This window comes from Sphingobacteriales bacterium, assembly GCA_012517435.1.
Taxonomy (GTDB): Bacteria; Bacteroidota; Bacteroidia; order CAILMK01; family JAAYUY01; genus JAAYUY01.
Genome location: JAAYUY010000193.1, coordinates 1 through 52,807 on the forward strand (window position 1 = coordinate 1; position 52,807 = coordinate 52,807).

Consider the following 52,807-nt stretch of genomic DNA (forward strand, 5'->3'; position numbering starts at 1 on the left):
TGGCTCCGCTTTCATATTCCTTCCCGCCAATAATAATCATGATTTCTTTGGCAAAGATAAAACCCAGTATCATGATAGGCACAAAAAGGAGGCTCAATGCACCTGAGTAGGTATAAAACTGTTTCCTGAACTCATCCATTTTATTTTCAAGACTTAGTTTGGATAAAACAGGATAACTGGTCAGGGAAAAGGCTCTGAGCGGGATTTCAATAAACTCTATTGCTTTCATGGGAATGCTGTAAACAGCAACTGCAGGCGCACCTAATCCAGAGCTTAAACCTAAGATGAAAGTGTCGGCACTTCTGAGCAGATGAGCACCCAGCAATGTTCCTGTGCTGTATTTGCCAAAATTGAGAATTTTGAGGATGGATGATTTTTCGGCAAAACGGATACACCACAGCCCATCCCATTTTTTAATGCTGCAAAAAATGGAACTGCATGCAAAGATGAAAATCTGAACAAGTATAATGGCCTTTAACTCAAAATGAAACCATAAGTAGTTGAATATGAGAAATAAAAGAAAGCTCCCGGCCTCAAACGAACGCAGAAACAACATTCTGTCAAAACGTTGAGTAGCCTGAAGAACTGCCTGTGCATTGAATGAACCAAAACTGGCAATTACCAATAAAGGATAATAAATGAAAAAGTAATGATAATCAGATGATTGTATCGATTTACGAAAAACAAGAGAAGCAATAAAAACAATCAGTGCAATCAGCAATCCCGTGGCTACATTGATAATCCAGTTTGCACTGCAAATTTTTCTTTTTTCTGTTTCGTCTGCTCCCGATAAAAATCTGACGGTTCCCTGAAGGGTCAGCCCATAACGAAGTACATCAATAAAGCCATAAGCAGTAATGTAAATAACCCAGTGTCCGAAAGAAATTTTGTCAAAACTTCGGGCAAGAACGATAAAGGAGGTGAAACCAAGCAATGCAGAAATAAACTGAAGCAACAGAGAGTGAGTGTTCTTATTCTTGAAAAGTGTCGGGAAAATGCTATTCACTTTTACTGTGTTAATTTTTTTCGGAACAATAATCTCTTGACAAATTTTCTTAATTTGCTTCGTTTTCGTGGCACTTCTCCCAGTATGCTTTCCAGAGATTCGGTAACCGAACCGTTTAATATGATTTTAGGTTCTCTTTTAAGCAGTGCTTTCAGAGATTCCACCGATTTGGTGTCAGCTTCAGTCCATGGTCTTCGGGCATTGCAGATGTAGTAGGCCTGATCTATATTTTTTATCAGGTCTGAGGGAAAATTATGTGTCAGCAGTGCCGGAAACTCAATCAGCAAATACTCGTGGTTCAGGCTAAAAGGATTGTTTTTGATAAGATCTTCAATGTTTTGAGAGATATTGTAACTGATGCCCGGCTCATAGGTTTTAAAAATATCTGCTTCAGATGTAATCTGTTGATGAGTCAGACACAATACATCCAGGCCGTAATGATTCATTCTTTCTCCGACACACCTGAGGATAAATGACTTTCCTTCATGCTCTTTTGTACTGAAAAAACCGGTGATGTTAGGTTTTTTACTCCCTGTTGCCGTTTTTCCCAGATTGATGTCCTGAATAATCAGATCTGTTATTCTTTCCTTAATAAGCGGATAATCAATTTTCTTTTTTCTCTCAGGGAAAAGAGGATAAACGCCTGCCACTTCAAGTTTTGAATAGGCTCTGACCCGTTCCGGGGTTTTAATCTTTTTATCAAAAAAATCAATGATAATCAATAAGATAAACAGAGAAATAAAGACAAAGATGAATGAAAGCCCGACAATGAATTTTCTTTTGGTGGATTTAGGGCTTAATGGAAAATATGGATAATCAATTACTTTAACATTGGAGGTCAGCTCTATGTTTTGTTGTCTTAGTTTGGCTTCATTAAGGCTCGAAAGCAAGGCAAGATATTCCTGCTCAGCCACACTGATTTCACGTTCAATCCTTTTAAGCTGGGCACCCAAAGGGGCAAATGTTTCGTAATTCCTTTCAAACTCGATTCTGCGGCTGTTGTAGGCATCTACTTTGGCCTTACTTTCCTCATAACGAATTACATTTTCAAGCCATTGATTCAGAATGTCTTTCATTGGAATGCCTTCGGTGGTATTTAAAAGGCTATACACATTGTTAATGGCTTTTTCCAACTCTGCTTTAAGTTTCTCGGCTCTGATTTTCAATGTCCTGATTTCTGCCGAATATTGATTGTTCTGATCATTTTCAGTTTCCAGATAGGCAATACGGGTCGTAATTTCTGACAGCTCATTTCGTTTGGAAATTATTTCTTCATTGGACAGGTTAATTCTTGCCTGTGAAGATATTTTATTCTCAAGCTTTTTGATAGCGGCCTGAGCAGATGCCATATTCATTTTTTCATCCTGATAAGCACTTTCGAGCTCTTCTTTTTTGGCAGCAATGTTCTTTGTTTGCTCATCATAATTGATAATATTGTGCTGCTTGTTGAACATAAGAAGTTCATCCTCTGCATTTTGCAGCCTTTCCTGAGCCTTTCTGACCTGTTCGGTGAAATATTCCACCACAGCGTCTGATTGATTGGCTTTTATTAGTTTAAAGTTTTTGATCAGAATCTTGCAAAGGATAATCAGGGTGTACTGGCAGACACCCGGATCATCAGTTTCGTAAGTGATTTCAATCAAATCACTGGATTGGAGCCTATAGACGGATATTTTGCTTAAGGCTTTGATGCTGTAGTGTTTGTAGTCATAATTGAGCAGGCCGTAGATGAAATTGGTGTCGTTTTTCATTTTGTAATTGTAAAGATTTCTGACGGTTTGCTCAAGTTGCCACGAGGTATCATAATCCCGGTTCAGGCGTTTTTCAAGTGCCGATTGTCCGACTACTTCTTCATCAACCGGAATTGTTATTTTAGCTGTATTTGACGGTTTTGACCCTGTTTCAGCATTGTCATTCTTATTCCCGACAATCAGTTTTTGACCTGCTGCTATTTGCCTGTCTTTCAGTGAGTTCCAGATAATCAGGTCTTTTACCGAAATGTTAAATTTTTGGGCGATGGATTCAATACTTTCGGTGGCAGTGGTGATGTAATAAATTTTACCGTCTTCCTCTGCGGATGAAGGGGCAGGCGTATTCTTTTCAGTTACAGCAGTTTCTGAAACGATGAGTTTTTGTCCGGGTTTGATATTGTTGTCACTGAGATTATTCAACCTCATCAGGGTTACGAGGGGAAGGTTGTACTTTCTGGAAATACTGTATAAGGTTTCATCAGGCTGTACTATATGATATGCAACGGTTGTATTCTGCTGATTATCATTTTGCTTAATCTCTTCCTGAGGTGTTGCAGAGTTAGTGTCTGTATCAGGTTTTGCCGAAGTTGGTGGTGGAGGAGAGGAGGATCTGGTTTTGACAGCAAGAGCTTTGACATCGGGAGGCACCAGTTTCATCAGCTCTTCATAGTTTTTTTCACTGATAAATTTCGGATCTGGTTTATCGAGCAGAAGGTGTTTGGCGAGCAGGCGAAGAGAAACTTCCTCGAGCGTTTCACGTGAGGTGATGATACTGAGCAGATTATCAAAGGCATTGGTTTGTCCGTAAATATCGAAAAAGCCCGGTTTTGATTCCACTCCGCTGCTTGCTATTCCTGTATAAACTTTTGCTTTGGATACATAAATTCCCGGAAGTTCCCTGGTAAAAAAATAAACCAATACTGAAGTAAATAAAGCACTGAAAAGCAATAGCCAGAAATACCTGATGAAAAGACGTATCAATTGAAGAAAATTCATGTTTTTATTTTAATGCGGTGAAATTAATACCTGCCAGTTCCTGAAGGAGCATGTAGGAGGTTGTGAGATCTGATTTTGCTTTTTCGTATTCTACCAGTGCATTGTTGTAAATTTCGGTTACTCTTGCCAGTTCTTCCACAGTTGCCTGACCGTTCACAAATTGTTTTTCAATCATTTTAACCTGAACTTCAGCCGATTGCCTGTTTTTATTGTGAATATTTACCAGATTCTGGAAGAGTATAATTTTGTAATATTGTTCGATGACGAGGTTTTTGATTTCCCTGATTTTTTGCTCTTTTACCAGTTTGGCTTCTTCTATCTCAAGTCGTTGTATTTCAATATTGTTTTTCCTTGAAACAGCATCATAAAGCGGAAGTCTGAAATAAACACCAATGCCATAACGGGTTTCAACCTGATTGGATAAAAAGGTTGTGCCTGTGGAGGGATTCATGGTCATATAATCCCATGTCCCGTAAATGACATCGGTCGAGAGACCGAGGTTTTTTGTCCAGTCCTGTTTGACAGTACGCAACCTGAATTGCTGTTTGATGATTTCAGCATTCTGATATTGAAGATAAGGAGAATTGGCGGTGGCTGAATCAATGATGGTCTGAAGCGGGGGCAATAGTTTAACTATATTCAGGCTATCTGAAGGTTGGGCAAAAATATTCGTTGCGTAACAGGTCGCGATGAAAATCAGACAGAGCAATATGTTAATTTTACTTTTCATGGTATTAGGAATTTCGGAACATAGCCGGTATTGTTTTGATAATGATCTTGAGGTCTCCCCAGAAAGTGTAGTTGGCGGCATAGTAATTATCTGTTATTTTACGGTTAATGCTTGTATCCAAAGGTGTGTTTTTGAGTTTCACCTGCCATAAACCGGTGATTCCGGCTGGCCCTAAAAACCTTTCACTCCATTGGTCGGATGTCAGCATCTCGGCCTCATAAAGCGGCAAGGGACGGTTGCCAACGATAGACATATCACCTTTTAGTACATTGAACAGTTGGGGAAGCTCATCAATACTCGTTTTTCGGATAAATTTACCTATCCGGGTTATCCTCGGATCATCTTCAAATTTTTTGAAGGCATTTTCTATTTTTGCCTTTTTTCTTTTCAGATAAAGGTTCTCACAGATTTTTTCTCCATGAATATAAAGCTCAGGACTGCACAAATGCCCAAGTCTTTTGCATTCCTCACATTCCTCATTTTCTTTGTCTTTCAGATAGATGTTGCTGCTTTCCAATGAATGAACCTTCTTGTCGGACCCGACACGCATCGATCTGAATTTATAAAAATCAAAAACATGGTAACCTGTTCCAACCCGTTTTGATTTGTAAATAACTTTTCCTCTGGATTCTAACCTGATAAGAATTGCTACTATCAGCATTAGCGGTGAAAGCAATAAAATCAGCATAAATGAAATAACAATATCGAAAAGGCGCTTGGAAAGTGGTATTTTGAATTTTGGATCTAATTCAATGGTTTCCTGAGGTTGTGGTTTGTAATTGAGGTATTTTTTAAGATAATAAATCCTTTTATAGAGGTTTTTGGCATTGATGGGTATTGAGTAAAGGTCGTCAATCCTGTATTCCAGAGCTTTTTGGATATTCTCAGGGTTTTTACTGCTGTCAATCAGAATGAACGGAACGTTAAAAAAATAGGAATCGGAAGTGATTTTTCTGAAAAAGTTGAACCCGGATATTCCTGGAAAATTAACATCGCACAGGATGGTATCCGGTTTTATATTTTGCTCTTTAATCTCTTTCAGACGGTTGATGGAGGTAATAATGTTTTCGTATTGTTCAAAGTGAAATAAATCCTGATGTTTGTTTAATTCTTCCACTACATTGGATATCGAACCACAATAGATCAGATAATATTTTGAAGTGGATTCAGTCATTTTCTATTTCGTCTTCTTCATTGAGAATTAACTTGATTAAGACCAGAAGTTCTTCAGGATTAAAAGGTTTGGTAATGAAATTTTTAACCTTCATTTTATAAAACTTAATACGGGTGCTGCTTTCTTCTTCTCCGGAAAGCATCAGCAGGGGAATATCTTTAAAAAGACCACTGCTGCGAATGTTTTCAACAAATTCATAACCATTCATATTGGGCATCTGGATATCGCAGATAATCAGGTCGGGGAGATTACCTTCCTGCATCCATTTTAAAGCTTCAAGGCCATCAGGCATGGCTGTAACTTTATAGTGCTTACCAAGGTAAACAGTCAAAAGCTTGCGTATGGTAGCTTCATCATCAATGGCAAGAATTTTTTTCATAGATTAAAATTTGCTGATTTGACAAACAATTCCCATTCCCAGGCAGTTTTAACCATATCTTCCAATGTGAGTTCCGTCTGCCATTTCAGATATCTTTTGGCTTTCGATGAATCTGCCCATATTCTTGATATATCTCCCGGCCGTCTTGGCCCTATCTGATAGTTTACTTTAACCTGATTCACAGCTTCAAAGGTACGGATTATTTCCATTACACTATATCCTTTTTCTGATCCAAGATTGAATACTGAAAACTTATCTTTTTCAGAATTATTTTCAAGAAACTCATAAGCCTTTACATGTGCCTTTGCCAGATCACTGACATGAAAATAATCACGAATGGCGGTTCCGTCTTCTGTCGGATAATCATTTCCATGAACATAAAACTCTTTAATTCTTCCTGAGCACGACTGGGTAAGGGAAGGAAACAAAGCCTTCGGGCTCTGACGGGGAAATTCACCCAACAGTCCTGAAGGATGGGCCCCGACCGGATTAAAATACCGTAACGAAACGACTTCAAAATCAGAGACCCTGATAAAATCGTTCAGAATTTCTTCTGATACTTTTTTGGTATTGCCATAGGGAGAAGCTGCTTTAACTACCGGAGCCTCTTCAGTGATGGGAACTTGTTCAGGTTCACCATAAACTGTACAGGAAGATGAGAAAATTATCTTTTTACATTGCCCTGCCTGCATGCCTTCCAGCAAATTTATCAATGATAAAAGATTGTTTTCATAATACAAAAGAGGTTTTTCAACAGACTCTCCGACTGCTTTTAAGGCCGCAAAATGTATTACTGCTGCAATGTCGTTGTTTTGTCTGAAAAAATTAATGACCTGATTCTTTTCCCTGAGATCAATGTGATGAAATTCAGGCATTTTTCCGGTTATCTTTCTGATTTGTCCGGTAATCCACTGATAAGAATTGACCAGATTATCAATGATAACAACTTCATAGCCTGCTTGCTGAAGTTCAACACAGGTATGGGATCCGATATATCCACAACCTCCGGTTACTAATATTTTTTTCAATAATTAGCCCTTTTTAGAAAGATAAGCAATAATAAATCAGGACTCAAATATACTCTTACCACTCTATTTATTGTTCAAATTGGTTAAAAGTAACTATTACCGGATTTAAAATTTGTTTATTGTATTGATAATCAGCTATATGGTGATTTTATTTTCCGAAATATGGTCCTGTCAGCCGAAATTTTAAGTTGAATTATTGTGGACAAAACAAAATATCCATAGATGCAACAACCTTAAATTTGCAGAGGATATTTGAATTACATCGGCTTGATTTTCTTTGCTTTTATTAAACTTTTCTGAAATTATTCTGATGAACAAAACAGATGATCATTTTCTGAAGCTGATTGATAAAGTTCCGGGTGAATACCTGGCTGTCATTAAAACTAAAGAGGAGATTACTTATCAGGAACTAAGGAACCTGTCAAATAAGATTGCCATCTATTTGTCTGATTATCTTCATTTTCATCATCGTCTGATTGGAGTGAAAATGCAAAGGGATATTTCTTTGGTGGCAACTATTTATGGAATTATTAAGTCGGGGAATGCTTACCTCCCGCTTGATTCATCTTACCCTGAACAAAGGCTTGCTTATATGCTTGAAACTTCAGCTTGTGATGTAATCATTACCGATAATATCACAAAAAATATTGATATTCAGGGAATAAGCCTGCTTACTTATGATCAGATTGTTTCTGAAGTAAATTCCTTACGGTTAACACCAGAATTTAATTCAGATGAACATACACCAACCTATGTTATCTTTACATCAGGTTCAACCGGACACCCGAAAGGAGTGGAAATGCCTTTTGGTGCATTGAATAATCTTATCAGATGGCAAAACACACAATCACATCCGGGTTTGACCACACTACAGTTTGCCCCAATCAGTTTTGATGTTTCCTTTCAGGAGATCTTTTCCACCTTATCATCCGGTGGCACACTTGTATTGGCCGATGAAGAAGCTCGCACCAACCCTGAAAAGCTTGCTGAAATCATCACAAACCATAAAGTTGAGCGTCTGTTTCTGCCTTTTATCGCTCTGCAATTGTTTTCTTCGTATTGTGTTCAGGCAGAAAAGGACTTCCCGTTTTTAAAAGAAGTTATTACCTCTGGTGAAAAGTTAATTATTACCAGTCAGATCAGGTCATTTTTCAAAAAGAATAAATGCCTTTTGGTCAATCAGTATGGCCCGACTGAGAGCCATGTGGTTACAGCTTATAAATTATTGCCGGAAGATGTTGCCATCTGGCCGGAGTTTCCCCCGATAGGTTCTGCAATTGATAACTGTAAAATATTGATTATGAAGGAGGGGGATGAAATGGCTGCAACCAATGAAGCAGGGGAAATCTACATCGGAGGAAAATGTCTGGCAAATGGCTACATCCATCAGCCTGAGCTGACAGTTGAAAGGTTTGTCATGTTTGATAATGAGAGATTCTACAAGTCAGGTGATGTGGGAAAGATGAATGAAAAAGGAGAGATAGAATTTTTAGGGAGGAAAGATGAACAGGTTAAAATTCGCGGTTACCGGATTGAGCCGGCTGAAATTGAAATCCAACTGGCTGAAGCAGAGGGCGTAAAAGAGGCTGCCGTCAAGCCTTTCATTTCCCCTTCGGGAGTGCAAATGCTGGCAGCCTTCATAGTCGGAACTCCTGACATTGATCTGCTTAAAATAAAAGCAAAACTGTCTGAAAAACTGCCTGAATACATGATCCCTGCTGTGATGGTGCAGGTCGAAACACTTCCCAGAACACCTTCCGGTAAAATCGATAAAAAAAGTCTGGAGGTCCCGGTAAATAAACGGACATTGCTAAAAACTGAATATACAGCGCCAAAAACAGAGACAGAACGTCAACTGGCAGAGCTCTGGAAAACCCTGTTAATGTTGGATGATATTGGAATTCATGATAATGTATTCGATTTAGGTGCCAATTCACTTGTATGTATTCAGTTTTCATCACTGTTTGAAGAAATGCACGGTAAAAAACTTCCTGTGGTTAAATTGTATCAATATCCTGCCATTTCAGGACAGGCAGCGTTTATTGATAATAAAAGACAAAATGAAATTATATCAGAATCGGAAGATGACAAGAAAGAAAAAACTTTTACAGGTGACATTGCAGTAATTGGAATGTCTCTTCGGGTACCGGGCGCCTCAACCCTTGAGCAATTCTGGAAAAACCTGCTGGAAGGAAGGGAAAGTATCAGCTATTTCAATGATGATCAATTAGATCCTTCTATTCCTGAACACCTCAGGAAGCATCCTGATTATGTAAAGGCAAGGGGTATCATTGATGATGCACAAAGCTTTGATTATGAATTTTTTGGGATAAATGAAATGTTGGCACGGCTGATGGACCCCCAGCAGCGTAAATTTCTGGAAGTTGCATGGGAATGCATCGAAAATGCAGGCCTGAACATTGATGATATTAAAAAGACTACTGCTGTTTTTGCCGGATGTGGAAACAATACATATTTTCTCAATAATGTTTTACCTCATTCAGAATTGATAGAGAAAGCCGGAGATTTTCAGGTGATGACTTTGAATGAAAAAGACTACATTGCCACAAAAACGGCCTTTATTCTGGATTTAAAAGGGGTAGCTGTAAGTGTTTATACCGCTTGTTCTACATCTTTAACAGCCATAGTACAGGCCTGCGAAAGCCTTCGGGCAGGAAGATGCCGGTATGCCCTGGCTGGAGGAAGCTCCATTACTTCTCCTGTCAACAGTGGCTACCTGTACAATGAAGGAAGTATGCTCTCAAAAGATGGAAAATGCAGGCCATTTGATGAAGAAGCCTCAGGAACTCCCTTTTCGGATGGGGTCGGGGTGGTCTTGCTCAAACGTCTCGATGATGCACTGAAAGACAAAGATCATATTTATGCAGTAATAAAAGGGACAGGCATCAACAACGATGGAGGAGGAAAATCAAGTTTTACGGCTCCTTCGGTTGAAGGTCAGGCTGGCGCCATCTCCATGGCTTTGAAAGATGCCGGTATTGATGCCGATACGGTTTCTTACATTGAAGCCCATGGCACGGCAACCCCTATCGGAGATCCGATAGAGATGGAGGCTCTGAACATGGTTTACCCGAAAAGAAAAAATAACAAAATCAGGTATATTGGCTCTGTTAAGAGTAATTTTGGCCATCTAACACCTGCAGCTGGTGTAATAGGGCTGATTAAAACAGCTTTGGCTCTGAAATACAAACAGCTGCCTCCTTCCATCAATTTTAACAAACCCAACCCTGCTATTGATTTTGAGACACATGGATGGAAAGTGGTTGATGGTCTGACAGATTGGGAAAAAGATCCGGTTCCGAAAAGGGCAGGGGTCAGCTCTTTTGGGGTAGGCGGAACAAATGTACATGTTATTCTTGAAGAGCCACCTGAATTAACTGCTGATAATGAGCAAGTTACGTCCTTACTTTTGCTATCGGCAAAAACTGAAAGTGCATTGGATAGAAATATTCAAAGCATCAGAGAATTTATAGGGAATGCTGAAAATCCACCTGTCAGTCATATTGCATATACACTTGCTCATGGCAGAAAGCATTTTAGATTCAGACAATTTTTTGTTTATGATGTTGATTTTAAGGATGCTTTCAGTGAAAAAAACCTTTATTCTTCCAAAAACCACCTCACTGAGATACCTCAGGGACTTGTGTTCATGTTTCCCGGGCAAGGTTCCCAATATCCGGGAATGGGAAGATATCTCTATGAAAATCTGGATTATTTTAAAAATGAATTTGACAGATGCATTGAACTGGCAGAAAAATATGGATTACCGGATCTGAAGGAAGTCATCTTTGCTGACCACAGCGTTGAGGCGGCAGAAAAACTTAAAAACACCAGATATACTCAGCCGGCTTTGTTTGTTCTGGAATATTGCCTCTCCCGCCTGATCATGAATAATGGCATTTTTCCGGATGCTTTGGCAGGACATAGCATTGGTGAATTTACGGCAGCCTGTCTGGCAGGGGTTTTCAGTGTGGAAGATGCGATGAAAATGGTCATAAGCCGGGCCATGATGATGGAAAAAATGCCTTCAGGCCTGATGTTGTCTGTTAGATCAGAAGTTTCCGGCATCGAAAAATTTCTCAACGATAAAGTGAATCTGGCTGTTGTAAATACCAGTCAATCAGTTGTGTTATCAGGACCAAAAGAAGATATTTCAATGCTTGCTGAGGTGATGAAAAAAGAAGGGATTGCCTGTACAATATTGCAAACTTCTCATGCTTTTCATTCATGGATGATGGAGCCGGTTTTGGATTCATTCAGGAAGGTGGTAGAGTCAGTCAGCTTTTCAATTCCAAGAATACCAATTGTTTCAACAGTCAGTGGAACATGGCTGTCTGACTATCAGGCAGTAAATCCAGAATATTGGGTCCGGCATCTGCGCGAAACAGTCCAGTTTGCCGGAGCGATAAATACTGTTGCCAATGAAGGAATGTATTGTTTTGTTGAGATTGGTCCTCGAAATGTCCTTTCTTCCCTTGTCCGGCAGCAGTTGCGGGAACCTTCAATACCTGTATTCAGGTCACTTGGTGATGAATCCGGTAAAAATGAGTACTTCAGTTTATTGAAACTATACGGAAATCTTTGGTTAAATGGAATTACTCCTGATCTGACCAAACTTTTTCCTCATGAAAAATACAGGAAAATACCTCTGCCTCCTTATTCTTTTGAAAAAACATATTGTTGGCTGGAAGCTGTACCATTTAAAGTTAATAAAATCAGTGAGCCCGACACTGAAGCAGTTCTTCCTGAAATTCAGACTGAGGATACCCAACAGCCTGATATGGAGGATTTTGTCAGAAATATACTGGAAGAGTCATCAGGCATCAGCCTGAAAGGATTTTACAGGCAGACTGCATTTGCTGATATAGGCCTCGATTCCCTGTTTCTGACCCAAATAGCCCTGAGTATTCAGAAAAAAACAGGTATTAAAGTTACTTTTCGCCAGCTGAATGAGGAATTGGGCTCTATCGGAGGTCTTACTGACTATCTGATTGAAAAGATGGCTGCAGTCAAGCCGGTTGTTCAAAAGGAGGGAGTGGCTGATATAAAAATCTCTGCTGAAAAAGAAGAAAGAAAGCCATTTGGTGCTATTGCACGTATCGAAACAAAGAAGGTGACTGCCATTCCGGCAAGTATTGAAAAATTTCTGACTGACTTTATACAGAAATATAATGCAAAAACCAGATTATCAAAGGAATACACGCAAAAGTTCAGGAAATACCTTGCCGATCCGAGGGTTGTAACCGGTTTTAAGCCGCATATCAAGGAAATAGTTTATCAGGTTGTGGTTAAAAGGTCAAAAGGTTGCCGGCTGTACGACCTGGATGGAAATGAATATATTGATATCCTGAATGGTTTTGGATCAAATTTCTTTGGATATGCGCATCCTGAGGTTACACGCAGTATAAGAAAAATAGCCAGAAATGGGTACGAAATAGGTCCGCAGCATCATTTGGCAGGAGAGGTGGCAAAAATGATTTGTGATTTGACAGGAAATGAAAGGGCAGCTCTGTGTAATACAGGTTCAGAAGCTGTTCTGGGCGTGCTCAGAATTGCCAGAACAGTTACCGGAAAAAACAAAGTAGTCATGTTTAATGGTTCATATCATGGAATCAATGATGAAGTAATTGTCAGAGGAGGAAAAGAGCTCCATTCTTATCCTGCTGCTCCGGGTGTACCACCGGAAGCTGTTCAGAATGCTATTGTGCTTGATTATGGCGAGCAACAATCTCTTCAGACAATTGCAGGAATGGCAGATGAAGTCGCTGCTGTTTTGGTTGAACCCGTTCAAAGCAGGCGACCTGAATTTCAACCGTTTGAATTTCTGAAAGAGCTAAAAAAGATATGTGATGAAAAGGGGATAGTCCTGATCTTTGATGAAGTCATTACAGGCTTCAGGTCGCATCCTGCCGGTATTCAGGGAATTACGGGAATCAGGGCAGATCTGGTTACATATGGAAAGGTGCCCGGAGGAGGAATGCCCATTGGTATTATGTCGGGAAAAGCTGAAATGATGGATGCACTGGATGGAGGTTTCTGGACTTTCGGTGATGACAGCAAGCCTGAAAAAGGAGTAACCTATTTTGCCGGCACCTTTGTCAGACATCCTCTCACACTCGCAGCGGCTTATTCGTCTCTCACTTATTTAAAAAAGGGAGGACCTGCTCTTCAGGAAAGTTTAAATAAGTTGACAAAAAGATTGGCTGATGAATTGAATTTGATGTTGAAGAGAAAAAGTATTCCTTTGAAAATCAATTACTTTTCATCTTTATTCAGGCCTGTTTTTACTGAGGAATTGCCTTTTACCGAATTGCTGTATCCGTTGCTTCGTTTTCATGGCGTGCATATTCTGGAAGGATTTCCCTGTTTTCTGACCCTGGCCCACCATGAAAAGGATATTGATAAGATTATCAGTGCTTTTGATTTAAGTCTGGATGAAATGTTAAAAGCCGGAATATTTGAACAAAAAGCTTCAGATAAAAGATTTCTTGGTGAACCACCTGTCCCCGGAGCAAGGTTAGGGAAAGACCCCGAGGGAAATCCGGGTTGGTATATCCCTGATCCTGAGAAACCGGGAAGTTTTCTGAAGCTGGTCTGAAACGAAAATTGAGGATTAAACTAAAATATGTATCATTGCACATTGCTTAAAATTGCTGAATTTTTGTAAAATTGAGGGAATATCAGTCAGTTGAATACAATCCATTTGCAGGAGAGGATTTGCCTTTGTGGTGTCCTTTGACGGAATCGCAGAAAGAAATATGGTATTCAACCCTACTTGGAAACGATGCCAATTGTGCCTATAATGAATGTATTGGTCTGGATTTATATGGAGAGCTGAATGTCTCTTTTTTTGAAAAAGCTGTCAGAAAAACTTTTCTCCGGCATGATTCATTAAGGGCTTTTTTTGATGTTGACGGAGAAAAAATGTTTTTTTCATCTGATAGTGAAATAAAAATAAATTACATTGATTTTTCGGGAACAGATGAAGAACAACAGCAAATTGCTTCAAAAGATTTACTGAATGAAAGGGTTTTAACTCCGTTTGAACTTTCCCAGTATCCGCTTTTCCGCATTGATTTAATTACCTTTAGCCCCCGGCATCACTTGTTTATCCTGACTATTCACCATATCATTTGTGATGGATGGTCGCTTGGAGTAATCGTTAAAGAATTATCGCAGTTCTATACGGCCATGGTAAAGGAGCAGAATTTGAAATTGCTTCCTGCTTCGCAATTTTATACATTTTCCCATGAAACTGAAGTTTTTTATGATTCACATGAATTTCAGCAAGTTGAAAACTTTTGGTTGAGACAATTTGAGCACCATATCCCCATATTAGATCTACCTGTTGAATTCCCCCGGCCAACCATCAGAACTTTTAAAGGGAACAGGGTGGATATTCTTGTTCCTGATAAAATTAATTTGTTACTGAAAAATACTGCTATCAGGTATAATGTAACTTATGTGAACCTGATGCTGGCACTTTTTGAAGCATTTTTGTCGAGAATAACCGGACAACAGGAAATACTGGTCGGCCTTCCGGCTGCTTCCCAGGCTGTTTTGGGAAAATACGATCTTGTCGGACATTGTGTGAATTTATTGCCTGTTTTAAGTAAAACAGATGACCAAAGTTTTGAAAATTTTCTGGCTAAACGTAAAAAGTATTTAATTGAAGCACTTGATAACCAGCGCATTACATTTGGCAGGCTACTGAAAAAACTTAAAATTGAACGTGATTTTTCCAGGGTGCCTTTTATTCCTGCAGTATTTAATGTGGATATGGGCATTGATGAAGGAGTTTATTTTGAAGGCATCACTCATAAACTGGTCTCCAACCCGAGAAAAGCAGAAAACTTCGAATTGTTTTTAAACATCACAGGATCTGAAAATGAAGTAATTCTCGAATTTTCCTATAATATTTCACTGTTCAGTGAAGAGCGCATCAGACAAATGGCCGAGGAATTTTTAGTTTTTTGCAGGTCGGCATGTGAGAATCCTTCAGCCATGATACATGAATTGGATATTTTGCCGGAATGGGAAAAAAAACTGGTAACAGAAGAGTGGTGTTGCCGGTATACTGACTATCCGAGGGATAAAACCGTGCATCAGCTATTTGAAGAAATTGCGGCTCAGTATCCTGATAAAATTGCTTTGGTTGAAGAAGGGAAGGTGCTCACATACAGGGAGTTAAATGAGAAATCCAACCAAGTGGCTCATTTTTTAATCAGCCTTGGAATCAGGCCTGCTTCCCAGATTGCTGTTTGCCTTCATTCATCGTTTGATCTAATTATTTCTGTTTTGGCTGTATTAAAAACGGGTAGTTCCTATGTTCCGGTTCCTACCGATTATCCGGAATTCAGGCTTAAACATATTCTGAAAGAAACCCAACTTAACATTTTTATTAAAACAAAAGCATTTCAGCCGGAAATACTTAAAAACATTGATTATCTGGAAATCAATACAGACGAACTACCTGATCTGACACCATTTCCGGTGACAGCTGTTTCTGCAGAAGCAGATCCGCTTAGCCAGGCTTATATCATGTTTACTTCAGGATCAACCGGAGAACCAAAAGGAGTTTGTATTCCACACAGGGCAATCGTCAGATTGGTTAAAAACACTGATTATATTGAATTTACTGATGATCTTGTATTTCTGCAGGCCTCAAATATCGGATTTGATGCTTCAACTTTTGAAATCTGGGGTAGCCTGCTCAACGGATGCACCCTTGTTTTGATGCCGCCAGCTAAAAAGAGCCTCTCAGAACTTGCAGACGCTATTGTGAAAAATCGGGTGAATATTCTATGGCTTACTTCCGGCTTATTTTCGCTGATGGTTGACCATGAAATTGATTCACTCACAGGGCTGAAATATCTGCTTGCCGGAGGAGATGTACTTTCTGTCCCTCACGTGCTGAAAGCACTGGGAATACTTGGACCGGGTAAAATAATCAATGGATACGGACCAACGGAAAACACGACCTTTACAACTACCTTTCAGGTTAATGAAGCCAGTCAGATTGTGAACAGTGTTCCTATTGGTAAACCTGTCTGCAACTCAGGTGTATATATTCTTGATAATCATCTACATCCTGTTCCTGTTGGTGTTAAGGGAGAGCTTTATACCGGAGGCGATGGACTTGCCTTATGCTATCTGAATAACCCTGAACTGACTGCAAAAAAGTTTATTCCTAATCCTTTCTCGGCTGATCAGAATGACAGATTGTATAAAACAGGGGACATTGTGAGATGGAGAAGTGATGGAAATATTGAATTTATCAGTCGCTATGATGAACAGGTTAAAATCAGGGGATTCAGGGTTGAACCAAATGAAATTGAAAAAAATATTCTGCAGTTTCAGGAAGTTTTATCCTGTGCCGTTGTGGTCAAAGGGGAAGATGCGATAAATAAAAAGCTTATTGCTTATGTGGTTTTTAAAAATAATCAGGCAAATGAAAATGATTTGAGGGAATATCTTGCAACCCGTTTACCCGACTACATGATCCCCTCATTGTTTGTCAGATTAGATAAGCTTCCGCTTAATGAACAGGGAAAAGTTGACAAAAACAGTCTGTTGGCTGAAAAAATTGTTGTTCAGGAAAAAGGAAAACCCATTGCACCGGTCAGTAAAATTGAGAAGAAAATCAGCGAAATCTGGATGAATCATCTGGGTATAAACGAAATCAGCATCACAGATAATTTCTTTCACTTAGGAGGCAATTCACTGGTGGCTGTACAGATTCTGGCTGAAATTGAGAAACATTTTTTCATTAAGTTACCATTAGCTGTATTTTTTGAAAATTCAACCATCCGAAGTTTAGCCAAAGTGGTTGCTTCCAAGGCAGAAGCTGTGTCGTGGCAGCCGCTGGTTCCCCTGAATGCAAAAGGAACCAAAACCCCTCTTTTTCTTGTTCATGGGGCAGGTATGAATGTCGTTCTGTTTGAAGCATTGGGCAAAAACTTATCTTCTGACCAACCTGTTTATGCACTTCAGGCGAAAGGGCTGGATGGAAAATCCGAACCTCCTGAATCTATTCAGGATATGGCCAGTTATTATATATCTCAAATCATTCAGGTTTGCCCCGAAGGCCCTTATTCTATTGCCGGATACAGTCTGGGAGGATATATTGCCTACGAAATGGCACAGCAACTTACCAGAATGGAAAAAGAGGTCAGATTTTTAGGTGTTTTTGATACAGATTCTTACATCAATGGCTTTTATTTTATTCCTGAGAATGCAGGGTTTCTGGAAAAAATGATTCTTTTTCTTTTTCATCATTTCTGCCGCATTATTTTTCTATCTGGTGTTTTCTTCAGACAACCCTTACATTTTTTAGCCGAAAAGAAGAGAGTGCTTGCCATGAAGTTAAAACAAAAAAGATATGCGAGGTTGAAGCAATCAAATGTTTCTCAGGTATTTGAAAACCCAATGGAAAAAATTGAACAGGCGGGAATTCATGCATTGTCAAAATATGAAATTCAGGAATATCAGGGCGATTTGTATCTGTTTAAGGCAAAAAACCAGACGTACTATATTGCTGACAGTAAATATTATGGCTGGAAAAGGTACGTAAAGGGGAATGTCTATTCCATAACAATTCCCGGAGACCATGCCGATATGTTTAGTCCGCCCAATGACGCTTATTTTGCTTCTGTTTTACAGGATTGCCTGAATCAGGTGAATAAAAAGAAACATGGGTGAAAAATACATGCTTCAGTGTAATTCAATACCTGAACTGATTTTCAGGAATTCTTCTTCCTTTTCACAAAAAAATGAAACCTCTGTTCTGTTGTTTTTTCAGAAAGAAATTTTAAGGCCTGATACATTATTGTTTTGCCTGAGTGATAATGAACTGCAACGCTATCAGCATTATTACTTTCAGAAAGATAAGTACAATTTCTTATTGGGTCGGTTTTGCGTGAAATCTGTTGTAAATCAATGGTATCATATTGATTTGGCGGATATTGAAATCGTACAGCAGGATTCACACAACAAACCATTCATTGACCTGCACAATCATCAGTTTTTTTTCAATATTTCACACACGTCTGATATTGTGGCTGTTGCAGTTTCTTCCTCCGATGAGGTAGGTATTGACATCGAAGCCGGTGCTAATACAAAAGGGTTTCGTCTGGTGATGAATTCATATTTCACTGAAAATGAAAAGTATGTAATTTTAAACTCTGCCAGCCCTGAAAATGTATTCAAGCAAATATGGTCAAGAAAAGAAGCTGTTGTGAAGTTGCTCGGAGGCCAACTGCTCGATCAGATAAAATCATTTGATGTGAGTAAGGAATCATACATTTTTGAAGAAAAACTAATTCCTCTTCAGCCTGAGATCATCTATCTTCATTCCTTTGAATTAGGAGAAAATGTTTCTGGTTGTGTGGCAAACACAGAAAAAAACAAGGAGATTTCGTTCTATCTTGTTGATAATGATATGATCAGATTATGGTCGGAAAGATTAAAAACCCGGCTTACCTAATAATGTAAACATATTCTTTTTGTAAGCCTCAACTCCCGGCTGGTCGAAGGGATTGATATCATTAAGATAACCGCTGATTGCACAGGCTGTTTCAAAGAAATAAATCATTTGGCCGAGATAATATTCATTAAGCGATGGAATGATGACTTCAATATTGGGAACATCTCCTTCGATATGAGCCATCTGGGTTCCTTTCATGGCCTTTGCATTGACAAATCCGAGTGTTTTACCGGCCAGATAATTCAAATCATCATCATTATTCGTAAATGACGGTATCTCGACACTTTTGGCAGGCCTGACAATGTTCAGAACCGTCTCAAACATCAGCCTTTTGCCTTCCTGAATATATTGACCAAGTGAATGTAAATCAGTCGTAAAGATAACGCTTGCCGGAAAAAGTCCTTTTCCTTCTTTTCCCTCACTTTCACCAAATAATTGTTTCAGCCATTCCATAAAGTAAAACATTTGGGGCTGATAGGTTACAAACAATTCAATAAGATAACCTTTTTTTTCAAGGCTCATGCGGGTCAGAGCGTAGTCGTTTATCAGCATTTCTGGAAGATGATGATGGTCGTAATATTCCTTCATCATCCTTTTTGCCCCTTCAATAAGATTTCTGATGTTAAATCCGGCTGCGGCAATTGGGAGAAGCCCAACGGGTGTCAGAACCGAATATCGTCCTCCGATATCATCGGGAATGATAAAAGAGGAAAAGCCGTATTGTGATGCAATTTTTCGCAAAGCACCTTTTTTTTCATCAGTAATACAAATTACCCTGTTTTTAATCTGCTTTTCACCATATTTTTCAAGCAGGTGAGAGAATAACAGACGAAAGGCAACAGCAGGCTCAGTAGTTGTTCCGGATTTGGAAATAACAATGACAGCGTAATCCACATTATTCAGATATTCCAGCAATCCGGCATGATAATCATCAGATAGATTAAAACCGGCAAATAAAATCTGTGTATAATCCTTTTTATCAAATGAAAACGGGTTGCTTAAAGCTTCAATGACAGCCCTTGCCCCGAGATAGGAACCTCCAATACCAATCACTACGATGGCCTGAGAAATTTTTCTCAGCGATTGAGCAGATTGTTCAATCGCTTCCAGAAGACTTTCAGGCATAAAGTTATCAATATGCAGCCAGCCGGTAAATTCATTTCCCGCTCCTGATTTTTCCAATAACATCCGATGACAGGAGGGTAGTTTTGATTTTAACTGCTCGTAAATTACATCAGAAATATATTTTTTACTTAACGAGGTATCTGTTTTAATTAATTCCATGATGGCTGAGTTTTGAAATAATTTGATATTCAATTTCCTATGCAAAATTAATGTTTTTTATCATTCAGCTCCGATTAATCAGGGATATTTTTAAATAAAAAAGCCCGGCAGTGTGATTACTATCGGGCTTGAGATTTTAAAGTGATAAAATGTCAGGGAAGATTGAATACCTGTTTGGCAACAGGATGTATTTCCCATTTGACATCACTGAAGTTAAAGTCAACCTTTTTCCAGTTGGGGTGTCCTTTTTCCTGTAGTTTGCCAATATTATTTTTAATAGAAGTGAGCATACGTTTTAAAGCTTCCTTATCTTTGGGCGATTCTTTTGAAATGTCGCTGACCAGCAGAAGTCTTACGCCAAGTGTTTGAACATCTTCTTTTAACCAGTGGTAAGTGCCTGCAGGAATGCTTGACTGCACATAGTATTCTGTCAGTTTAGGATGGGTTACAGGGATGAGTTTCAGTTGCTCAAAGGTGGGTGAAAGCCCGTTAAGGTTCAGTACCGGTGCAGAGCCAACAAAGAAAAAGGCATCTATGTTTTTATTGAGTAAGGCAGGCAAAGCATCTTTGATATTCAGGTCAAACGGAATCCATTCAATACCAGTTTTATCTTTAATAAAATTGGCAGTAACGGCTGTTCCCTGTCCGGCAGAGCCTATGGCAACTTTTTTACCTTTCAGGTCAGTTAATCCTTTGATTTTAGATGATTTTAAAGTGATCAGGTGAATCTCTTCAACTCCAAGAGGCATCAGCATCAGAATACTATCAGTGCGTTTGGCATATTTCTTAATGTCTTTCAATTGTTCATTAACCAACACATCGTATTGCATAAAGGCAACCATGGGTGTTGTGGATTTGTAAAGTCTGTTGAAGTTGTGCTGGCTTCCGGTTGAGGTCAGAATTTCAACGGCTGGCGTGATTTTTTTCTTTAAAACAATGGAATCCTTATCGTCCCATGTGGTAGTAAAAACAGTGTCGAAGGTTACAATGTCACCGACAACAGACCTGATATCATTACCCATCTGATAGTAGGAACCTTTTTCAAAACCAGTAATGATCTGAATTTGTCCCAATACTGACCTGACAGAGAGTAAACCCGTAAAAATCAATAGAAGTACAAGTGTTTTAGCTGTTTTCATAAACATACCTTTTTAAAATGTTTGATTTACTTAAAATTATTCGACCAAAACGCACGAATTTTCATTGCAAAAATATGGTAATTCAGAAAAAAATCAATCACACGAAAAAATATTTTCTGATTTTCTGTAAATTTGCTGATTATTTAAAAGTTAAATTTTAAAGTTATGGTAAAAAAAATATTGCTATTTATCGTATTAGCCTTGTTTGGGCTGAATAATCTGAATGCCCAGTGTTTTTTCAAAACATATTCGACAGAACTGCTGAATGAATATCACGAAGGCTTTTACGTAACACCAAAAGGAAAAATTGTCTGTCGCTTTTTTGACGGCTTCTCCTTCTTTGACGGTTCAACATGGAAAAACCTTCAAACAACTGCTATCCCTCATGGAAATTCTTTGGCGATGGAGGAAAACGGAACGGTTTGGCTGGGATCATTTTATGCTGGCCTTACAAAATTTGTGGATACCAACAACATCACCAATTACGATACTTCTGACGGCCTTGCCTCAATGGAAATTCAAGTGATTAAAATTGCACCTGATGGAAAAATCTGGATTGGTCATTACGGAGGAGGTGTTTCGGTATGGAATGGGACTTCATTTACGGTTTATGATACCACTAACGGACTTTCTGATATGTTTATCAGACAGATAGCATTCGATAAAAACGGAAAGGTCTATATTGGCAGCATGAATGGAACGGTTGATGTTTTTGACGGGATTAAATTTACCAAAATGAATCTTCCTGCAAATGGAGAAATAAATGACATTGCTATTGCAGATAATGGAGATATTTATATCCTGACCTACGAAATGACAAGCTACATGGATGTTGTTTACAGGTTTGATGGAAATAAATGGTACCAGCTTAATTTTACAAAACTCGGAGCTGAACCTTCCATTAATAAAATCCTGACAGATCAGGCAAATCATTTATATCTGGCAAGTTATAACGGATTACTGAAATTTGATGGGAAAAATGAATCACTCTACACCCAAAACAGTGGTTTATTTGCTGATAATGTGTCAAACATGGGCATCACGGAAGACGGAACAATTTATCTGACTTCCAACACAGGTATTACAGAATTCAAACAGGCAACCACCTTTGTGATAGACATAAAGCAACCCAATGGTAGTACGTATGATGGAAAAATAGTGGTATTCAAAAAAATGAAAGGAGTCAAAGCATTTACTCAGATAGCCAGCCAGTCTTACACTGCCAGTCCGGCTGTGATAACCGTAAATACTACCGGAGACTTTATAATACTTGTCGAACCCAATGCTTCGGTTAATCCTGATCTGGTTGGGACCTATTTCGGAGATGTTGACATTTGGGATAAAGCCACCGTTGTTCAGAATCATTTTTGTGAATCGAAAATTGATACCTATGCCGTAAAAGTTATTCAGATTCCGCCAATGCCTAAAGGGAAAGGGTATATAAGTGGAACGGTAAAATCTACTGATGGCACGAGAGGAGTTGCAGAGCCCATTAAGGATGTTGACGTTACCCTTAAAAAAGTACCTGGTGGAGTTATCGTAAAAAAGACCAAGACAAATGACAATGGCGTTTATGAATTTACCGAACTCGATACGGCTACTTATGCCATTTTCGTTGATATTCCGGGTCTTCCTCAGGATACCCCCAGAATTGTGAAAATTACCGAAACGGATACTTCTTTCAAAAACCAGGACTATAAGGTGGACAGCACAGGTATTAAAGCCGGAGACTTCAGTGGAATCAAAGAAAAGAGAAATGATTTCAAAGCTTCTGTATATCCCAATCCATTCAGCGATAAGTTGTTTGTCAGGTTCTTTAACAATGGTATTACCTCTGTTGAAATAGTCAATATTTCCGGGGAGGTGGTGCGTTCGTTTAAAGAAACCGGACATGGAGAAAAGATAATGACTATCAATTTCAGCGATCTTCCTCATGGCCTTTATGTGCTGAAAATCAATAATGGCGAAAAACTTTCTGTATTTACAGTGAGTTCTTATTAAAACAGTTTTTCAAAACTTAAAAGGGTTGGTTGAAAAAACACCAGCCCTTTTTTTATTTGCTTAATTATATCCGATAGCTGTATATTGTGGTGCATTTTTTTGTTAAAAATTCTGATTATTTTCAGCGATTAAACAGTTTCTGATGAAGATTCGATGGTTAACTGGTATCCTTTTACTGTGTTTTCTTTTCAACAACACAATGACATTTTCACAATCAAAAGATAGCCTGCTGAAGGTTTTAAAGGAGGCAAAAACTTCCAGAAAGGCTGAGGTCTATCTTCAACTCTCTGATGTGGTAGTAAATGACTCTGCTGAGTTGGGTATTTTTTATGCCAACAAAGCTTTGGAACTGGCAAAACGTTTTAAAAACGAGAAAGAAATTGCTGATGCCTATTTCCATCTGGGTGATGCCTATCTGAATCTGAATGATTTCCAAAATTCATTGCAAAACTATATTAAGTCGTTGAATATCAGGAAAGAATTGAAAGATTTTAAAGATATTGCTGCTGCTTACAATGGTATTGGAATGGTGTTTTATCTTCAGGGCGAGTATGATAAAGCCATAAAATATTTTACAGCTGCCTGGCAAAATGATAAAAAAGCCAATGATTTTGAAAATGCTTCCAAAAGATTGAATAACATTGGAATAGCATATAAAAAAATGGGAGACTTCGATAAAGCCATAGAATATTACAATCAGGCTTTGAAAATTGACAGGGAAAATAATTTTGAAGCTAATATAGCCATAGACCTGAATAATATCGGAGCCATCCACAAGGCATGGGGAAATTACGAAGAAGCATTGAAATATTATACTGACGCACTCGGGATAGATAAAAGAATCGGCAAACCTGCCGATGTGGCCATTGACATGAATAATATCGGGATGGTTTATTATTCTCAGGGAAAATATGATAAAGCCATAGAATATTATATGCAGGCGCTTGAGATTGTCAAACAAAGCGGAGATGAAACGCAGGTTTCCAATTATCTGACCAACATTGGTTCCGTTTACGACACATGGGGACAGTTCGAAAATGCCCTCGAATACTACACCAAAGCACTGGAACTCGATAAAAAGCTGAACAATGAAGCCAGTGTGGGAGGCGACTTAAACAATATCGGTTCCGTTTATTTTTCAATGAAAAAATACAGGGAAGCTGTCAGATACTATGAAGAAGCGCTTGAAATATTTACCCGCATGAAGCAGGAAGGGGCGGTTGCCGTCATCCTGAACAATCTGGCTTCGGTTTACAAGGCTTGGAAGCAATACGAGAAAGCCATTCAATATTACAACAGGGTGCTCGAAATAGATAAAAAACAGGGGCGACAGGCTGATATTGCTGTTGACCTGAATAATCTTGGACTTGTGTATTATGACCGGAATGAATATGCTTCTGCTCTTTACTATCATCAGCAAGCCCTTGAGCTGGCTGAATCCATTAAGGCAACACCAATTATACTAAGCTCATACGGATATCTTTCTGATGCATATTTCAAAATGGGGAACTACAAAGAAGCATTGAACTTTTACAAACGTTACACTTCACTGAAAGACTCTATTTTTACAGAAGAAAAACACAAGCAGATTGCTGAGTTTCAGACCAAGTATGAAACCGAGAAAAACAAAGCGCAGATAAAGATACAGCAAACAGAGCTGGCCAAAAAGGATGCTGAAAACAAGCGACAAAAGGCTATTATCATTTCAGCAGGTATTGTCCTGCTGCTGGTTATCGGCCTGGTTATACAGGTTTACAGGAGCCTGCAACGAAAAAAACGTGACAACGAAATTATTGCCCGTGAAAAAGCCAAGTCTGAAGAGCTTTTGCTGAATATTCTGCCACTCAAGGTAGTCAACGACCTGAAAGAGACAGGAACAACAGAACCAGAGAGTTTTGAGGAAGTTTCAGTCTATTTTTCTGATATTGTTGGATTTACAGATACTTCTTCCCAACTGGAGCCAAAGTTTTTGATCAATGAACTGAACGAAATATTTACTGCTTTTGACGATATTATGGAAAAATATCAGTGTGAGAGAATCAAAACTATAGGGGATGCATACATGGCCGTATGCGGAATGCCTGTCCGCAATGCCAATCATGCAGAAAATATTGCCAGAGCAGCCATCGACATTATTCATTACCTGACCGAACGCAATAAAAATTCTAAAATTCAATGGAGGGTGCGAATAGGCATTAATTCCGGAAAGGTCGTAGGAGGGATAGTCGGGGTGAAAAAATATATTTATGATGTTTTCGGAGATACCGTCAATACAGCATCACGTATTGAAAGCAATGGCAGTCCCATGCGTATCAATTGTTCCCATTCCACCTACCTGCTGCTGAAAGATAAATTCAACTTTATTCCCCGTGAACCGGTTGAAGTGAAAGGAAAAGGGATTCTTAAAATGTATTTTCTTGATTATGAGTCAGAATTTGTAAAAGAAGATTTGCAGACAGTTTAATATGCACTATCAAAAGCTGGAAGAATTTGTTCTGAATAAGTTAAGGCTGGAACTAGACCCGCGGTTATATTATCATGGGATTCATCATACCCTTGATGTGCTTTCTGCCTGTCGCAAAATTGGCTTTTCTGAAGGAATACATGGGGATGAAATGATTTTATTACAGACTGCAGCTTTATTTCACGACATGGGTTTCATCCGACAATATAAAGGTCATGAAGAAGTTTCGTGCCAGCTTGCAGATGATATTTTACCCGGTTTTGGATACACCCGCAATCACATTCAGATTGTAAACGAAATGATAATGGCCACCCAGATTCCCCAATCACCAAAATCTTTACTGGGACAAATCATTTGTGATGCTGATCTCGACTATCTTGGCCGGAATGATTTTGAACCTATAGCTCACAGTTTATTTAAGGAACTTATGGCATTTCAGCTGATTAGCGGAGAAGAGCAGTGGAACCGGATTCAGGTCAGCTTTATCAGCAATCACCGCTATTTTACTCAAACAGCCATTTCTCTTCGGGAAGAAAAGAAACAAATCCAGCTGAAACGATTGAAAGAGATAGTTGAGGCCTATGATTCGAAGTCCTGAAAAGGAATTTTTCAGAAATCACCAGACAATTTTCCCGCTAATTTCAGCATCCCCGATCTGAATACGAACAAGGTATATCCCTTTTGGTAAATCCTGAATATCAATATCATTTCTTCCGGATTCAAGACAAAATTCCCTGATTGATTCCCCCATCAGGTTATACAGATTACCATTTGCATGACTGATATTATTTCTCAGAAAAATCAGCACCTTTTCTCCACTTCTGTATATGCTGACATATTGGTCTGCATTTTCAGCAAGAGAAGAGAATGTTTGTCCGGCAAGGATTTTTTTACCGGGATGGCTTTCGTATGCAAAATCTTTTATTACAACAGTGTCGGCATTTTTCGATACACTCAACCGTGCCCATCCATAGTGCCAGTCGTTTCCTATTTTAAATCGTAATCCAAGATATTTTTCAGAGCCGCCTCTCCACTTCCCCAAAGTAATATTTTGGGATCCCAATACGGCTTTTTGATAAAGAAGGCCGTAGCTGCTGTCTTCCCAAACTCCCTGGTTTTCATCAATTAAGTCATTTTTATTGAGTGGCCTTGGATAAAACATTAAATAGGTGCTTCCGCTTGAGGATACTGTCAGGGTATCACCCAGTGCTTCGTTACCATTTAATGTTTGAACCCCTCCGATATTCATGAAAAACGTTGAATAATAAAAATATTTTTCCTGAACTATTTTAAAATCAGGAACACTGTCTTTATTCATGTCGAGCAGGTAACTGGTATCAGATAATATGATATCCGGGTCGATATCAGTATAAATAATCTGTCCATTGGCAGCATTTCCGGCAACCACCAATCCGGCTGCCAATGCTGAATATGATTTTAATTTACGGTCAAAGTCTGTCATTATTTGAATTTTATGTGATTAATTATTGATGTAAAGATACTTCAAAATAATGAATTGACAATCACAAAAATATTATGGTTATTCCCGGTGAGTAATGAGTGACAACCGGTGAGAAGTTACTGCCTTTTTTTAAAATCAAAAGGAATTTTCATTCCAAGTAAAATTCTTTGTGAATTGCCTTTGAATATAATATCACCTTCAGTCAGTTGATTTTTAATCCAAACGTTAGCTGAAATCCTGTTAAACTCGCGGACTCCAAGGTCCAGCCGACCATCAATAAACAGGATTAGATTTGGATGAAGGTAAAACTCAATCCCGATTCCTGAATTAAAAGTAATGATGTTTTGATGTGTCCTGAAATAATTTTCAAAATAATACGCTGTATCTTTGGTAGGAGTATAATTATTTGAATAGGTGTTGGTTTCGTAAAGGTCGCTTACAGCCGAATGTAAGAAGCTGAGTCCTACTGAAGGGGTAATTACCATGCGATAAAATATACCGGGCAACTGGTAATGATATTTCGTTCTGACTCCAAACTCATTGACATTGTATTCACCTGAAAGCCAGCCATGTCCGGTTCCAATGTTTTTGTAAAATATTCTGTTTGTGTAGTTTTGCCTGTAGTACGCACCTTCAACGGAAATACGGTTAAACTTGTAACCCGCATAAATTCCTTTAAAAATATCAGCATATTTAAACTCCCAGAAAGAATGTCTTCCCCAATTTGAAGCGATCTGCTCAGCATTTGATTCTTTAAAAAGGCGCCAGAGAGGTCCTGCACCAATCCCTATGAAAAATCTCCTGTCAATTGATTTTGAATAGTTTATCTTTATGTCTTCGCGGGTATCCTTTCGGGTTTGTCTTAATTGCCAGATATTGCTGACCGGATATTTTAATCCTATGGTGTACTGAAAATTGTTCCCTTTTGAAATTAGATAGGCAACCTGTGGGGGCTCTGAATTATATTGGTAAATGGCATCAATCTCAATCACTTTCTGAAATCCTTTCTGGTACCTGCTTTCAAATGTTAATGATAAATCCTCGAATAGCCTGACATTTATTCCCAGTCCGGCTTCCAGCATCGGAAAGTAACGGTGAAAATTTTCGAATTCTTCATATTTTATATGTCCTGTATCCCCACTTCTTGTTAATGTAAATTCACCTTCCCCATGCGAAAGGTAAGATCGATTAATGTTGTTTACATAGCCAAAAAGAACATGGGCAGTCAGCTTTTTCTTTATCAGAGGTTGTTCATATTTCAGCACCAACGGGATCTGATAAACATTCATTATGTTTCCGGCTGATGCAAAAAAAGAGAATTTAAAATTTGGCCCCCCGTAATAGGTAATCCCATGAAAACCGGATTCAACAGATAGTTGTTTATTGATTTCCCTGCTGATATTAAAACCCCATGAAATGGATGGAATGTCCGGGTTTTTAAGTTTTCCGCCCGGATCATATAATTTGTATTTGGCAGCAATAATTCCTGTTTCAGCACCAAGGAATAATTTATTTTGAGAAAGTGTAATGAGCGGGGTTAATATCAACCCGATGATAATCAGTGATAAATTTTTCATTAACGTGTTTTTTCTATTAACGGAAATCTGAAATTTTATTGTTATTTATTCCTGAAAATAAGTTACTTTTAAGGAATAAGATTTATCTCCTGCATCAATCTTAACCAGATAAATGCCTGAAGAGAATCTGCCGAAAGGTACCTCTAAAATTTCAGAAACCGGATGGTTAAAGCCGGCAATTTGTTTTCCGTGCAGATCAAAAATATTGATGCTGTTGATCTGAAAATGATCCGGAACGACAATATTCATTGTTTGATTTGAAAAATAACAGTTAATCTTGCTAAGGTCAAAATTATCCATGCCTGAATTATGAGTCAGCATAAATTCATCAGAAGGGAGTGATAAAGCATGTTTGGAAGCATAAGTTCCATCAGCCACACTGATAACGAATGCTTTGTATTTGACATTGTTGGTAATTAAAGCCCCATCTGCGTCAGTGGCTGTTTTTGAAAGTATAATCTCGAGGTCGCCGCCGGTTTTTGGAACATTCGTGAATACTGAAGGAGGCAGATTCATGGCATCTTCAATGGTAAAATTCTGTGCTTTTTCAGATTTACAGACAACCACACTGTAGAAGGCCACTTTCTGTTCATCTGCAGCTTTTGCAAAGGAAATTTTAAGATCCTGACCATTACCGTTATTGCCAATATCAGTGGCTACGGGTGTTCCGGCAGGTGAGGAGAGAACATGAAAAGCAAAATATCTTCTGTTGGTGGAGAGGATAGGCTCGGTTGCATGGACCCCATCCGGCATACTCAATACATATACCTGATAATACTGACCAATTTTCAGCGGATTTCCCTGAAGGTCAACATTGGAGGAGTTCACTGTCTTTTCAATATTAAAGCCTGTTTTCGGAACTACTACAATATTCGGAGGAGATAAATTCAAGGCCATATTGGGAGTAAGCTGAGTGCTGTCGAGAACGTTTTTCAGAATTATCCGGTATTCCGATACCTTGCTTTCGTCAACTGCTTTATCGAAAGTGATTTTCAGGCCGTTTCCATTTCCCAGATCCTGAGCTAGAATCTTTGTAACTCCGTAAGTATTGGCGGCATCTCCTGTTCTGATGGATTTTCCACTCGTAAACTCAATTGCAAAGTCCTTGATGGTAAAAGACCTGCCGTTTTGTGCCACATCCAGCCTTGCCCAACCTAAATAGGGTTTCCCGTCAATCTTTATTTTAATGCCAAGATATTTATCATTGACTCCTTGCCAATAGCCGTAATTTCCGGCAGTACCCTGCCAGTTTAATGTGCCGTAGTCACGTATCCTCCAGTTTTTGTTAATTGTATCGAGCAGATATCCGGCATCGAGGGCAAACGGATAAAGATAATTACCCGTGCTTTTTCCAAGTATCTCAGTGTCCTGAGCCCTTTGAACACTGACGAAATAGGCATTGGTACCAAAAGCCTGAAACACCAGCAGGTCGTGAAAATAGTCATAATTAAAATCGAAAATGTAACCTGAAGTATCTCCAAATGTCAGGTCTTCAAACTGATCGGTATATAAAATCTGACCATCTGAAACGACCGGTGTTGCCAATAGTCCGGCTGCCAATGCCGAATATCCGGCTAATCTTTTATCAAAATCTTTGTTTCTCATTACTGTTTTTTTATCGGTTAAGTACTTTTAATCTGAAAAAGTTAGCTGTTTATCTGATTTTCGTCCTGTATAAATTTTTGTCAATGACCTTAATTGCCTCATCTTCATCGAGTTGATAATCGAGAAAATGATTGATTTTACAGATATTTTCAACCGGATTATCTATCAAATCCCCATAGTCAACGTAAAGTAGTTTTACATTCGGCTCTTTCTGATGCCAGATTTCAACATTTTTCAGCTCCCTATCAAAAGCCTGTGCGACTGAAAGCGGAAACTTATCCTGTTGACGCCCAAGCATTTTCTGCTGTGAATGAATGATTTCATACATGTCTCTTTTCATAAAAATCACCTTGTAATCATATTTAACCGGCAGAAAACGCAGCAGTTGTGCGATGACTTTTAAGGCTTTTCCTTCTGCTTCATGCAACCAGTTGTTGTCACGCGGAAGACTTTTTACCTTCTCATATTCAAAATATCCTTTCGGATTTGACTCATCTGCCAGCCGTATTTCATCCGTCAGGATATCCATTCCGCCTGCTTTCAGTATCTGCATCATCAGCGAGGTGCCGGAGCGGGGGAGCCCCGATACTATTGTTATTTTGCCTTTCATCTGCTCATTCAGAATTATCCGGTGTATTTCTGACATTTCTTTCTGCTTTAGTTTTTCTTCATAAATCTGTATTAGCCATCTCCTTGCTTTATACATACCCGGATTCATTTTCAGACTCAGTTCAAAAGCCTGACAGGCTTCAGTGAATTTTTCCAGTCTAACCAGTGCTTCCCCGAGGTGGTAATGAGCAGGTGGAAAATGATACAACAATCCGATGGCATTCAGTGAGCTTTCTGCAGATTCCTGAATAAAACCAAGTCTTAGTTGGGCAAGTGCCAGTCCATGCCATGCATAGGCATTTTCATCATCATTTTCAAGTACTTTGGTGAATATTTTCAGGGCTTCCTCATATCTTTGCAGCCGGATATAAACTTTGCCAAGCTCCTGTAACAGGCTGGCCGTAGCCGGCATTCCTTTTTCTGCCTCACTGAACATTTTCAGTGCTGCATGCGGGCGGTTCTGATGGGAATAAATGATGCCTTCAAATACTTTCAGGTAAGAACTGTAGCTTTCATCTTTTCTTTTCAGAATTTCAATGATTTTCAAAGCTTTTTCGAATTCTGAAAGTTGAATATTGTATTTAATAGCATCCAGCTGAAAACGAATTTCATCTTTGTCGTCCTCAAGCAATTCCTCTATTATTTCAATGGCCTTTGAATAATTATTTCGGCTTGCCAAAACCCTTGATAGATTATATTTTAACTCTCTGACCGCCTGCGCTGAAGCTTTGTTTTTATCTTCTCCCGGATTTTCCAGGTAGCCTAATTCTATCAACTGCCGGAGAGCTGCTGCTGAGCTGACAGGATCTTCAGTTTTTTCAGGCGGATGAGTTCCGAAATCTCCCGGAAGCGTATCCCATGATTCAATCCTACTGCTTTTCGGATGGTCTGTAAAAATATTACTCAGTACTTTTCCATCCATATCTTTTCCGGAAGGTAAACCGTAAATGTTTAAAATAGTGGGAGTTATATCCAGAAGGGTTGCTCCGTAAACTCTTTCATCCGTTTTAATGTTTTCTCCAGAAATACATAAAATACCATAAGGCCTGTGTTCAAGGGCAGGGGCAGCAGGTATTCTGGGCAAAGAAGCCGGTCGATGGCTATCGGAATAAAAACCATGATCACTTACAATGATAAAAGTTGTGTCATCTCCTGCCAGTTCAATCAGCCTGTCGAGCATCATGTCGTGGAAAATGTATCCTCCATCCACAACATCCTTGTAAAGTTCAAAATCAGCAACTGGGATATGATCCTGACGGGGAGGCCTGTATTTCATAAAGGCATGACCATAATGGTCGATAGCATCGTAATAGACAGCCATAAAATCCCATTCAGTGTTTTCCATCAGCCAGGTGGCGATGGCATGTGTGCTTGCTGCTTCAGCGGTGATTTTGGCGAGGGAAGCCAGGCGGGGGTCTTTTTCCTGATCTACTTCAGCAGCATTGGGGATAAAAGGTAAAATATGTTGCTGCGTGAGCTCTGCCGGATGAATGCGGTACTCTTTCAGAATTTTTGTCATTTCCGGAGGATAAACCGATCCTTCATTCACAGGCCAGGGACTATCGGGTGGTGTATTGGCCTTAACAAAAAGATTTGAAACCATTACCCCGTTGATGGGTTCTGCCGGATGACTTGGCCACCAGCCAACCACATTACATTTATAACCGTTGTAATGTAAAATATTCCAGACTGCTTTTGTCTGACGTGAGGTAACGGCAACAGGCCTGATACCTCCATTTATATTATCGGGTTCAATGAAGCCAAGAATGCCGTGTTTGTCAGCTTTTTTTCCGGTGGCGATGGATGTCCAGAGCATAGGGGAAAGGGGAGGATCGAGGGTGGCTAAATTTCCAATGACGCCTTTATTGACAAGCTTTTCAAGTGCAGGCATTCGTCCTTCGTCCATCAGCGGATTGATGACTTTCCAGTCGGCAGCATCCCATCCGATCAACACAACCTTCTTTTTATGCATGAATAAAATATTTTCTGTTAATGATGTTTTTCTGTCCCCTTTTCACTCATATTGCTGTTTTGCCGGGCTTTTTTTCTTGCTTCACGCCAGGCTTTTACACCCACTGCACCCAAAGCGAGCAATCCAAGTGAGCCCTCCGGATGAATCTCGACAGGCTGGCCGGTCTGTTTATCCCTTATTATTATCTTATCCGATTGATATTCTTGTCTTTCAGTCATTGTTTTATGCACTTTTAAAAATTGGTACAATTTTAGTTAAATTATGCCGAACTTTAATTAACCAAATAAAACGACAAAATTATGAAGAGAATATTTTTACTTTCAGCAGTTTTGATTTCAGGCATTATTCTGATGAGTTCCTGCAACAAAAAAGAAAAGGAAGACACTGATGCTCAGGAAGTTAAGCTTGACAAAGAAGCTGTCAGCTATCCGGTGGATTTAGCTAACAGCAAAGTCCTTTGGCTTGGAAAAAAAGTGACCGGACAGCATAATGGAACTATTAACCTGAAATCAGGTGAAGTATTGGTAAAGAATGACACCCTGACAGGCGGACGTTTTGAGTTTGACATGAACAGCATTACCAACCTTGACCTGACAGACGAAAAAATGAATGCAAAGCTGACCGGACATCTGAAAAGTGCTGATTTCTTCAATGTTGATTCATTTGCTACAGCAACATTTGAGATTACTTCAGCCGAAATGATTGCCAATCCTGTTGATTCCAACAATTACAACATCAGCGGAAACCTGACAATCAAAGGTATTACCAACAATATCAGTTTTCCGGCAGTAATCGTTTCAAAAGACGGAATGTTTAATGCCAAAGCCACTATTAAAGTTGATCGTACTTTGTGGAACATCCGTTATGGCAGCGGCAAGTTTTTCAAGGGACTGGGTGATAAGATGATCAATGATGAGTTTGAAGTTACCATTGATATCCTTGCTCAGAAACCTGCAGAAGTCGCTGAAAACAAGTAATTCGGAATTTTTTCATCCTATAAAAGCCGGTAAATAGCCGGCTTTTTTTATTTATAGGGTACAAAAAGCTTTGTTGAAACAATAGGGTTTGCGGTATTTTAGTATGATACGGGATATAATACCAATGAAAAGTAAAGGTGCCGATGACTGGACTCGAACCAGCATGTCCGTACGGACACTACGCCCTGAACGTAGCGCGTCTACCAATTTCGCCACATCGGCAGGCGCTGCAAATATACAACCTCTTTTGTTTATGAAAATCTTCAGGAAAAATTTTTTCATTTTTGGTAAAAATCCGATTTCTGTCTTACCTTCGTTTTTTAAAAAAGGAATAAAAACATCAGTTTAATGAAAAGAATAAGTCTTCCGATACAGATTCTGATTGCACTTTTATTTGGGTTTCTGTTCGGGTATTTTTTTACAGATCAGGTAACTTATGTCAGTTGGATAGGCGAATTGTTCATCCGTTTGTTGAAAATGATTATCATCCCACTGATTTTAGCTTCCATAATATCAGGGGTGTCGAGTATTGAAGGAGGCAAGGAATTTGGAAAACTAACCCTTAAAACATGGCTCTATTATATTTCAAGCAGTTTGGCGGCTATTTTAACCGGTTTAATTCTTGTCAACCTGATTCAGCCGGGTGTCGGAGCCAATATCGGTCTTCAGGAAACTGTCGAAAACTTCAAACCAGGATCCGCCTCTGTCAGAGATTTACTCATGAACATAGTTCCGACCAATATCATTAAATCAACAGTTGATGAGCAGATGCTTTCGCTGATATTTTTTGCCATGGTTGTCGGCTTTTTTATCAACCGGATTAAAAATGACCATTACCGTACATTATTAAAAGATTTAGCCAATGCAGGTTTTGCTCTGATGATGAAGATTACGGGTTTTATTATTAAGCTCACACCTTATGGCGTATTTGCAATTATGGCAGGTATTGTGGCCAAGAATATAGATAATGTGGTGGAAGTATTTTCCCGCCTGGGTCTTTATTTTATTACAGTTATTGCAGGTCTGTTTTTTCATGCGTTCATTACTCTGCCCTTATTTCTCCGCTTTGTTGCCAAAATAAATCCTATCAAACATTATGGCTCTCTTTCATCGGCTCTGCTGACTGCTTTTTCAACTTCTTCTTCCAGTGCGACTTTGCCAGTTACTATGAATTGCCTGGAAAAAAACAGTGGTGTCAGCAATAAAATCACAAGTTTTGTCATGCCACTGGGCGCAACGGTCAACATGGACGGAACAGCCCTTTATGAATGTGTTGCGGCTATTTTTATTGCTCAGGCTTACGGGATTGAACTTTCTGCCCTGCAACAGATAATAATCGTTTTTACTTCATTACTTGCCTCAATAGGCGCTGCTGGAATTCCGATGGCCGGTTTTTTTATGCTTTCCATTATCCTGACTACTATTGGGTTGCCTCTTGAAGGGGTTGGACTTATTCTGGCTGTTGACAGAATACTCGATATGTTCAGAACAGCTGTCAATACTTTGAGCGATTCAGTAGGGACTGTTGTTATCGCTCATTCGGAAAAAGAAATATTAAATGACAGTGTTTTGAAAAATGTCCCCAAAGTTAGTATTGATGAAGAGCTGATTGATTAAATTACCCCACAGAAATTATAGGCAGGAAATTTGTAATAATCAAAGGCGTTAGTGTAAAAACTAATTTTTTTTATGCGCTTTAACCAAATACTTTTGCACCTCAAATAAAAATAATGAAACACATATTAGCTTTTGCTTTATTGCTTTTTTCTTTCAGTCTGAATCTATTTTCCCAGGAGGATAACCGGCATTTTTGCGGAACTGATCTTTATATGGAAGAGCTTTTTCAGCAATATCCACAACTGAGAGAGCAAATCCATCAGGAGAGTATTACACGTGACCTGACCCCTTACCGTATGCAGAGAAGGGAAAGTGTCAGGATTATTCCTGTAGTCTTTCATATTATTCATCAGGGCGGTCCTGAAAACATACCGGATGAAGACATTTATGCAGTCCTGAAACGGATCAATGAAGATTTCAGAAAAATGAATGCCGATACAAATCAAATCAGGGATATTTTCAAGGGCAGGGTAGCCGATATGAATATTGAATTTCGTCTGGCTAAAATAGACCCGAACGGAAAATGTACCAATGGTATCAACCGTATTTATTCAAACCTGACTGAAAATTCAAGAGACAACGTAAAAAACCTGATAGACTGGGACAACATGAAATACCTGAATATCTGGGTAGTCAAGAGCATTTACAATTCATCAGGCGTAGGTACCATACTTGGTTATTCTTATTTCCCCCAAAGTGCATTGCAGAATCCAAAGCTCGATGGTATTGTCATCAGGGCAGATGTAACCAATTATAATGGAAGAACATTGACCCATGAACTGGGACATTATTTCGGACTTCCACATACTTTTCAGGGCGGATGCGGGACAGATTGTAAAACAACAGGTGATTATATCTGTGATACCCCTCCTGTTTATGAAGATACCTATGGTTGCGATAAAACCAAGAATACCTGTCATAATGATGTTCCTGATGAGCCCGATATGACGGAAAATCACATGGATTATACCTCCTGCAGGGTGATGTTCAGTGCAGGACAAAAGGAAGTAGTTGATTATTACCTGAATTCACAATACAGAAGTAACCTTTGGAAAGCCAGCAATCTGGCCGCCACCGGGGTAAATGATGTTCCCAATATCGCCTGCAGCCCGGTTGCCAGATTTGAAGTTCCCTATTATGCTTTTTGTACAGGAGCTCCCGTTACTGTCTTAAATAAGTCTTTAGGCCCTGATAATATGCAGTTTACATGGTATCTCCCGGGTTCTTCCAACCCTGTTTTTGACGGGAAAGAACCTGTTGTTACCTATGACCAGCCCGGAAAATATACAGTTAAACTTAAAGTGAAATCAGTTTACGGGACAGACAGTGTTGAACAGAATGCAGCCGTAATGATTTATCCGCCTAAGGGCGAGCCGGTAACCTTTAAAGAAGGTTTTGAAGATAACAATTTTTCCAATGATTTCTGGTATGTCGATCCGGGAGCCGGTAATATTGTCTGGAAACGAACAACATCCGCAAAATTTGAAGGGAATAAATCTTTCTATCTCAATAACTTCAGCTATTCATCCGCAGAGCGGGAGTTTTATTTTATTCTTCCTCCTTTGGATTTAAGCCAGACCCAGTCACCTTATTTATATTTTACCTATGCACATGCACGGAAAAGCGATGCCAGCAAAGACCTGCTCAGGGTTTATGTATCATCCGACTGTGGTAAAAACTGGTCGTTGCGAGATATTACCAATCAAATTAAATTGCCTACTGTAACTGATTTTTATACTACTCAGTTTATTCCTTCTGCCAGCCAGTGGAGAGAAAAATTTATCGACATCAGCAATTATCAGGGGAAAGAAAACCTGCTTGTCAAAATAGGGTTTTATGCAGCTGGAGGAAATAATATTTACATTGATAATATTAAGGTTTACAGTGCTGTATCCGTACCGGATGCTTTGAATAGTAACTTACTCAGTATTTATCCGAATCCTGCTGATAATCAACTGAATATAAGTTATTTTAATGCTGGTGAAAAGCAATACAGTCTGCAGGTGTCTGACATGAAAGGAAAAATTGTTTATGAAACCGTGATGCAGGCAAATCAGGGAATTAATAATTATTCAGTGGATATTTCCTCTATTCAGACGGATGGCGTTTATCTCGTCAGTCTCATCAGTGACGGGGTAATTATGAGACATAAATTATTGATATTCAGAAAGAAATAAAAAATGAGTAAAAATCTTGTCATTGTTGAATCTCCGGCAAAAGCCAAGACCATTGAGAAATTTTTAGGAAAAGATTTTAAGGTAATGTCCTGCAACGGGCATGTCCGTGATCTTCATCCGAATGAACTATCCATTGATCTGAAGAAAAACTTTGAGCCGAAATACTTTTTGCTGAAGGAAAAAACAAAACTGATTAACGATCTGAAAAAAGCTGCCTCTGGTTCTGAAACCATTTGGCTGGCTACTGATGAAGACCGTGAAGGGGAGGCCATTTCCTGGCACCTGACTGAAGTACTGAATCTGCAAGAGGATAAAACAAAAAGGATTGTTTTTCACGAAATTACAAAGAATGCCATCCTTCATGCCATCGAAAATCCCCGTTATCTGGATTACAATCTGGTAAATGCACAACAAGCCCGCAGGGTTATCGACAGACTGGTAGGCTATCAGGTTTCACCCATACTTTGGAAAAAGGTAAAACCCTCATTATCAGCAGGTAGGGTTCAATCAGTGGCGGTCAGGCTGATTGTAGAAAGGGAAAGGGAAATAAATTCATTTACCCCTTCCATGTTTGTGAAGGTTTATGCTGATTTTGAATCAGTTTCGGATAAAACGATCAGGTTCAGAGCCGAATTACCTGAAAAAATTGATGATTTAAAACTTGCAGAGAAATTTTTGAAGGAATGTATCCCATCAAAGTTTACTGTTGAGTCTGTTGAGAAAAAGCCCGGGAAAAAATCGCCACCGCCACCCTTTACTACATCAACCTTACAGCAGGAAGCCAGCCGTAAGCTTGGCTTTTCCGTATCGCAAACCATGCAACTGGCTCAGAAACTTTATGAAGCCGGACACATTACCTATATGAGAACCGATTCTGTCAGGCTTTTCGATATGGCCATTGGCGTTGCCAAAGAGGTAATTACTGAACAATTCGGGAAAGAATATTCACATACGAGAAATTTTCAGACAAAGAGCAAAGGTGCTCAGGAAGCCCATGAAGCCATCCGTCCTACTTTTTTAAATGTTAAAAGTCTGGATGCCGGGGCACAGGAAAAGAAATTGTATGAATTGATCTGGAAACGTACCATTGCCTCACAGATGTCGGATGCCCGGATAGAAAAAACCACCGTCAAAATAAATGTATCTGAAAGCAAAAGACAATTTGTAGCCAACGGGGAAGTCTTGTTGTTTGATGGTTTTCTCAAATTGTATGTCGAATCGGAGGATGATGAAAATCCTGAAAACGGAACGGCAGTGCTTCCGGCCCTGAAAACGGGGGAAAATCTCATCATGATCGAAGCGCTTGCAGCCGAACGTTATACAAAACCACCGGTACGTTACAACGAAGCCATGCTGGTCAAAAAGTTGGAAGAGCTTGGTATTGGCAGGCCTTCTACTTATGCTCCGACTATTTCCACTATCATGAAAAGGGAATACATTATCAAGGGAAATGTAAAAGGGAAGGAGAGGACTTACCATCAGCTTGTGTTAAAAGATAAGACCATCAGAGAAGAAAAGAAGTCGGAGATCTATGGTTTTGAAAAAGGGAAACTGCTTCCTTCACCTGTTGGTGTAATGGTCAACGACTTTCTGGTGGAGCATTTTAAAAACATCATGGATTATCATTTTACTGCTAATATTGAGGATGAATTCGATAAAATTGCCGAGGGATCACTCGAATGGCGGAAAATGATTGAGCTGTTTTACAAAGACTTTACCCCGGTAGTCGAAACAGCCAGCAAGGTTTTGTTTAAATCTTCATTTGAACGATTAATAGGTGTTGATCCTGCTACCGGTAAAAAGGTATATGCCAAATCGGGGAAGTATGGCCCTTACGTCCAGCTTGGTGAATCAAATGATAAGGAGAAAGCTAAAAATGCACCTATGAAAAAAGGTCAGCTTCCGGAAAGTATTTCACTGGAAGAAGCACTCGAATTGTTTAAGATTCCACGTGTATTGGGAGAATATGAAGGAAAGCCGGTAACGGTAAATATTGGCAGATTCGGGCCTTATCTCGAATATAACGCAAAAAATATTTCCCTCCCACGGAAATACGATCCCTATTCAGTTGAACTTAATGATGCCATTCAGGTGATTTTATCGAAGCAGGATAATGAATCTGAACCAAAATCCCTGACTTTTATGCATGAAGGTGAGGAAATGAAGATTTTGCGGGGAAGGTTCGGCCCGTATATCTCTTTTAAAAAGAAGAACTATAAGATTCCCCGTGGAAAAGATTACCGCTCATTGACACTGGCAGAATGCCTTCAGATCATCAATGAAGCCGTTGAAAAGCAAAAGACTTCATCAGAAAAATAGTTTTTGGTATTTTACTGTTTATTTGAAAAAGCTTTAGTGCTTTTTTTCTTTTCAGCTTATCTTTGTATGGGTAAAATAATTTTTATCTGATGAAAAAAATCGTTGCGGCCATTATTATTCTTTTTTGTTTCTTTTTTTCGGGGAATCATATACTTGCTCCCGATAACAATTCCCAAAAGGAAAGGCTCAGCCCAAGAGATAAATTTGAATATTCCGCAGATTTACAATCAGTTATAAATGATTTTGCTGGTCAGGGGAAGCTTGAAAATGCTTCCATCGGAATCAGTATTTATGATCTTTCTTCAGCCAGTTTTATTGCTGAATATAATCCCGTTGTTTCTCTTGTTCCGGCCTCTGTAATGAAAATTATTACGACAGCAGCCGCGCTTGAATTACTTGGAAAAGACACTGTTTTCAACACAGAAATTTATTATTCCGGGAGTATTAATCCTCAATCCAAAATACTGACGGGTGACCTGATTATCAGGGGAGGAGGAGATCCTTGTCTGGGATCCCAGGCATTTAAAAACTATTATTACCAACCGGATTTTCTTGAAAAATGGGCTGAAGCGGTTAAAAATGCAGGTATTGAACATATTACCGGAAACATTATTGCCGATGCTTCTGTTTTTGATGATGAAAATGTGCCTTCCAACTGGAATTGGGTGGATATTCCTGCCTATTATGGCACACCGGCCTTTGGACTTTCAGTCTATGACAATCAGTTTGTGCTGAATTTCAGTCCTAAACGAAAAGGCAGGTATAAAGTGCATCCGGATAGCATGAATCCTGTTATTCCTGATTTATATGTGGAAAACAGAATCAGGGCAGATACAAAGGAAGAAAAATACCTTGATTTTGTTGGGGTATATTACTCAAATCAGCGGATTATCAAAGGCAATCTCTCAAAAATATCAGGAACGCTTGAGTTGAAAGGCAGTATTCCCGATCCTCCGTATCTGATTGGATATCAGTTGAGAACAAAACTTCAGGAGAAGGGCATCAGCATTACAGGTGATGTCGTAACCTCAAGAATGTATTTAGCTGAGAATAAACCACTTCCTGCTGAAAAGAAACTTATTTGTACGACAAATTCACCGCCACTTGCTGAAATAGTCAGGCGCACCAATATGTTTAGCATTAATCTGTATGCCGAACATTTGCTGAATCATATCGGGTATTTCAAATCCGGTCTTGGCAGTACCAAAGCAGGCGTAAAATCTCTTCTTTCTTATTATGAATCAAAAGGTTACGATACAAAAGGGGTTAATATATGTGATGGCAGTGGTCTGTCAAGTAACAATACCCTCACTGCCCGTTTTATTGTTAAAGTTCTGGCCGGTATGTCCGGGAACAAACCTGTTCAGGTGGCATTTTACCAGTCTTTGCCTGTTTCCGGTAGTTCAGGAACATTGCGTTCGTTTTGCAACGGAACTGTAGCTGAAGGAAAAATTCATGCAAAATCCGGCACTATGTCAAGGGTGAAATGTTATGCAGGATACATGGAAGTCAAATCGGGCAAAACCATTGCTTTTGCCGTGATGGTCAATAACTTTTCAACTGGCTCCGACACCGTCAATGCCTTACTGGCTCAGCTTATGGTCAATATTTATAATAATTATTAGGTGGCTTATGGATTTTTATCAGTCATTGCATCATTAGAGTCGTTAATCATTTTATCAAATAAAAAATCAATACCATGAAGAATGTTATTTTAATCAGTGTGCTTGCCCTAATTTGTTCATTTTCGGGTAATGCTGAAGAAAAAAAGGTAAGTTCAAAAATTACTACCGTAACGATTTATCAGCAAAACGCAAAAATTACCAGAACGGCTGCGGTAACTTTACCAGCTGGTTCATCAGTCATTGTTTTTCAAGGACTTGAAACGATGATTCAGACTCCGAGTATTCAGGTCAAAATGAGCAGGGAAGTCAGGTTATTGTCAGCAGGTTTTCAGCTAAACTATCTGCAGGACAAAAAAAACTCTGCTGAATATGCTGTTTTGGCCGATTCGCTGGACTTGCTGAAATATCAGATAGGGTGGATAGACGAACAAATTGTAGTTCTGGACGGAGAAGCAAGGTTAATTTCTGAGAATCAGAAACTTGGAGGATCACAGCAAGGAGTTACAGTAACTGAATTGAAAGCGTTGGCTTTGTGGTACAGTCAACGTATGGGTGAAATCAGAAAAAGTATATTTGACCTGAAAAAGAAGAAAGATGATCTGAATAAAATTAAATCAAGGATTCAGAACCAGCTAAACAATATGAATGCTGTCAAAACCACTACAACCGGAGAAATTCTTGTCGAAGTAACAGCATCTGCAGCAGTTACAGCTGAATTTGAGATTTCCTACATCGTTACAGGTGTTAATTGGGTCCCTTTGTACGACATTCGGTCTGAAGGAACCGACAAGCCTGTCAGGCTGGTTTATAAGGCAAGTGTTACGCAAATGACGGGTGTCGAATGGAAAAATGTTCAAATCAGGATATCCACCGGTAATCCGAATGCCAACAACAGCCGGCCGGTGCTTAATCCTCGTTATCTCTATGTGTATCAACCCACACTGTATGAAACCAAAGCTGTTACCGCAGCCAAACCATCTGCTAAAAATATGTATGCTGAAGAAGCTGCCCCTGCCGAAGATTTGAAAAGAGCTGAAGCTGCTTCTCCCGATTATAATTACGTTACAATGGATGTGGTTGAAAACCAGCTAAATATCGAATTTAAAGTGGAAGAAGCCTATACCATCCCTTCTGACGGTAAACCCCATCTGGTTACCATGACCGAATTTGAGATTCCCGCCATTTATGAATATCATACCGTCCCCATACTGGATAACGGAGCCTTTCTGCTGGCCAAACTAACCGACTGGGGAAAATATAATTTACTTCCGGGAAATGCCAATATTTTCTTTGAAAACAACTATATAGGCCAGTCTTATATCAATCCAAAGGTAACCTACGATACTTTACTGCTATCGTTTGGCAGAGATGAGAAAATTGTCGTTACCCGTGAAAAAGTGTTTAAGGAAAGTTCTGTCAATACCAGTTTGGGGACAACCAAACATGTCAATGTGTTTGAAATCACTATCCGTAATACCAAGTCAAAAGCCATCACCATCGATCTGCTCGATCAGATTCCGTTATCGAACATGAAAGATGTGATTGTTGAACTGATTGACAGAGGAAATGCAGAGTACAGTGATAAAATCGGCAAACTATCGTGGTTGCTCACCATTCAACCCAATGAAACAAAAAAAATCAGGTTTTCCTACTCCGTAAAACATCCGAAAGATTTGATTGTGGAAGGAATCTGAAACAGGGATGGAACCTTTTACCAGTTGTTTCAATTAAACCATGATGAATAAATTAAGTCAAAGTTTTCAAAGTTTAACCCTTAAAATAATGAACATGAAAAAGAGTTTGAATTTATTGCTGGTTATTTTTGCTGCAGGAATAACAGCCTTCTACCTGAATTCGTGCGATCAGGAAGCACGCGACAACGACACCAGTGTGGCATATGACAATGGCCTTGCTGAGCAGATTTTCAGCGATGTCAAAGCTATATCCGATCAGGCATCTTCCGGACAGTTGACTACTTTTATCCCTGATTATCAGGAAGGTTTGCTGAGTGGTTGTGCTACCGTTACGCTGGACAATACTTCCACACCCAAAAAGATTACTGTTGACTTTGGTTCGGCCAATTGTCTATGTAATGACCAGCGTACCAGAAGGGGAAAAATCATCATCACCTATACGGGAGCTTACCGCGATTCAGGAACCGTGATAAATATCAGCTTTGAAGATTATTATGTTAATGATAATCAGGTTCTTGGAGTGAAAACAATTACCAACAACGGTACAAATTCTTCCGGCCATCTGAATTACACGGTTGTGGTGGATGGAAAAATCAAAAAGGCAGACGGAGATTCCATCATCTGGAAATCAACCCGAAATAATGAATGGATAGAAGGTTCTGCTACACCTGCACTACTGGATGATGTATATCTGATTACCGGAAATGCCAGCGGTGTTTCTGCCAGTGGACTCCCGTTTACTGTGACCATTACCAAGGCATTACGCAAAGAAATAGGCTTTAAACATTTTGTCAGCGGAACCATTGAGATTGAACCACAGGGTAAGTTTAAGCGGATTCTTGATTACGGAGACGGAACCCGCGACAACAAAGCTACCGTTACTATCAACAACCGCACATTTGACATTATACTGTACTGATTTTCATTATTATACAATTAGAATCCCGTCAGTGATTTTAACAATTACTGGCGGGATTTTTATTTTCTGAAAAAAAAATTGTTATGGACTAAAAAACTATATTTGCCTCAAATCTGAAAGTTGAAACAAAAAATGTAAAGTTATGTTTAATAAATTAGTAGCAGGCTTACTCCCTTACATGCCTAAAGATTTTGTATGGCTCTTTTCAAAAAGATATATTGCCGGTAAAACCCTTGAGGATGCTATCCGTGTATCAAAAGAGCTGAATGAAAAAGGGATCATGGTAACCATTGATGTCCTTGGTGAGTTCATAAAGAATCTGGACGAAGCCGAAAGGAATAAAAAGGAATACCTCGAAGTGATTGAAACCGTTGAAAAACACGGAATTAATGGAAATTACTCCCTGAAACCTACCATGTTCGGTTTGTTGATTGACAAGGAAATCTGTTATCAGCATATCAGGGAAATCGTGGCAAAAGCTGCTTCCTACAATAATTTCATCCGTATTGACATGGAAGACAGCCAATGTACAGACCTTGAAATTGAACTGTACAGGAAAGTTAAAAAGGAATTTCCTGCAAATGTCGGACTGGTCGTACAGGCTTACCTGAAAAGGACGCTGAATGACCTGAAAAACCTTATGGATATTCATACCGATGAAAATCCTCTGAACTACAGGCTTTGCAAAGGAATTTATGTTGAGCCCAAAGAAATTGCCTACAAGGATCATGACGAAATCAACCGGCATTTTCTGGAAGACCTTGAATTTATGTTCCAGAACCATGTTTATCCGGGTATTGCTACCCACGACAAGTTTCTTGTGGAAGGGGCATACAAACTCATTGAAAAATATAATGTTCCCAAAGACAAATATGAGTTTCAGATGTTGTATGGGGTAACACCCGAACTCAGACAATCCATTGTGGAAAAAGGCCACCGTATGAGGGTATATGTTCCTTACGGAGAACAATGGTTTGCATATTCCACCAGAAGGCTGAAGGAAAATCCACGCATGGCCTGGTTGATTATCAGGGCTTTGTTTGTCAGAGGCTGAATTTTATTTTTCTGAATTACTCAGGTTTTATGGTTAATCAGGCTGATTTTATATCTGTAGCTGTTCGTGAAGCCATGAATGGTATTCAGAAAGGGCATGGCGGACCGTTTGGTGCAGTCATAGTAAAAGACGGGAAAATTATCTCCAAAGCACATAATGAGGTGGTCAAACGCAATGACCCTACTGCTCACGCTGAAGTCCTTGCTATCAGGAAAGCAGGAATTAAGACAGGGAGTTTTCATCTGGAAGGCTGCTCAATCTATTCTACCTGCGAACCTTGTCCGATGTGCCTTTCAGCTATTCTATGGGCAAGAATTGACCAATGTTATTATGTTTGTTCCCGTCAGGATGCTGAAAACATTGGTTTTGATGACAATCGTTTTTATGAGTTTTTAAATGGCCATGGAAATCTGGCTGATTTTAAACTGCTGAAAATAGACCATCGGGAATGTCTGCATTTGTTTGATACCTATAAATCATTAAAAAACAAGATTTTATACTGAAGAATGATTAAAATTTCCGAAAACTTACTCGATAAAGTCAGCAGTGGAGCAAAAGAAAGCAGCAGAAAGCGTCAGCATTTTAATTTTCATCAAAACTATCAGGAAAGCATACAGCGGTTGATCAATGCTTTCGAGCCTGACAGCTATTTCCGGCCTCATAATCATACCGATTCGGGCATTACGGAAATTCTGATCCTGATAAGAGGAAGTTTTGTGGTTGTCATTTTTGATGATTTTGGTGAGATACTGGATTATAGTGTTATCAGTAAAGATAGTGGATGCTATGGCGTTGAAATACAGCCACATGAATGGCATTCAACCATTGCCCTTGAACCGGAAACGGTTATGTATGAAGTAAAGCAAGGCCCTTTTGATGAAAACAGGGCAAAAGTATTTGCTCCATGGTCTCCTGAAGAGAATTCTGAAGAATCAAAACAATTTAATCAGTTGATATTAAAAAAATTAGGGATTAATTCCTAATCGCTTCAGCCACTTCGACTGCCGGGTATTGACAAGCAGCACACCTGCAAGTATTAAAAATATCCATAAAAACTGGGTAAGGCCAATTTTCTCACCGTCCCATATTCCCCACATCAGTGCAACGATAGGCATCAGGTAGGTAACAGAGGCTGCAAATACAGCCGTTGTCATTTTTATCAGACGGTTAAACAAAAGCATGGAAATGCCTGTACCTATCATCCCTAAAATGGCAATATATCCTATTCCTTCAAGTTTTTCAGGAGATTGAATAGTTTCAGGAATAAATTCTGTGAAAAAAAGAAGGATGAATGAGGTAATGATTCCTGTAAAGAATACCGAGAATACGGTGATGGAAACCGGATCGACTTCTTTCAGCCAGGTTTTAACCACATTGGTATTGAATGCATAACAAATGGTAGCCATCAGCACCATCATGGCATAGTGAAAATTGAACTGAAAATCATTGCCTCCGCTGACGGAAATTAAACCGACTGCTCCTGCCAGCCCGATCATGACACCCACAACATTGTACCATCTTGTTCTGGTTTTAAAGAACAACAAGCCGATAATCAGGGTGAAAAGGGTGGTCAGCGAGTTCAGTACCCCGGCAGTTGCGCTGTCGATGCCTGTTTCTGCCCATGCAAACAGGATGGCTGGAGTTGCAATACCGACTGCTCCCGAAAGAAAACAGAGCATGGTTTGTTTAAACGTAACCTTCCTGAACTGTTTCCAGACAAAAGGCAGAAAGAGTAAAAATGCAAAACTGACCCTGAGTAATCCGGTTTCAACAGGAGAGTAAAATATAATGGCTTTTTTGATTAACAGGAAGGATGTGCCCCAAACCAGCACAAGGATGCACAAAATCAGCCATGCCAATATGTTGTTTTTCATCGGATCAGAAGGTATAGCCAATGGAAAGGGCTGTCCGCAGCATGACAAATCCGAACGGCAGATGAACGGTGGCTTTGTCGTTAATGAAGTTAAATAACATTTGTCCCAGGCCAAAGAGTCCGTTCTGGTCAAGGCCGTCAATGCCAATGACATCAAGAATGGCTTTTTCGTCAATTAATCCGGTAAAATTTCCGCTGAAATCGAACCAGGAAAAGCGAAGTCCGCCAAAGGCAAAATCAAGGCTCAACCTGTCGGAAAGCCTGAAATTATAGCCAAATTGCAGTCCTATGCCTTTTTCCGTAAGTTTTAGTTTTACGGTATAATCAACCAGATTAACACTGTCGTAGCTTATTTTCCCATTCCATTTCGAAGTCAGATGGGAATACCTGAGATAGGGACCTAAATAGAATCCGTGATTGGCTTCATGATTGACATAAAACCTGAATTCCGGATTGATAAAATATCCCCTCAGATTGTACCTCCACTGCTTGACATCAGCAGCAGGGAACAAGGTGCCTTTGGGATAGTGAAAGCCTGCAGAGAGACTCAGGCTGTTGTTGTCGTTGAAAACATATTCTCCTGAAAGTGAAAGATTATTAAAGACCAGTGAGGGAAGATTGGCTTTCAGGGTAAATTGTGCATGAGAAGTTTTGAAACAAAACAACAGGCAGGAAATCAGCAAAAATTTGAATTTCATTCAGGTATATATTAGTATTTTGTGGTGCAAAGTTAAGGAATGCCCGTCAATCTTACTTCATCGAACGCCTGTTTTTGGCAGCCTGAAGTGTGTTTTGAAGCAAACCAGCAATGGTCATTGGCCCGACACCTCCCGGAACAGGACTGATGTAACTGCATTTTGGTGAAACCTGCTCAAAATCAACATCTCCTGTTAGCCGGTAACCACTTTTTTTGCTGTTATCGGGGATGGAATTAGTCCCGACATCGATGACCACTGCTCCATCTTTTACCATATCAGCCGTAACAAAATGCGCTTTTCCAATGGCAGCCACGAGGATATCGGCCTGTTGTGTAAGTTCAGGTATGTTTTTCGACTGACTGTGCAGGATGGTAACTGTACAGTTTCCGGGATTTGCCTTTCTGCTGAGCATAACTGCAAGCGGAGTACCTACAATCAGGCTTCTTCCAAGAATAACGCAGTGCTTTCCGGTTGTTTCGATATGGTAGTGATATAATAAATCCACAATTCCCTTTGGTGTGGCTGGCAGGAGGGCGGGAAGGCCTCTCATCATTTTTCCCAGATTTTCAGGGTGAAATCCGTCCACATCTTTTTCTGCCTGTATTCTGATGATAATGTTTTCTTCCCTGATATGAGGCGGAAGGGGTGTCTGAATTATAAACCCGTCAGTTTCATTTTCTTCATTCAGCAAGTCAATTGTTTCCATAAGCTTTTGCTCAGAGACATTATCCGGAAGGCGGATAAGACGGGAATGAAATCCTGTTTCTTCACAAGCTTTCAGTTTGTTGCGAACATAGGTTTCGCTCGATGGATTATTCCCAACCAAAACCACGGCAAGTGAGGGTGGTTTCATGCCTGATTCAACCATTTGCCTGCACTCCTCTTTTAGTGTGCCCCTGATTTTTTCAGCTACCTGTTTGCCATCCAATAATATCATACTTTATTATTTGTAGTGTTTTACCAATAATCTTTTAAGTTCATTGACGAATAACTCATGACCTGTATCTACCCATTGCCTGAACTGTGAGTTATTATACTTTAAATTTTTAAGTTCTTGAATATCAATATCTTTGAACTGAGAATATGATTTTCCGGCTCCCGAAAGTTCTGTTTCGCAGGCATTAACTTTTTGTTCCGGATGATTGGGCACTGCTACTACTCCTGCAGGTTTTCCGATGTAATAGCTTTCGGCAATACCTTCAAATCCGGCTGTTGTCAGAAATATCCGGCAGTTTTGTAATTCATCAAGGAATCGTTCCTGAGTGAAAGAAAGAAATCTGAGGCGTTGATTCTCCGTGTAATCATCCTTTGACCAGAAAACATGAAATTCAGCATCCGGAAATTTTTTCTGCAGCATCCGTATATCATCTGCCAGTCCGGGATAAAGCAGATAAACAAGGATAAAATGTTGATTTTCAGATTTCAACTCTCTTATTTGTTTTCTGATAAGCGGGGGCATGACCAGCAGCTTATTACGGTTCAGCTTATCCCATTGAAAAAAATGAAGTGCCAATCTTTTTTTTGAGCCGAGTGTGGTGAAAAAATTGACAAGTTCAAGTGATAATTTGTGCAAAAATGGCATTCGCGGATAGGAAAACCTGTAATGATAATAAATATACTGATGGGCAATAGAAACAATCAGGCTGTCGGGTTTATAAAACAAATACCAGAAACCACACAGAATCTCGTGAAAATTCAGAATCAGATCCGGTTGTGCCCGTTGATATTCCCGGTGAATGAGCCTGACTTGCCTGAGATAAAACGGAATTCTCAGTAAATTGATGATGAAGGTTTTAAACAGGAGTACCTTTTTAAGGTCATGGGATAAAACCAGTCCCGGGCTTTCAATCTGAACGACCTCATTTTGAAAAGCCTGAAAAAAATAGTCCGGAATTTTGCGGGAAAAAGATTTTCCGGTGATGACACTGTCAATAATAAATCCCTGATTTTCAAGAATTTCTTTCATGGCAATGGCCTGACTCATGTGTCCTCGTCCTTCCCCCTGGACAATCATCATTATTTTCTGCCCTTCCTTCATGAAAGCTTTGAATTCCTTTGCTGTATTATTTCATAAAAAATAATTCCTGCCGCCACTGAAACGTTTAAAGAATCAAATTCTCCCATGCCGGGGATACTGACTTCCCCACTGACATGAGCCAGTAGCTGCATTTGAATTCCTTCATTTTCAGAGCCTAAGATAATGACAGTGGGAAGACTGAAATCGGTTTCAGCAACATTTTTTTCTGCTTTTTCGTGGGCAGCAATAATCTGAAATCCGCTGTTTTTCAGGAATTTCAAGGTTTGAACAAGGTTGAAACTCAGGCAAACCGGAACTTTCAGCAAGGCGCCTGCTGAGGTTTTAACGGCTTCATCATTAATGGCAGCCGATTCCTTTGCAGGAAGTATAAGTGCGTGAATACCAAAGAAATATGCTGATCTTGCAATAGCTCCTACATTCCTTACATCAGTTATTCTGTCGAAAAGAACAAAAACAGGATTTTTACCTTCTTCAAACAATTGTTGTGTCAGGTTTTCAAGATTATGAAAATCAATGGGGGAGAGCATGCCAATGATTCCCTGATGGTTGGCACGGCTGATGCGGTTTAATTTTTCTTTAGGAACGAAAACAACGGGAATATTCTGCTGCCTGCAGGTTTTTTCAAGCAACCTGATTTTTTCGTTGCCTGCATCACGCTGAAAAAAAACTTTACTCAGTGTTTTCCCTGACGACAGGGCTTCCTCCATCGCATGAATTCCTGCAACAACCAATGGGTTTTTTGTCATCTTTTGTTTACCGGTGTGAAATTTTTTATTCATTTTTGAATGACAAAGATGAGTATTAATTTTCTATTTAAAGACCGGTTTTTACAATGAAAATAGCCTTAATCAGCGATACCCACAACAGCCTTGACCCGATCATTGAGCAAAACCTTCACCTGTGTGATGAAATCTGGCACGCTGGCGACATCGGAACCCGTTACTTTTATGAGAAACTGGAATCCATTAAACCCATCAGGGCAGTTTTTGGAAATATTGACGGATTTGCTCTTCGGATATTTTTACCTGAAATTCAACTGATTGATTTGGAAGGGGTGAAAGTACTGATGACCCATATTGGCGGTTATCCCGGCCGTTATGCCAAAGGGATTAAAGAGAAATTGAAGGATTTCCGCCCCGATTTGTTCATTTCAGGTCATTCCCATATTCTTAAGATCATTCCCGACCATGAACTTAACCTGCTACATATCAATCCGGGAGCTGCCGGGAACTATGGCTTTCATAAGGTGAATACCATGGTTTATTTTGAAATAAAAGAGGGAAGGATTTATGACTTAAAAATCATCGAAGGCAAAAAAAGAAATGTACTATGATTGATAAAGACATCAGAATAGAAGATTTGGTGGAGAAATATCCTGACAGTATTGCCTTTCTGGCTGAAAAAGGGATACGTTGCATCAGATGTGGAGAACCTGTCTGGGGTAGTCTGGAATCGGCTGCGGCTGAAAAAGGTTTTAATGAAAAGGATATTACAAAACTTGTCGAGGAACTTAACCGATTTTTAAAGATAAACGAATGAAAAAACTGTTTTTATTCTTTGCAGTAATGCCCGGCCTGATTTTCGGGCAGGATATTTCAGGAACATGGGGAGGGACGCTGGAAGTCATGGGCAGCAGCCTGAGAATCGTCTTCAACATTTCTTCTGAAAACGGACAGCTTAAGTCAACCATGGATAGCCCCGATCAGGGTGCATTCGGCATTCCGATGGACAATACCGTTTTTAATGGAACTATGCTGAAGATAACTGCCCTGCAAATAATGGGGGAATATGAAGGCGTCATTTCTGATTCTTTTAATTCATTTTCAGGCACATGGAAACAATCCGGGATGAAATTTCCTTTGAATCTGAAAAAAACCAATGAGTCTGTTACGCTTCGAAGGCCACAACATCCTCAACCTCCTTTTCCCTATGAGATGAAAGAGGTTACATTCAGGAATGAAAAGGAAAACATTACCCTTTGCGGTACTTTTACGTATCCTTCGCAGAAAGAAGCTTTTCCTGCTGTCGTACTCATCAGTGGATCAGGAAAACAAAACCGTGATGAGGAAATATTGGGTCATAAACCATTTCTGGTTATTGCTGATTATCTGACACGAAATGGTATCGGGGTTTTGCGTTTTGACGACAGGGGAGAGGGCTGTTCGGAAGGAGATTTTTCCACCGCAACATCTCAAAATTTTGCACAAGACGTTCAGGCAGCTGTTGACTTTCTGAAATCTCAACCTGCTGTGATAAAAGACAGGATTGGATTAATTGGTCACAGCGAGGGCGGACTGATTGCTCCCATGGTAGCTGCAGCGGACACATCCATTTACTTCATTGTTTTACTGGCAGGACCCGGCACCTCGGGGAAAGAAATCCTGATCGACCAGAATGAGTTGATTCTTAAAAGTTATGCTGTGCCTGACGAAGAAATCAGGAAAAAACAGGCCTTGAATATGGATTTGTATGAAATGGTGATTAACGCTAAAAATATTGAAAAAACGAAGGAAAAGATAGAAAAAAGGATATTCAGACAGTTAAAAAAGGAAAATTCTGCAAATCTCAGCGATGACATACTGAAAAAGCAGGCAGCATCGCAGGCTGAAGTACTTTGTAGTCCATGGTTCCGCTATTTTCTGACGTATCAACCGGCCAACGCTTTGTCGAAGGTGAAATGTTTTGTTCTGGCACTAAATGGCAGTCTTGACCTGCAGGTACCTGCCGACAAAAACTTGTCTGCCATCGAAAAAATATTAAAAGAATCTGGTAATCAGAAATATACGATTAAGAAATTTGAAGGCTTGAATCATCTGTTTCAGCATGCTACTACAGGAAGTCCTGCTGAATATGTGAAAATTGAAGAGACATTCTCTCCCGAAGTACTTGAATTTATGAAAGACTGGATGATGAGTATCTTAAAATAGATTTCCATCTCATGCTGAATGAAACCGTCTTTCCCTGATATTTTCTGAAAACCCGGAATTCGGAACAGGGAATGCGGAATGTTTTAGCAGGCAGTGGGTAGTTTTCAGTAGGCACGGACAATCTAACTCACCCCCGGCCCCTCTCTTTCGAAAAGAGAGGGGAGCTAATGCCGTTTCCGGATTTGAAGATTGTCTTGTTAAATGAA

At 39.5% G+C, this 52,807-nt stretch carries 37 protein-coding genes and 1 tRNA gene; 19 read left to right on the forward strand and 19 right to left on the reverse strand.

The genetic code is table 11. The features are described from left to right. The 6 genes from GX437_10845 to galE form a co-directional block, all read right to left on the reverse strand. Positions 1–1,006 (reverse strand): oligosaccharide flippase family protein (locus GX437_10845; protein ID NLJ08158.1); only part of this gene is annotated, 1,006 nt, incomplete at its 3' end. A 2-nt stretch (positions 1,007–1,008) separates the two neighbouring features. Continuing rightward, entirely contained in the window at positions 1,009–3,753 is a 2,745-nt protein-coding gene (locus tag GX437_10850) for a LysM peptidoglycan-binding domain-containing protein (GenBank protein ID NLJ08159.1), read from the reverse strand. A gap of 4 nt (positions 3,754–3,757) precedes the next feature. Next, positions 3,758–4,483, reverse strand: a complete 726-nt coding sequence (locus GX437_10855; GenBank protein NLJ08160.1) for a TolC family protein — start codon at positions 4,481–4,483, stop codon at positions 3,758–3,760. Between the two features lie 4 nt (positions 4,484–4,487). Beyond that, on the reverse strand, positions 4,488–5,657 hold the full coding sequence (locus GX437_10860) for a response regulator (protein ID NLJ08161.1): 1,170 nt from the start codon (positions 5,655–5,657) through the stop codon (positions 4,488–4,490). After that, positions 5,650–6,036, reverse strand: a complete 387-nt coding sequence (locus GX437_10865) for a response regulator (protein NLJ08162.1) — start codon at positions 6,034–6,036, stop codon at positions 5,650–5,652. Before GX437_10865 ends, GX437_10860 begins: the two co-directional genes overlap by 8 nt. Beyond that, positions 6,033–7,064, reverse strand: coding sequence for a UDP-glucose 4-epimerase GalE (galE, locus tag GX437_10870; protein NLJ08163.1), 1,032 nt, complete (start codon positions 7,062–7,064; stop codon positions 6,033–6,035). The genes GX437_10865 and galE overlap by 4 nt, the downstream gene beginning before the upstream one ends. A 310-nt stretch (positions 7,065–7,374) precedes the next feature. Here galE and GX437_10875 point away from each other — a divergent pair, with 310 nt between their 5' ends. The 3 genes from GX437_10875 to GX437_10885 all read left to right on the forward strand — a co-directional run bounded on the left by GX437_10875 (position 7,375) and on the right by GX437_10885 (position 18,570). Then, positions 7,375–13,683 carry an amino acid adenylation domain-containing protein gene (locus GX437_10875; GenBank protein ID NLJ08164.1) on the forward strand — a complete coding sequence of 2,103 codons (6,309 nt, stop codon included), beginning with the start codon at positions 7,375–7,377 and terminating at the stop codon, positions 13,681–13,683. 71 nt (positions 13,684–13,754) lie between these two features. Continuing rightward, positions 13,755–17,786 (forward strand): amino acid adenylation domain-containing protein, encoded by a 4,032-nt coding sequence (locus tag GX437_10880; protein NLJ08165.1) that lies wholly within the window; start codon positions 13,755–13,757, stop codon positions 17,784–17,786. Next, the gene (locus GX437_10885) at positions 17,779–18,570 is read left to right on the forward strand and encodes a 4'-phosphopantetheinyl transferase superfamily protein (GenBank protein NLJ08166.1); all 792 of its coding nucleotides are present in this window, start codon (positions 17,779–17,781) and stop codon (positions 18,568–18,570) included. Before GX437_10880 ends, GX437_10885 begins: the two co-directional genes overlap by 8 nt. Here GX437_10885 and GX437_10890 read toward each other — a convergent pair. Further along, entirely contained in the window at positions 18,550–19,854 is a 1,305-nt protein-coding gene (locus GX437_10890; GenBank protein ID NLJ08167.1) for a glucose-6-phosphate isomerase, read from the reverse strand. The genes GX437_10885 and GX437_10890 overlap by 21 nt on opposite strands. Positions 19,855–20,006: 152 nt before the next feature. Further along, positions 20,007–20,993, reverse strand: coding sequence for a TAXI family TRAP transporter solute-binding subunit (locus GX437_10895; GenBank protein ID NLJ08168.1), 987 nt, complete (start codon positions 20,991–20,993; stop codon positions 20,007–20,009). 165 nt (positions 20,994–21,158) lie between these two features. Between GX437_10895 and GX437_10900 the strand changes: the two genes are divergently transcribed. The 3 genes from GX437_10900 to GX437_10910 all read left to right on the forward strand — a co-directional run bounded on the left by GX437_10900 (position 21,159) and on the right by GX437_10910 (position 26,056). Beyond that, a complete protein-coding gene (locus GX437_10900) occupies positions 21,159–22,994 on the forward strand; it encodes a T9SS type A sorting domain-containing protein (protein NLJ08169.1) in 1,836 nt (611 codons plus the stop codon). A 142-nt stretch (positions 22,995–23,136) separates the two neighbouring features. After that, positions 23,137–25,458, forward strand: coding sequence for a tetratricopeptide repeat protein (locus GX437_10905; GenBank protein ID NLJ08170.1), 2,322 nt, complete (start codon positions 23,137–23,139; stop codon positions 25,456–25,458). A gap of 1 nt (position 25,459) precedes the next feature. Continuing rightward, a complete protein-coding gene (locus GX437_10910) occupies positions 25,460–26,056 on the forward strand; it encodes an HD domain-containing protein (protein NLJ08171.1) in 597 nt (198 codons plus the stop codon). An 18-nt stretch (positions 26,057–26,074) separates the two neighbouring features. Here the strand turns inward: GX437_10910 and GX437_10915 are convergent, their stop codons facing one another. The 5 genes from GX437_10915 to GX437_10935 all read right to left on the reverse strand — a co-directional run bounded on the left by GX437_10915 (position 26,075) and on the right by GX437_10935 (position 32,901). Beyond that, a complete protein-coding gene (locus tag GX437_10915; GenBank protein NLJ08172.1) occupies positions 26,075–26,920 on the reverse strand; it encodes a T9SS type A sorting domain-containing protein in 846 nt (281 codons plus the stop codon). Positions 26,921–27,036: 116 nt separating this feature from the next. After that, complete coding sequence (locus tag GX437_10920; GenBank protein NLJ08173.1) at positions 27,037–28,497, reverse strand: hypothetical protein; 1,461 nt, start codon at positions 28,495–28,497, stop codon at positions 27,037–27,039. Between the two features lie 45 nt (positions 28,498–28,542). After that, the gene (locus tag GX437_10925) at positions 28,543–30,102 is read right to left on the reverse strand and encodes a T9SS type A sorting domain-containing protein (protein ID NLJ08174.1); all 1,560 of its coding nucleotides are present in this window, start codon (positions 30,100–30,102) and stop codon (positions 28,543–28,545) included. Between the two features lie 49 nt (positions 30,103–30,151). Beyond that, complete coding sequence (locus GX437_10930; protein NLJ08175.1) at positions 30,152–32,683, reverse strand: tetratricopeptide repeat protein; 2,532 nt, start codon at positions 32,681–32,683, stop codon at positions 30,152–30,154. Between the two features lie 17 nt (positions 32,684–32,700). Beyond that, on the reverse strand, positions 32,701–32,901 hold the full coding sequence (locus GX437_10935) for a hypothetical protein (protein ID NLJ08176.1): 201 nt from the start codon (positions 32,899–32,901) through the stop codon (positions 32,701–32,703). Between the two features lie 81 nt (positions 32,902–32,982). Here GX437_10935 and GX437_10940 point away from each other — a divergent pair, with 81 nt between their 5' ends. Next, positions 32,983–33,660 (forward strand): YceI family protein, encoded by a 678-nt coding sequence (locus GX437_10940; GenBank protein NLJ08177.1) that lies wholly within the window; start codon positions 32,983–32,985, stop codon positions 33,658–33,660. Positions 33,661–33,798: 138 nt separating this feature from the next. Here the strand turns inward: GX437_10940 and GX437_10945 are convergent. Continuing rightward, a tRNA-Leu gene (locus GX437_10945) sits at positions 33,799–33,882 on the reverse strand. Positions 33,883–34,008: 126 nt separating this feature from the next. On the opposite strand from GX437_10945, the gene GX437_10950 reads away from it, so the two are divergent. The 9 genes from GX437_10950 to GX437_10990 all read left to right on the forward strand — a co-directional run bounded on the left by GX437_10950 (position 34,009) and on the right by GX437_10990 (position 46,048). Further along, positions 34,009–35,277 carry a dicarboxylate/amino acid:cation symporter gene (locus tag GX437_10950; protein ID NLJ08178.1) on the forward strand — a complete coding sequence of 423 codons (1,269 nt, stop codon included), beginning with the start codon at positions 34,009–34,011 and terminating at the stop codon, positions 35,275–35,277. Positions 35,278–35,390: 113 nt separating this feature from the next. After that, entirely contained in the window at positions 35,391–37,454 is a 2,064-nt protein-coding gene (locus GX437_10955) for a T9SS type A sorting domain-containing protein (protein ID NLJ08179.1), read from the forward strand. A gap of 3 nt (positions 37,455–37,457) precedes the next feature. Continuing rightward, positions 37,458–39,773 (forward strand): type I DNA topoisomerase, encoded by a 2,316-nt coding sequence (gene topA, locus GX437_10960; GenBank protein NLJ08180.1) that lies wholly within the window; start codon positions 37,458–37,460, stop codon positions 39,771–39,773. A gap of 89 nt (positions 39,774–39,862) precedes the next feature. Continuing rightward, positions 39,863–41,398, forward strand: coding sequence for a D-alanyl-D-alanine carboxypeptidase/D-alanyl-D-alanine-endopeptidase (dacB, locus tag GX437_10965; GenBank protein ID NLJ08181.1), 1,536 nt, complete (start codon positions 39,863–39,865; stop codon positions 41,396–41,398). 74 nt (positions 41,399–41,472) lie between these two features. After that, on the forward strand, positions 41,473–43,092 hold the full coding sequence (locus GX437_10970) for a DUF4139 domain-containing protein (protein ID NLJ08182.1): 1,620 nt from the start codon (positions 41,473–41,475) through the stop codon (positions 43,090–43,092). Between the two features lie 94 nt (positions 43,093–43,186). Next, complete coding sequence (locus GX437_10975; protein ID NLJ08183.1) at positions 43,187–44,011, forward strand: hypothetical protein; 825 nt, start codon at positions 43,187–43,189, stop codon at positions 44,009–44,011. 142 nt (positions 44,012–44,153) lie between these two features. Continuing rightward, positions 44,154–45,065: a proline dehydrogenase gene (locus GX437_10980; GenBank protein ID NLJ08184.1), complete on the forward strand. Its 912-nt coding sequence runs from the start codon at positions 44,154–44,156 to the stop codon at positions 45,063–45,065. A 29-nt stretch (positions 45,066–45,094) separates the two neighbouring features. Continuing rightward, positions 45,095–45,568 (forward strand): nucleoside deaminase, encoded by a 474-nt coding sequence (locus GX437_10985; protein ID NLJ08185.1) that lies wholly within the window; start codon positions 45,095–45,097, stop codon positions 45,566–45,568. Between the two features lie 3 nt (positions 45,569–45,571). Next, entirely contained in the window at positions 45,572–46,048 is a 477-nt protein-coding gene (locus GX437_10990; protein ID NLJ08186.1) for a WbuC family cupin fold metalloprotein, read from the forward strand. Here GX437_10990 and GX437_10995 read toward each other — a convergent pair. From GX437_10995 to rlmB, 5 genes are read right to left on the reverse strand one after another with little or no spacing between them, the layout of a single operon-like run. Next, positions 46,031–46,939: an EamA family transporter gene (locus GX437_10995; protein ID NLJ08187.1), complete on the reverse strand. Its 909-nt coding sequence runs from the start codon at positions 46,937–46,939 to the stop codon at positions 46,031–46,033. The genes GX437_10990 and GX437_10995 overlap by 18 nt on opposite strands. A gap of 4 nt (positions 46,940–46,943) precedes the next feature. Further along, complete coding sequence (locus GX437_11000) at positions 46,944–47,636, reverse strand: DUF3575 domain-containing protein (protein NLJ08188.1); 693 nt, start codon at positions 47,634–47,636, stop codon at positions 46,944–46,946. Between the two features lie 52 nt (positions 47,637–47,688). Next, on the reverse strand, positions 47,689–48,573 hold the full coding sequence (locus GX437_11005; protein NLJ08189.1) for a bifunctional 5,10-methylenetetrahydrofolate dehydrogenase/5,10-methenyltetrahydrofolate cyclohydrolase: 885 nt from the start codon (positions 48,571–48,573) through the stop codon (positions 47,689–47,691). A gap of 6 nt (positions 48,574–48,579) precedes the next feature. After that, complete coding sequence (locus tag GX437_11010) at positions 48,580–49,653, reverse strand: hypothetical protein (GenBank protein NLJ08190.1); 1,074 nt, start codon at positions 49,651–49,653, stop codon at positions 48,580–48,582. A gap of 17 nt (positions 49,654–49,670) precedes the next feature. Then, entirely contained in the window at positions 49,671–50,453 is a 783-nt protein-coding gene (gene rlmB, locus GX437_11015) for a 23S rRNA (guanosine(2251)-2'-O)-methyltransferase RlmB (GenBank protein NLJ08191.1), read from the reverse strand. A gap of 53 nt (positions 50,454–50,506) precedes the next feature. On the opposite strand from rlmB, the gene GX437_11020 reads away from it, so the two are divergent. Genes GX437_11020 through GX437_11030 form a run of 3 tightly spaced genes read left to right on the forward strand, consistent with a single transcriptional unit; the run spans position 50,507 to position 52,601 of the window. Then, complete coding sequence (locus GX437_11020; GenBank protein ID NLJ08192.1) at positions 50,507–51,007, forward strand: metallophosphoesterase family protein; 501 nt, start codon at positions 50,507–50,509, stop codon at positions 51,005–51,007. Continuing rightward, the gene (locus GX437_11025; protein ID NLJ08193.1) at positions 51,004–51,213 is read left to right on the forward strand and encodes a DUF1858 domain-containing protein; all 210 of its coding nucleotides are present in this window, start codon (positions 51,004–51,006) and stop codon (positions 51,211–51,213) included. Before GX437_11020 ends, GX437_11025 begins: the two co-directional genes overlap by 4 nt. Next, the gene (locus GX437_11030; protein NLJ08194.1) at positions 51,210–52,601 is read left to right on the forward strand and encodes an alpha/beta hydrolase; all 1,392 of its coding nucleotides are present in this window, start codon (positions 51,210–51,212) and stop codon (positions 52,599–52,601) included. The genes GX437_11025 and GX437_11030 overlap by 4 nt, the downstream gene beginning before the upstream one ends. Positions 52,602–52,807: the final 206 nt, after the last annotated feature.

Coding starts and splice junctions, on each gene's coding strand:
- GX437_11000 (NLJ08188.1), bottom strand. CDS start 47,636: ATGAAATTCAAATTTTTGCTGATTTCCTGCCTGTTGTTTTGTTTCAAA.
- GX437_10975 (NLJ08183.1), top strand. CDS start 43,187: ATGAAAAAGAGTTTGAATTTATTGCTGGTTATTTTTGCTGCAGGAATA.
- GX437_10920 (NLJ08173.1), bottom strand. CDS start 28,497: ATGAAAAATTTATCACTGATTATCATCGGGTTGATATTAACCCCGCTC.
- dacB (NLJ08181.1), top strand. CDS start 39,863: ATGAAAAAAATCGTTGCGGCCATTATTATTCTTTTTTGTTTCTTTTTT.
- GX437_10885 (NLJ08166.1), top strand. CDS start 17,779: ATGGGTGAAAAATACATGCTTCAGTGTAATTCAATACCTGAACTGATT.
- GX437_11005 (NLJ08189.1), bottom strand. CDS start 48,573: ATGATATTATTGGATGGCAAACAGGTAGCTGAAAAAATCAGGGGCACA.
- GX437_10985 (NLJ08185.1), top strand. CDS start 45,095: ATGGTTAATCAGGCTGATTTTATATCTGTAGCTGTTCGTGAAGCCATG.
- GX437_11010 (NLJ08190.1), bottom strand. CDS start 49,653: ATGATGATTGTCCAGGGGGAAGGACGAGGACACATGAGTCAGGCCATT.
- GX437_10980 (NLJ08184.1), top strand. CDS start 44,154: ATGTTTAATAAATTAGTAGCAGGCTTACTCCCTTACATGCCTAAAGAT.
- GX437_10955 (NLJ08179.1), top strand. CDS start 35,391: ATGAAACACATATTAGCTTTTGCTTTATTGCTTTTTTCTTTCAGTCTG.
- GX437_10940 (NLJ08177.1), top strand. CDS start 32,983: ATGAAGAGAATATTTTTACTTTCAGCAGTTTTGATTTCAGGCATTATT.
- GX437_10855 (NLJ08160.1), bottom strand. CDS start 4,483: ATGAAAAGTAAAATTAACATATTGCTCTGTCTGATTTTCATCGCGACC.
- GX437_10930 (NLJ08175.1), bottom strand. CDS start 32,683: ATGCATAAAAAGAAGGTTGTGTTGATCGGATGGGATGCTGCCGACTGG.
- GX437_10860 (NLJ08161.1), bottom strand. CDS start 5,657: ATGACTGAATCCACTTCAAAATATTATCTGATCTATTGTGGTTCGATA.
- GX437_10900 (NLJ08169.1), top strand. CDS start 21,159: ATGGTAAAAAAAATATTGCTATTTATCGTATTAGCCTTGTTTGGGCTG.
- GX437_10890 (NLJ08167.1), bottom strand. CDS start 19,854: ATGGAATTAATTAAAACAGATACCTCGTTAAGTAAAAAATATATTTCT.
- GX437_10990 (NLJ08186.1), top strand. CDS start 45,572: ATGATTAAAATTTCCGAAAACTTACTCGATAAAGTCAGCAGTGGAGCA.
- GX437_10995 (NLJ08187.1), bottom strand. CDS start 46,939: ATGAAAAACAACATATTGGCATGGCTGATTTTGTGCATCCTTGTGCTG.
- GX437_10935 (NLJ08176.1), bottom strand. CDS start 32,901: ATGACTGAAAGACAAGAATATCAATCGGATAAGATAATAATAAGGGAT.
- GX437_10970 (NLJ08182.1), top strand. CDS start 41,473: ATGAAGAATGTTATTTTAATCAGTGTGCTTGCCCTAATTTGTTCATTT.
- GX437_10950 (NLJ08178.1), top strand. CDS start 34,009: ATGAAAAGAATAAGTCTTCCGATACAGATTCTGATTGCACTTTTATTT.
- GX437_11030 (NLJ08194.1), top strand. CDS start 51,210: ATGAAAAAACTGTTTTTATTCTTTGCAGTAATGCCCGGCCTGATTTTC.
- GX437_10925 (NLJ08174.1), bottom strand. CDS start 30,102: ATGAGAAACAAAGATTTTGATAAAAGATTAGCCGGATATTCGGCATTG.
- GX437_10910 (NLJ08171.1), top strand. CDS start 25,460: ATGCACTATCAAAAGCTGGAAGAATTTGTTCTGAATAAGTTAAGGCTG.
- GX437_10865 (NLJ08162.1), bottom strand. CDS start 6,036: ATGAAAAAAATTCTTGCCATTGATGATGAAGCTACCATACGCAAGCTT.
- GX437_10915 (NLJ08172.1), bottom strand. CDS start 26,920: ATGACAGACTTTGACCGTAAATTAAAATCATATTCAGCATTGGCAGCC.
- GX437_10875 (NLJ08164.1), top strand. CDS start 7,375: ATGAACAAAACAGATGATCATTTTCTGAAGCTGATTGATAAAGTTCCG.
- GX437_10850 (NLJ08159.1), bottom strand. CDS start 3,753: ATGAATTTTCTTCAATTGATACGTCTTTTCATCAGGTATTTCTGGCTA.
- topA (NLJ08180.1), top strand. CDS start 37,458: ATGAGTAAAAATCTTGTCATTGTTGAATCTCCGGCAAAAGCCAAGACC.
- GX437_10895 (NLJ08168.1), bottom strand. CDS start 20,993: ATGAAAACAGCTAAAACACTTGTACTTCTATTGATTTTTACGGGTTTA.
- GX437_11025 (NLJ08193.1), top strand. CDS start 51,004: ATGATTGATAAAGACATCAGAATAGAAGATTTGGTGGAGAAATATCCT.
- rlmB (NLJ08191.1), bottom strand. CDS start 50,453: ATGAATAAAAAATTTCACACCGGTAAACAAAAGATGACAAAAAACCCA.
- GX437_10905 (NLJ08170.1), top strand. CDS start 23,137: ATGAAGATTCGATGGTTAACTGGTATCCTTTTACTGTGTTTTCTTTTC.
- GX437_11020 (NLJ08192.1), top strand. CDS start 50,507: ATGAAAATAGCCTTAATCAGCGATACCCACAACAGCCTTGACCCGATC.